The following is a 54685-nucleotide window of genomic DNA, read 5'->3' as shown; positions in this document are numbered from 1 at the left end:
GGGCCGCGCGAGCCGCGGCGGGCGCGTCGGACGCGCCGGGCGTGCGGGCCGGGACGGGGCGGCCGGCGCGCGGGGAGTCCCGGGCGGCCGCAGCGCAACCGCCCTGTTCGTGGCCAGCTGCGCGCTCAACGTGGCGTGGCTCGCGCTCTTCCACTTCGGGCAGACGGCGATCGCCCTTGTCGTCATCGTGGCGCTGTGGGCTGACCTGGCGGCGCTCTACGCCGTGGTGCGCCGCGACGGCGCGGCGGGGCGCGCGGGCGCGCCTGCGGGTGCGGGCCTGCGCGAGCGCGCGATGGCGGCGCTCGGCTGGGCGCCGATCTCCCTCTACGCGGCATGGACCACCGTGGCGGTCATCGCCAACGCGTCGCACGTCGCCACGCGCCTGGCGGGCGGGGGCGTGCCGCTGGTCGGCGAGCTCTCCACGCTCGTTCTGGCGGCGGGCGTGCTGCTTCTGGGCTACTTCATGCGCACGCGCTACGCTGACGGCGTGATGCAGGCGGTGTTTTTGTGGGCAATCGTGGGTGTGGGCGTGCACGTGCTCGACGCGTCGCCGCTCGTGGCGGTCATGCTGTTCGCGCTGGCCGTGTTCGCCGCCGTGGTGACGTATGTGCCAGCCGGCGCCCTGCGCGCCCTGAGGGCGCAGGTCGCCGCGCGCTAGGCGCGCCGGAGCGCGAATGTGATGTGCCGCGCGCTAGGCGCGCTGGAGCGCGAACGCGCGACGCTGCCGCACGTTAGGTGGCGCTCGACCGCGAGCGCGCGACGCGATGCCTGCGGGCTCGAGCGCCGGCGCGTAAGCTCACGCGCGCCTGCGAAAGCGCTCCTTGCGAGCGCGCTTTTCTCCTTCGGGCGGGCGGCCACAGGGTCGCCCGCCCTTTTTTCGCAGAAGGGTCTTCCCCAAACGGGTCAACGGCGTAAGCTGAGGCTTGGAGAGACGTTCCCGAAGGCGGGGGAGGGGAGGGTGCCATGAGCGCACTACCTGCGGTGATAGAGGCGCGCGGCCTGACCAAGGACTACGGGCGGGGCCGCGGCGTGTTCGACGTGACGTTCGCAGTCGCGCGCGGCGAGGCGGTGGGGTTCCTCGGCGCGAACGGCGCGGGCAAGACGGTGACCATGCGCGCTCTCATGGGATTCATACGTCCCGGCGCCGGCAGCGTGAGCATCGAGGGGCGGCGCTGCTTCGCCGACCGGGCGCGCATTCAGGAGACGCTCGGCTACCTTCCCGGTGAGCTGGCGCTTCCCGAGGACATGACGGCGAAGCGCTACCTCGCGTTCGTGGCGCGGATGCGCGGCGCCGATGAGGCGCAACTGCGCCGCATGCGCGCGCTCGCCGACTTCTTCGAGCTCGACGTGCGCACGCGCATCGGGCGCATGTCGAAGGGGACCAAGCAGAAGGTGGGCATCGTGGCTGCCTTCGCGCACGCGCCGCGTGTGCTGCTGCTCGATGAGCCCACGAGCGGCCTCGACCTGCTCATGCAGCAGCGCTTCGTCGAGCTCGTGCGCGCCGAGAAGCGCCGCGGCGCCACCATCCTGCTCTCGTCGCACCTGCTCGGCGAGGTGGAGCGCACCTGCGACCGGGCGCTGTTCGTGCGCGGCGGCCGCCTCGTGTCCGAGGAGCCTGCCGCGAGCCTCACGCTCGAGGAGACGCTCGCGCACCTCTACGGCGCGGGCAACGTGGGGCGCTCATGGGACGCGCCCGGTGCCGCCTGCGCTTCCGGGGACGCCTCCGCCCCGGCGCCCGACGCACCCGACGCGCCCGGCGCCGCCTGCGCTTCCAGGCGCGCCTCTGCCTCCGCGTCCGATACGTTTGACGCGCCCGGCGACGTCCGCACGTCTGGGGAAGGGAGGGCCTCGTGAGCGCAACGCTGATAGGGCGCCTTTTGCGCGCCAACGCGCCTGCCACCGGCGCGTTCTTCGTCGTGATCGCCTTCTACGCGGTCATGGTGGCCTACCTGTTTGACCCGTCGCTCGCCGAGAGCCTCGACGCCATGATGGCCGCCATGCCCGAGCTCTTCGCCGCCTTCGGCATGGCCACGGCGGCCACCACGCTCACGGACTTTTTGCTGAACTACCTGCAGGGGCTCATACTCACGCTGCTTCCGCTCGTGCTCATCATCATGATGGTGAGCGTGACGGTGGTGCGGCCCGCCGAGCGCGGCTCTATGGCGGGCCTGCTCGCGCTGCCGACGAGCCGCGTGCGGCTTGCGGTGAGCTTTGCGGCGGCGATCGTGCTGCTGCTCGCAGCGCTGCTCGTGCTCACCACCGTCACGGAGGTGGCGTGCTCGGAGGCGCTGTTCCCCGGGGAGCTCGACGTCGCGGGCCTCGTGCGCGCCAACGCGGGCCTCTTCGGGCTGTGGCTCTTCATGGCGGGCGCGGTGTTCGCCTCGGCGTGCGCGTTCGCGCCTTCGGGCGCGGCGCTTGGCGTGGGCGGCGGGGCATGCTTGGCGTTCTACCTCATGCAGATGGCCGCGGGCGTGGGTGAGGGCCTCGCGCTTCTCGGCGACCTCACGCCGTTCGCGCTCTACGACGCGTACGGGCTGGTGGCGGGGGAGGCGGCTGCCGTGGTGGGCGCGCTCGCTCTCGCGGCGGCGGGCGCGGCGCTCTTCGCGGCGGGCGTCGCCGCCTTCGCGCGGCGCGACCTCAGCGTGTGACTCGGCGCCGAGGTCAGGCGCCCGGGCCGTCGGCGGGGTCGCCATCCGGGCCGTCGTCCGAGGTTCCGCCCAGGCTGTCAGCGGGGCTGTCGTGCGGAGCGCCGCTCGGATCAGCGTTCGAGACTCCGCTCAAGCCGTCGTTTGGGCCGTCGGCGGGGCTGCCGCTTCCGCCCCCGCCCAGGCCGTCGCCCAGGCGTTCGGCGAACTCCGGCCGGTAGGCCCACAGCTGCGTCATGTCGAGCCATACGTTGAACTCGCATATCAGGTCGTCGACGTCGATGGGCTGGCGCAGGGCGCGCTTCTCGTGCAGGTATCCGTCGCCCATCCAGATGAGCATGCGCATGACGCGGTTCGGCGTGATGCCGGCGCGGAACTTGTCGCGGCGCACGTGGGCGAAGTAGCGGTCGGTCAGCACGTCGACCTGCTCCCAGTTCCAGCGGTTCATCACGTCGCGGATGTCGCGGTGGCTGGGGTAGAACGCGCGGAGGGAGAACTCCATCATGTAGGGGAACCGCTTGATCGCGTCGCCCTTCTGGCTGACGGTGTAGCGCAGAAGCTCGAAGAAGTCGTCGATCTCCCAGAAGCGCTCGTCCACCACGATCTCGGTCGCCTTCTCCATCAGGTAGTCCATGAGGTACAGGTACAGCTCGCGCTTGTTGCGGAAGTAGAAGAACAGCAGCCCCTTCGAGATGCCCGCGCGTCGCGCGATGTCCTCGGTGCGGGCGTCCTTGTAGCTGAAGCGGCCAAACGCCTCCACGCCCGCGGCGACGATGGCCTCGCGCTGCGCCTCGGGCAGCGCGTCGATGTTGCCGTGCTTGGTCATGGGCCCCTCTCTGCACGTTTTTGCTTGCGAAGTGGCGAGAAACGCGCGATTTGATACCGCTTTGGGAGATCACTCGCGTCGCTAGCGCTTCTGATGGCCGATCCGCTGCCGAAAACCCCTGGTCATTGTTTGCCCTGGATAACATTTAAGCTGATTCAGGGCCTCGCCTGGTATCAGATCGCGTGTTTCTCGCCACTTTACCCATGGTAGCGTGTTGACTCGATTGCGGAAGGGGGCAGGACGCTTTGCTGCGTCGCGTTTGGGGGTCGGCTGCGTCGCAGCCGAGGGGCTTGCCGCGGCCGTTGCCCCTGGCTGCGGCGCCTGCGGTGCCAGGTCGTCGGCCGCTGGCCGCGGCCGAGGGCTTGTCTCGGCCGAGGGGCTCGCCGTGCCTGAGGGACTTGCCGCGGCCGAGGGGCTCGCCGTGCCTGAGGGGCCGGCTGCGGAAAAGCTGCTATCATAGGCGCACTATGGATGCGAGGAGGAACATGGAGCTTCTGGCGCCGGCGGGCGGCATGGAGCAGCTGCGAGCCGCGGTGCGCTTCGGGGCCGACGCGGTGTACCTGGCGGCCGACCGCTTCGGCATGCGCGCCCGCGCGGCCAACTTCGCGCTGGCCGACATCCCCGAGGCGGTGGCGTTCGCGCACGCGGCGGGGTGCAAGGTGCACGTCACCTGCAACGTGCTCATGGGTCCGGACGACATCGACGCGCTGCCAGCCTACCTGCGCGCGCTCGACGCGGCGGGCGTCGACGCGCTCATCATCGGCGACCTGGGCGCGTTCGCGCTCGCGCGCGAGCATGCGCCTCACGTGGACCTGCACGTGAGCACGCAGGCATCGGTGGCCAATGCCGCCGCGGCGACCGTGTGGCACTCCCTCGGCGCGAAGCGCGTGGTGTGCGCCCGCGAGATGAGCCTCGACGACATCGCGCGCCTGCGCCAAGACGCGCCGCCCGACCTGGAGATCGAGGCGTTCGCGCACGGCGCCATGTGCATGGCGGTCTCGGGGCGCTGCCTCATCAGCAGCTATCTCACGGGGCGCAGCGGCAACCGGGGCCACTGCACGCAGCCGTGCCGCTGGAGCTACACGCTCGAGGAAGAGAAGCGCCCGGGTGAGCACTTCCCCATCGAGGAGGACGGCCGCGGCACGTTCATCATGAACGCGAAGGACCTCAACATGATCGAGCACCTCGACGCGCTTGCGCGCGTGGGCGTGGACTCGATCAAGATCGAGGGGCGCAACAAGAAGGCGTTCTACGTGGCCACTGTGGTCGGGGCCTACCGCCGCGCGCTCGACGGCGCACCCGCTTGCGAGGTGGTGCCCGAGCTCTACGCGGTGTCGCACCGCCCGTACGGCACGGGGTTCTACTTCGGCGAAGCTGAGCAGGCGTGCGCCTACGACGGCTATGAGCAGGAGGCGATGCACGTGGCCGACGTGACGGGCTGCGAGGACGCGCGTGGGGCGGCTGCTGCGGGCGGAGTGGCTGCCGCGCGCGGGTCATCCGCCGCGTGCGGGACGACTTTCGCGGGCGATTGCGATTCCGCGGGCTCGCCCGCGCGCGAGGGCGCGGCAGCCCCCTTCCGCCTGCTCGCGCGCTGTCGCAACCGCTTCGCGGAGGGCGATGAGCTCGAGGTGCTGAGCCCGCATGCGCCCGTCCGCGCCGTGCGCGTGCGCAGCCTCACGTGGCTGCCCGACCCGACCGAGGACGACCCGGCCCCCGCGCCCGTCCCCGTGCCGGTGGCCAACCGCTCGTGCAACGCCTACCGCTTCGAGGCGGAGGGGCTTGAAGCGCCTGTGCCGCCGGGCAGCTTCCTGCGCGTGCGCGCCTTTCGCCGCTCGGCGCGCCACGGGCAGCCTGAGCGCGCGTGAGGCCATCGGTGAAACAGAACACGCGCTTTCGCAAATTCGAAGCATCCGCAATGCGATGCGACGGGCTGCGTTCGCGCGCAGTCACCGTATAATGTCCCGCATGAAAAACGTAAAGGACATATTCCAAAGCCGCGCCTGCCCCGTGTCGTTTGAGATCTTTCCGCCGAAGGGGGAGCTCACGCTCGAGGCTGCGCGCGAGGTGGCGGGCGGCATCGCGCGCGTCGCCCCCGACTTCATCTCGGTGACGTACTCGGCGGGCGGCAGCGGCAACGGCCAGGCCACCACGGCCATCGCGGCCATGATCCAAGACGAGCTCGGCATCCCGAGCGTCGCGCACCTCACCTGCGTGAGCGCCACCGACGCGTCGCTTGAGGCGGCCGTCGCCGACATGCGCGCCCGCGGCGTCACCACGGTGCTCGCCCTGCGCGGTGATCTGGTGGAGGGGCAGGAGCCCTCGCGCTTCCGCTACGCGGCCGACCTCATCCCGCTGCTCAAGGACGCAGGCTTCTGCGTGGGCGCCGCGGCCTACCCCGAGGGGCACATCACCTGCGAGGACGCCGCGCTCAACATCGAGCATCTGAAGGCGAAGCAGGACGCGGGCGCCGACTTCTTCGTCACGCAGCTCGCGTTCGACAACGAGTGCATCTACCGCTTCCTCGACGCGGCGGACGCAGCGGGCGTCACGGCGCCGATCACCTGCGGCATCATGCCCTTCATGAGCAAGTCGCAGATCTCGCGCATGGTGTTTCTGTGCGGCGCGTCGCTCCCCTCGTCGGTCATCAAGCTTCTGGCGAAGCACGAGGACGACCCCGCGGCGCTGCGCCGGGCGGGCGTGGAGTACGCGTGCGCTCAGCTCGTCGACTTGGCGGCGCACGGCGTGGCGGGCGTGCACGTGTACTCGATGAACCATCCCGACATCGCGGAGTCGACGGCGCAGGCGCTGCGCCAAGCGGGCTTCTGCGGGGCGTGAGCATGCGCCTTGAGGCCCGCGTCGACGTGGCGGAGGCGCTGAGCTACCTGGGGCATGCGGGCCAGGACCTCGGGCCTGAGCTTGCGGCGCGCCTTGAGCGCGCGGCGGCGCTGTGCGCGGGCATGGCGCCTTCGGGCATGGCGCGCGCCTTCCCCTTGGAGTCGTTTGAATGTGACGAACGGGGCGTGCCTTGCGGCGTGCGCCTGCGCGGCTGCGCACTCGAGCTCGCGGGCTACGACGTGGCGCGGCATCTGGCGGGCGCGTGCGAGGTGGTGCTCATGGCGGTGACGCTCGGCTTGGGCAGCGAGTCGATCCTGCGCCGCGAGGCCGCGCTCAATCCCACGGACGGGCTTCTGGTTGACGCCTGCGCCTCGGCGCTTGTGGAGGACGCGGCCAACGAGCTCTCGCGCCTGGTGGAGGAGCGTGCCCGCGCACGGGGGCTGCGCGCCGGCGCGCGCTTCAGCCCCGGCTACGGGGACCTGCCGCTCGGCATCCAGCGCGCTTTCCTCGACGCGCTCGGCGCGGGGCGCGCGCTCGGCATCTCCGTGACGCGCGGGGATCTGCTCGTGCCCGCGAAGAGCATCACGGCGGTGGCGGGGCTCTACCACGTTGACGCGGCGCGCGGGCTGCGTGCCGAAGGCGCTCCGCACGTCCCCGCCGCGTCCGCGGAGAACGCTGGTCGCGCCGCTTCTGCCACTTCGCTCGCCGATGTGCCTCCTGAGGGCGGGCCCGCCGCCCCTCGCGTCCCCGTGTCTCCTGAGGGCGGGCCCGCCGTCCCCGCTCCCTCGGCGCGCAGCTGCGCGACCTGCCGCCTCGCGCCCGTCTGCACGCTCCACGCCCAAGGAAGGACCTGCCATGGCCGCTGACCTCAACCAGCTTCGCATCAAGGACGCCCACCTCAGGGCGGTGCTCGAGGGCCGCGCCTTCCTCGTGGAGGACGGCGCCATGGGCACCATGCTGCAGGCCGCGCGCCTCACCGACTCGGGCGAGCTTCCCGACCTGCTCAATATCACGCACGCCGACGCCATCACGGGCATCCAGCGCGCCTACGTGGAGGCGGGCGCTGAGCTCGTCACCACCAACACGTTCGGCGCCAACGCGCTCAAGCTCGAGGGCCGCGCCACGGTGGCCGAGGTGTTCGCCGCCGCGGCCGAAAACGCGCGGGCAGCCGGCGCGCGCTACGTGGCGGGCGACATCGGGCCTTCGGGCGCACTCTTAGAGCCGCTCGGCACGCTGTCGTTCGACGCGGCGTACGATCTGTTCGCCGAGCAGGTGCGTGCGGCGGACGCGGCGGGCTGCGACCTCATCGTGATCGAGACGATGACCGACCTGCGCGAGGCGAAGGCGGCGGTGCTCGCGGCGACGGAAGGTTGCGACCTGCCCGTGCTCGTCACCATGACCTTCGGCGAGGACGGGCGTACGTTCCTCGGGACCACGCCGGCGGTCGCGGCGGCGACGCTCACCTCGCTCGGCGTGGCGGCCATGGGCGTGAACTGCTCGCTGGGCCCCGCCGAGCTCGCCGGTGCGGTGCGCGAGATCGCGCGGTTCGCCCGCTGCCCGGTGATCGCCAAGCCCAACGCGGGCCTGCCCCACCTGATCGACGGCGAGACGGTCTACGACGTGGACCCCGCCGACTTCGCGCGCGCCATGGAGCCGCTCGTCGAGGCGGGCGCCTCCATCGTGGGCGGCTGCTGCGGCACCTCGCCGGCGTTCATCGCCGAGCTGGCGAAGCTGGTGGCGGGCCGTGATCCCGCGCCGCGCCGCGCCGAGGAGGCGCTCGTGGTCACGAGCGCCCAGGAGGCGGTGGTTCTCCCCGCGGGCGTGCCGCGGGTGGCCGTCATCGGCGAGCGCATCAACCCCACGGGCAAGAAGAAGCTCAAGGAGGCCCTGCGCGCGGGCGACTACGACTACGTGGTGGGCGAGGCGGTCTCCCAGCAGCATGCGGGCGCGGACATTCTCGACGTGAACGCGGGCCTGCCCGACATCGACGAGCCTGCGGTCCTGCGCGCGGTCACGGAGACGCTGCAGGCTACTGTCACCACGCCTCTGCAGATCGACTCGTCCGACCCGGTTGCGGTGGAGGCGGCGGTGCGCGGGTACGCGGGCAAGCCGCTCATCAACTCCGTCAACGGCAAGCGCGCGAGCCTCGAGGCGGTGCTGCCCGTCGCCAAGCGCTACGGGTGCGCGCTCGTGGGGCTCACGCTCGACGACGAGGGCATCCCGCCCACGGCCGAGGAGCGCCTGCGCGTGGCCGAGCGCATCGTGCGCGCGGCCGAGGCGGCGGGCATCCCGCGCTGCGACATCGCCATCGACTGCCTGGTCATGGCGGCGGCCACCAACCAGGCCGAGATCGCGCAGGTGCTGCGCGCGGTGACGCTTGTGAAGGAGCGCCTCGGCGTGCGCACGGTGCTCGGCGTGTCGAACGTGAGCTTCGGGATGCCCCAGCGCAACCTGCTGAACGCCACGTTTCTGGCGGCGGCGTTCGGCGCGGGGCTCGACATGCCCATCATGAACCCGCTCTCGGCGCGCTACCGCGACACGGTGGCGGCGTTTCGCGTGCTCAACGGCCAGGACGCGGGCGCGGCGCGCTTCGTGGGGGACTACGCCCAGGCAGCGGACCCCTACGCGGGCGGCGGACCTTCGGCAGGTGCGGCCGGCCCCGGGGGCACGGCAGGCGGCGTCGCGGGCGCGACGGCTGCGGCCGGCGCGGGCGGCCCCGGGTGCGCAGCCGGCGCGGACGCCTGCCCCATCGCGGTCACGCCGGCGTTCGCCGACGCGGCCGACCAGGTGGCGCACATCGCGCAGCTCGTGCTCGCGGGCCGCTCCCAGCCCATGGCGCAGGCCACGCGCGACCTGCTCGAGACGCACGAGCCGCTCGACGTCATCAACGACGTGTTCGTGCCCGTGCTCGACGTGGTGGGGGAGCGCTACGACGCGGGCGCGTTCTTCCTTCCGCAGCTCATGGCTGCCGCCGAGGCCGTGAAGGCGGGCTTCGACGTGGTGCGCGACCGCGTGCAGGGCGCGAGGTCGCCCGCGGGGTCGGGGCCGGGAGGCGCCCCAGGCACAGAAGGCGCCTTGGGCGCCTCCGAGCCGGCGTCCGAGTGCGCGATCATCGTGGCCACCGTCGAGGGCGACATCCACGACATCGGCAAGAACATCGTCAAGATGCTGCTCGAGAACTACGGGTTTCCTGTCATCGACCTGGGGCGCGACGTGCCGCCCGAGCGCGTCCTGGCCGCCGCCCGCGAAAGCGGCGCGCGCCTCGTGGGACTCTCGGCGCTCATGACCACCACGGTGCGCGCCATGGAGCGCACCATCGAGCTTCTGCACGCCGAGCTTCCCGACGTCGCCGTCATGGTGGGCGGTGCCGTCCTCACGCAGGACTACGCCGACCAGATCAAGGCCGACTTCTACGCCAAGGACGCCGCCGAGTCAGCCCGGATCGCCACGCGGTACTTCGCCGCCCGCGCGTAGCCCGCCTTGCGGCTCGCGCGCCTGCGCCGCGGCCCGGTTCGCAGCTCCCGCCGCGGCCCGGTTCGCAGCTCCCGCCGCGGCCCGGTTCGCAGCTCCCGCCGCGGCCCGTACCGCAGCTCTCTCCATAGCCCGCAGCGCGGCTCCCACTGCGACCCGCGCTGCAGGCGGGCTGCCCGTTTCCGCCCCTCGCGCCCCCGCAGCGCGCGCGTCGCCAACTTTGTCAAACTTCACCGCGGCCCCTCATGCGGTTTTGGTATCATAGAGACAACGTAATCCTCGGAAGGAAAGGGGTCGTTATGGGAGTGAAAGCAGCAGAGGTGCTCGAAGTATCCTACGATGACTTGCAGGTCTACCTCCATGCCAACCATGCGGTGTACATGGAAGTCGACGGAGCCACCTACTATCTGACGGACGTGAACGATCGCTATTGGCGCGTCCAAGACACCACGCAGCTCAACGAGAAGGGCCATTACATGGACTGTAGCGAGCTGGTGCCCACCATCTCCGAGTTCCTCGAGCTTCCGTTCGCAGACGGCCAGTCCATCAAGGACCTGTTCGACAAGGCCACCTTCTACGCCTCGGTCAAGCCCGAGTAGCACGAGGACAACAAAAGAATACGCACGGCGGGGCGGCTTGCAGGCCGCCCCGCTTCGTTGTGCTATCATCCGGGTTGTAAAAGACGAGAGGCCGCTCGTGGAAGCGCAGGTGCGGCCGCAACCCGAGAGAGGGAAAACCATGGCAGAAGAAGAGTGCACGCACGAGTGCTCAAGCTGCGGCGTCGCAGGCTGCGGCGACCGCACGGCTGACGCAGGCCCGAGCACCCTGGAGACGAACAAGCGCTCGACCATCAAGCACGTCATCGGCGTGGTGTCCGGCAAGGGTGGCGTGGGCAAGTCGCTCGTGACCTGCCTTCTGGCGAGCGAGCTCAACAAGCGCGGCAAGAAGGTCGCCATCCTCGACGCCGACGTCACCGGCCCGTCCATCCCGAAGTCCTTCGGCATCAAGGACCACCTCACGGCCGACGCCGACGGCATCAACCCCGCGGTGTCCGCCAGCGGCATCCCGGTCATGTCGGTGAACCTCATGCTTCCCCAGGACGACCTGCCGGTCGCATGGCGCGGTCCGGTGGTCACCGGTGTGCTGCGCCAGTTCTGGTCCGAGACGAACTGGGGCGACGTCGACTACATGCTCATCGACATGCCTCCGGGAACCTCCGACGTGTTTCTCACCGTGTTCCAGACGCTGCCGGTTGACGGCATCGTCACGGTGTCGGCGCCGCAGGAGCTCGTGGCCATGATCGTGGGCAAGGCCGTGAACCTGGCGCGCTCCCTCGAGGTGCCGGTCCTCGGCCTGGTGGAGAACATGGCGTACTTCAAGTGCGACGAGTGCGGCAAGAAGCACTACATCTTCGGCGAGCCCCAGGGCGCGACCGTGGCTGAGAAGTACGAGATTCCCGCGGTGGCCACGCTGCCGATGGATCCGGGCATCTCGCACATGGTCGACGAGGGCAAGGTCGAGGAGTGCGCGGTCGAAGGCGCGCTTGACGCCATCATCGAGCAGATTGCGAAGGCCGCAGCCGAGAGGGATGCCAAGTAGCAACCGCGGCGACCGCTCCAGGCGGCGCGGCGGCCAGGAGGTCGGCTGCGCCAAGCGGCCAGCTGCGTCAGACGGTCGGCTGTGCCAAGCGGCTGGCTGGTGCGGGCTTGTAGCGAGGGCCGGCGAGGAAGGGCGCATCGGCGCGGAGAAAAATTCTCAAAGTTTTTCTTTGACGCCGCGCAAGGTTGTGCTAATATATTTCTCGCACTTTTCGGGGCATTAGCTCAGCTGGGAGAGCGCATGGCTGGCAGCCATGAGGTCAGGGGTTCGATCCCCCTATGCTCCACCAATTTCTCAGGTGCGAACTCGAAAGGGTTCGCACCTTTTTCTTTTTGTGCGAGTAAGATGCCCTTGAGGGAGAACCCACGCAAAGGAGCATCGCCCCATGGCAGAGCCCACAAAAGAGCAGCAGCGTGCAGAGCTGCACAAAACTATCTGGTCCATAGCCGACGATCTGCGTGGCAGCGTGGATGGCTGGGACTTCAAGCAGTACGTTCTGGGCATGTTGTTCTACCGCTTCATCTCCGAGAACCTATGCGACTACCTGGCAAGCGAAGAGGCGAAATCGGGCAACGTCGGGTTCGACTACGCAAGTCTTTCCGATGAAGAGGCCGAATACGGGCGCGATGAGACGGTCAAGGAGCGGGGCTTCTACATTCTCCCCTCCGAGCTGTTTCAGAACGTGCGTGTCTTCGCGCGGCATGACGAGAACCTCAACGAGACGCTTGAGCGCGTGTTCAAGAACATCGAGGGTTCGGCAGTGGGCTCGGAGTCCGAGGGCGACCTCAAGGGTCTCTTCGATGACATGGACGTGAACAGCGCGAAGCTGGGCAACACGGTGGCCGAGCGCAACAAGAAGCTGACGACGCTGCTCGAGAAGATCGGGTCGCTCGACTTCGGCAGCGACTTCAAGGAGAATCGCATCGATGCGTTTGGCGACGCGTACGAGTACCTCATGACCATGTACGCGTCCAACGCCGGCAAGTCGGGCGGCGAGTTCTTCACGCCACAGGAGGTCAGCGAGCTTCTGGCGCGCATCACGCTCGTCGGGCGCACGGAGGTTGGCAAGGTGTACGATCCGTGCTGCGGCTCGGGCTCGCTGCTGCTGAGGTTCGCGAAGATCCTCGGGGCGGACAAGGTACGCAAGGGCTTCTTCGGCCAGGAGATCAACCTGACCACCTACAACCTTGCGCGTATCAACATGTTCCTGCACGACATCAACTTCGACAAGTTCGACATCGCGCTCGGCGACACGTTGAAGGACCCGCGGCATTGGGATGACGAGCCGTTCGACTGCATCGTCTCGAACCCGCCCTACTCCATCAAATGGGAGGGGAAGAAGAACCCGCTCAACATCAACGACCCGCGCTTCAGCCCGGCGGGCGTGCTTGCGCCTGACAGCAAGGCCGATCTCGCCTTTACCATGCACATGCTCAGCTGGCTGAGCACTGACGGCACGGCGGCCATCGTCGAGTTCCCCGGCGTGCTGTACCGCGGCGGCGCCGAGGCGAAGATTCGCAAGTACCTCGTGCAGAACAACTTTGTCGACGCGGTCATCCAGCTTCCGCCCGACCTGTTCTTCGGCACCACCATCGCCACGTGCATTATCGTGTTGAAAAAATCGAAGGGCGCAAGCGACGTTCTGTTCGTAGACGCGAGCGCCGAGTTCGAGCGCCGGGATTCCAAGAACAAGCTGATGCCCGACAACATCCAGCGCATCATGGACGTGATCGAGCAGCGATCCGAGGAGGATTACTTCAGCAAGCGCGTTCCCAACGACGACGTGATCGCCAACGACGCCAACCTGTCGGTTTCGTCTTACGTTGAGAAGGAGGATACGCGCGAGGAAGTGGACATAAAGGCGCTCAACGCCGAGATAGCCCGCATCGTGGCGCGCGAGCAAGAGCTGCGCGAGCGCATAGACGCCATCGTGGCCGACTTGGAAGGTGAGGCGTCATGAGTGAGAAGAAGCCCTGGGCCTTCGAGCTGGAGGGTGTGTTCAGAAGGGTAAGTCTGCCCAAAGTGCAAACAAAATCGCCCAAAGTGCAAATTTTGCACTTTGGATTGCACTTTGGAGGAGCTTGTCGTGCTGAGGGTGTTGCCATGGGGCTTTGACATTTGAGCAATGCGACAGCTGCTTATAGAATCTGGATAGTTCAGATGTGCGAAAAGGGGCGGAGATGAGCCAAAAAAGCAGGAAAGTCGATGCAGCACGTTCTTCCGTTGAGAATCCTTTGGCAAAGGGTGAAATCAAGCAAAGAGGAGATGGCAAAAGAGGCAACCTCAGAATACCGAGCGCTCAACGAAGTGGCAGAGGGTGGGGAAATTGGATGAGATTAGTGCATTTGTGAACAGCTTGGGACTCAGTTCGATTACTTCAGAGGCGATCCAAGTTTTCTGCGCGGTTACCTCTCTGGTTGTTGCGGTCGTTATAGGCGTTCTTCAGGTTTGGCAGAATGTAAAGATGGGTAGATTCGAACGAAGGCAGGATGAGCGCGATGAGCAGAGACATGCTGCTGAAGTCAAGGCCCAAGCCATTTCATTTGTATCGAAGTACTACAGTGATCGAGGTCTGATTCCTCTCTGCGCTATTGCGGCTATGTACGATAGCCTTTTCTACTACACTCGTGAGATGTATAGAGAGTTTTGCTGCTGTACGGAAGAGGTCCAAAATCGTATTTTGGAGTATTGCGAGCTCGATCTAAGGATTTCTCTGCGCGAGGATTTCTACCATGAATGTCTCGAGGCAATCGAGAGTGCCTTGAAAGAGCGTTTTCCAAACGATGATGATTTGCTCTACGAAAACGGGAAATATCTCTTCAGAAGTCTAAGGATCTATGGCTCTGAAGCCATGCCTTACACCGAATTCGAATACGACAATCACTTAACGGATATCTTAGCTAGTGCCTTCAGATTTGCAGACACCACAGCTACGCCTTTAGCTGATCTGAAAGTTGAATACGGCTTCGAAATATGTCCTGAAATAGAAGCGTGTCAACTTGTAACCACTATTGCTAGATACTCGGCAATTTACGCTGTCATCGAGAAGAATGATGCGAGCTACGGTAGTCCTGGGGGGTATGATGATGAAAAGATCTCCACCATGGAGGATCTTTTCCTTTTGGCGATGTTCGATATTTACACCAACTTGGTGCTAAAGGATTAGCTCATGGGCAGGATTGAAGAGTTGATAGGGCGCTTATGCCCCAACGGAGTGAAGTATATTCAATTTGAGGAATGTTGCTCTTATACAAGAGGTGTAACTTATCGAAAAGAGCAGGAGACGAGTGGTCGTGATTCATGGATTGTTTTGCGTGCGAACAACATTACGCTTGAGTCAAACACCCTGAATCTTAATGAGATCAAACGAATCTCAAAGAGTGTTCGCGTGAGGGATGATCAAATACTCCGAGCGGGTGACATTTTGATTTGCGCTGGCAGCGGGAGTAGGGAGCATATTGGAAAAGTCGCATTTATAGAAGAGGATGCAAGATACACTTTCGGTGGGTTTATGGCTGTCATCAGGTCTGATTCCAAGAAGATAGATCCTCGGTTCGTGTTTCATCTGCTTACCGGTCGATCATTCAAGGAACATCTTGAGCTTAGATTAACCAGCACGACAATAAATAATCTAAATTCAAGGATAATGTCTTCGTTTCTCATTCCTGTTCCCCCTATGGAAGTGCAGGAAGAGATCGTTCGGGTGTTAGACTCCTTCGCTGAGCTTGAGGCTGAGCTTGAGGCTGAGCTTGAGGCTGAGCTTGAGGCGCGGAGGCGCCAATATGCCTACTACCGTGACAAACTCCTTGATTTTAGCGAACGGGGGGGGGTACCTCTCTTGACGCTAGGTGAGATCGGCGTCCTGACGCGAGGGAAGAGATTCACCGCTGCGGACTATGTTGTGGACGGAATCCCTTGTATTCACTATGGGCAAATCTACACAGATTATGGTTTGTCGGCCCATGAGACCGTTTCTTATGTAGACGAGTCGTTGAAGGGCTTTTTGAGATTTGCTGAGCCAGGGGATCTGATTTTTGCCTGCACAGGTGAGAATATTGACGATCTGTGCAAGGCTGTTGTGTGGCTTGGCGAGGATCCAGTTGCTTACCATGATGATAGCTACGCGCTTCATCATGAGCAAAATCCAAGGTATATCGCTCATGCTGTGAGGACAAGCAAATTTGCTGCACAGAAGATCCCTCTGATTTCGGGAACAAAAGTGTCGCGAATATCTGGGAAAAGACTCGCCTCTATTAGCATTCCCGTCCCTTCCCTCGAAGAGCAAGCTCGCATCGTGGCCATTCTTGACAAGTTCGACACCCTGGTGAACGACATCTCAGAGGGACTTCCGGCCGAGATCAAGGCGCGGCGCAAGCAGTATGCCTATTATCGCGACAAGCTGCTATCCTTCAAGGAGAAGGTCGCGTAGGGGCGAAGATCTGGCGTACCGCTTGGCATGAGTTTGCGGGCCATTGTTAGGTGATGGCAATGTGGGTGCGGTGATGCATTGCCAGGTAGCGAAAGGGCAGGCGTATGGACGAGAGGATCAAAGATGTAATTCACCAGGCTGTCGATGATGCTGGGCGCTATCCGTTCCTCTTCATAGGCTCTGGTCTTTCTCGTCGCTATTGCGGTACCCCAGGCTGGGAAGGCTTGCTGTCAGAAGTTTGCGCGGAGGTGTTGGATGATCCCTACGCCTATGCGCGCTTCAAGAGCCAGGCGAGGATCGCTGTTCGGAACGCTGAATCCGACTCGGAGTTACCATTGGTCGCTACTCTGATGGAGGGTGAGGTGAATCGCGCTCTCTTCTCGGCTGGCAAGTTTGGCGGCTTTCGCGAGCGTCATGCTCGTGAGCTAACCGGAGATGCCTCCCCGATGAAGATCTACGTGGCTGACAAGATAGCCAGCTTCACTGTGGCCGATAGTTCCGAAACGGAGAAGCTTGCCCGAGCGGGAAAAGAAAAGGTTGCCGGTATCATCACGACGAATTACGACTGCATGTGCGAAGTGCTCTTTCCTGAATTTACGACTTACGTTGGCGAGAGTGACCTTCTTTTCTCCGACCAAGCGTTTTCGCAGGAGATTTACAAGATCCATGGTTCTGTCTCAAGAGCGGACAGCATTGTGCTGACAAGCGCCGATTACGCTCAGTTTGCTCAGAAGAGAAAATATCTATCGGCGAAACTCCTAACTCTCTTCGTTGAATACCCAGTGGTATTCCTTGGGTACTCCATTCAGGATGAAAACATTAAGTCGATATTGGGTGATATATGTGAGTGCTTGCCTGACGAAAAGCTTGAGCGGCTGAGCAAGCGGCTGATCTTCGTTCAGCATGCGAAGGAGACCGCTGTTGGCGAGCTTGCCATGAGCTTCGGTGGCAGAACGCTTTCGATGACCAAGATTGCCACTGATGATTTTGAATCAATTTACGAGGCGATGCGCTGTTCGAGGAAAATGTACAGCACGCGATTCATCCGCGAACTTCGAGGCAGTGTATTTAGGCTTGCAGAGCGCATCGACCCAACTTCGGACGTTGTGGTTTCCGGCATCGACAATGTGCTGAACGACTTGAGCCCTGATCAGAAAATCGTGATAGGTCTTTCGGTTTCGCCCGCCAACATAGGGCGGCCAATTTCGCCGGAGGACATCTTCGAAGATGTCGTGCTTGACAACCTACACTATGACCCGAAGTTTGTCGTCGAGAACTATCTGAATATGTACGTGCGACAGCGGCCCAACAGCATGCCTGTCTTCAAGTATACGCGTGGGCTTGACGGGGAGGTTGGCAAGGACATAGCGGCTTACCTGCCAACTCTCGCGTCTGTCGATAGCTATCGAAGTAAAACGATTCGGAAGTCGATGTCCTCTACGCGCCGGCGATTCGAAGGACTTCTCAGCATCAAGGGTCTTGAGGAGGCATGTGCACCGAGCAGCCCATTCGCATTCATTCCCTGCCTCGAAGAACGCGAGATCGATGTGGACGATTTGGAGAGGTTGTTGAAGCAGGCGTTGGTGGATGTTGAATCCGATCAAGGCAAGAAGAAGGCGCTGCTCAAGAATTCGAATTTCCGCAAGTGCATTCGTATCTATGACTATTTACGCTACGGAAGACAGGAAGTCCCCCAGCCTTTACCAATAGTCCGGATGACGGCATCCGAACCTAGCTCCAGCTGAGGGGCATACTCCCAAGTTTCGCGCGGTTGTCCGCGCGAGAGAATTCTACCAAAGAAATGTGGAGATTAATCGTGTGCTGGCTACGTTTCTCGCCGATTGGCTCAGTTTGACGACATCGGCTGGCCAAGGAAAAGCAGCCGCTGATTGGCGACGCTGCGGAAGGTTGTCATTTGCAGTATGCCTATTATTGCGACAAGCTGCTATCCTTCAAGGAGAAGGTCGCGTAGGGGCAACGGAGAGGCAAGGAGCCGGGATGACGCTTGAGAACAAGTTGGGCATTACCGACCAGGTGGAGTTCGCGCGCATGAAGGGCATCGACGCAAGCTACCATTGCGAGGGTTACGCCGTATGCAAGGTGAGGGACTTGCAGGCGGACGCGGATGACGAACGATAGGGGAGGACGCGTGCTCAACCAGGAAAGCGCAGGGGAGAAAAAGCGCTACGAATACGAGCTCACCGGCCTCGGCAGCGGCGCCTCGTATGCATCTGACGACCTTCCCGGCAACGTCGTCTTCGACATCATGGCCTTTGGAGGCCGATCCACGGTGTGCGCGGTCTCTCCCCAGGAAGGCAGCCGCTCGACGGCGTATCAGTCCGAAGCCCAGCTTGAAGCGGCCTTCATCAAGCAGCTGCAGCGCCAGGCGTATGAGTACATCGAGGTTGGCAGCGAAGGGGAGCTCGTCGGCAACCTTCGCCGCCAGCTTGAATCGCTCAACGGCATCGCGTTTACCGACGGCGAGTGGAAGCGGTTCTTCCAAAGCAGCATCGCGGCCGATAACGAAGGCATCGTCGAGAAGACGAACCGCATCCAGAAAGACCATGTCCAAGTGCTGGTGCGCGACGACGGTACGAGCAAGAACATCAAGCTCATCGACAAGGCCAACATCCACAACAACCGTCTTCAGGTGATGAACCAGTACACGCAGGAAGGCTCGTACGAGAACCGCTATGACGTGACCATCCTCGTCAACGGCCTGCCGATGGTGCACGTGGAGCTCAAGCGCCGCGGCGTGGCCATCAAGGAAGCGTTCAACCAGATAGAGCGCTACCAGCGCGACAGCTTCTGGAGCGGCTGCGGCCTGTTCGAGTACGTGCAGGTCTTCGTCGTATCGAACGGCACGCACACCAAGTACTACTCCAACACGACGCGCATGGGGCATATCGAAGAGACGCGCTCAAGCTCGAAGGGCGCCAGGAAGAAGACGAGCCACAGCTTCGAGTTCACCAGCTGGTGGGCGGCGGCCGACAACATGCCCATCTGCGATCTGGTGCCGTTCACCTTGACCTTCTTCGCGAAGCATACGCTCTTGAACATCCTGACGAGGTACTGCGTGCTCACGGAAGAGGGTTTGCTCCTTGTTATGCGCCCCTACCAGATCGTGGCGACGGAGCGCATCCTGAACCGCGTCCTCGTTGCGGAAAGCAACAAGAAGATGCTGGGGACGGCCGCGGCGGGCGGCTATGTGTGGCACACCACGGGCTCAGGCAAGACGCTCACGAGCTTCAAGACGGCGCAGCTGGCGAGCGCCATGGAGGGCGTCGACAAGGTTCTGTTCGTGGTCGACCGCAAGGACCTCGACTACCAGACCATGCGCGAGTACGACCGCTTTGAAAAGGGCGCCGTCGACGGCAGCGAGTCGACGGCGGTGCTGGCGCGGCAGCTGGCCGACCCCGAGAACCGCATCTTGGTGACCACCATCCAGAAGCTCGCGTGCTTCATTAAGAAGAACCCCAAGCACGAGGTGTATGACAAGCACGTGGTGATCGTCTTCGACGAGTGCCATCGCAGCCAGTTCGGTGAGATGCACCAAGCCATCACGAAACACTTCAGGAAGTACCACCTGTTCGGGTTCACAGGTACGCCCATCTTTGCCGAGAACGCCGGGTCGGGCAAGAACGTGCACCTTCGCACGACTGAGCAGGCCTTCGGCGAGAAGCTGCACACGTACACCATAGTGGACGCCATTCGCGACGGCAACGTGCTGCCCTTCCGCATCGACTACATCAAGACCATCAGGGAGCGCGACGACTTCCCCGACGAGAAGGTCTACAGCATCTACCGCAAAGGGGCCTATGAGGCGGCGGATCGCGTCGACCTCGTGGTGAACTACATCCTCGACCACTACGAGCAGAAGACGAAGCGACAGTACTCGTACAAGCTCAAGGGGCAGCGTGTCATGGGGTTCAACTCGCTGTTCTGCGTTGCTTCGGTTGACATGGCGAAGGTGTACTATGCGGCGTTCAGGCGCATCCAGGCGCAACGAGCCGCCACGCCGCTCAAGGTGGCGACCATCTTCAGCTTCCAGCCAAACGAGGCTGATGACGGATGCGGTCTGCCTGATGAGTCCTTTGACGTAGCCAGCCTCGACGCATCCTCGCGCGATTTCCTGGAGGCGGCCATCGCCGACTACAACGCCTTGTACTCCACGAGCTTCGATACTTCGTCCGAGGGCTTTCAGGGCTACTACAAAGACCTCTCTGACAAGATGAAGCGCCGTCAGATAGACCTGGTCATCGTGGTTAACATGTTCCTCACGGGATTTGACGCCACCACGCTCAACACGCTGTGGGTTGACAAGGACCTGCGCGCCCACGGGCTCATCCAGGCGTTCAGCCGCACGAACCGCATCTTGAATTCGGTGAAGGACTTCGGCAACGTCGTCTGCTTCCGCAACTTGGAGGATGAGGTCAATAGCGCCATCAGCTTGTTCGGGGACAAGGACGCCCACGGTGTGGTGCTGCTCAAGCCCTACGCAGAGTACCTGGGCGAGTACCGGGATCGGCTGGCTGATCTTTACGGAAGCTTTCCTCTGGGCGACGTCATCGCAGGGGAGGAGGCGGAGAAGAGCTTCATTCGCCTGTTCGGCGTGATCCTGCGCTTGCGTAACGTCCTCGCCTGCTTTGACGAGTTCGTCGGCGATGACCCCATGAGCGCGCGTGACGAGCAGGACTATCGCAGCGTGTATGCCGATCTCTTCGACAAATACCGCAAGCCGGACGTTGACGCGAAGATCATCAACGACGACTTGGTGTTCGAGATTGAGCTGCTCAAGACCGTGGACGTCAACATCGACTATATCCTGATGCTGGTTCAGAAGTACCACGACACGAATTGCCAGGACAAGGTGATCGTCGCCGACATCGAGCGCGCGATCGGCTCCACGTACGACCTGCGCAACAAGCGCGATCTGATCCACGCGTTCGTCGACTCGCTGAACGCGAGCAACGACGTGACTGAGGACTGGAGGCGCTACGTGGCGGAGGCCGAGGAGCGCGAGCTTTCCTCCATCATCGAGGAGGAGAGCCTCGATGCCGACGCGACGCGCGCTCTGGTTTCGCGGGCCTTTGCCGAAGGGGGCATCCCTGAGGTTGGCACCGAGGTCTCGGCGCTCTTGACGCGCAAGCCGTCGCGCTTTGCGCCGCAGAACGCCTATGCGGAGATAAAGCAGCGCGTCCTTGACCGACTGAAGGCGTTCTTTGAGCGCTTCAACGGCTTGGGGGTGTAGAGTTCTCGCACCGCCCTCTTCCCTTTCTGCTTGGTTCAGCTACAATTCATCTTTAGCAAGTATTAGATTTGATCCCATAGCGAGTCGTGCCACGAGGCTTCGGGGCGGCTTAAAGGAAGGGAGCGGCGCGCATGCTTTTCAAGAACATCGGCATTCTCGACGAGAACCTCGACTACCAGAGCGGCCAGTGGGTCGGCGTGAAGGACGGCCGCATCGCGTACATCGGCGCCGCGGCACCGGCCGACGCCGACGCGTACGGCGAGGCATACGACGGCGCGGGCAAGCTCATGATGCCAGCGCTCGCGAACGCGCACGCGCACGCGCCCATGACGCTTCTGCGCGGCTATGCCGAGAACCTGCCGCTGCAGCGCTGGCTCAACGAGAAGTGCTGGCCCTTCGAGGGCAAGATGACGCCCGAGGACATGTACTGGGGCACGGTGCTGTCCTGCGCCGAGATGGCGCGCTACGGCACGGTGAGCTTCTCGGACATGTACTACGCCACCCCCGAGCGCGTCCAGGCCGTCACCGAGGCGGGCATGAAGGCGAACCTCTGCGAGAGCGAGCTGTTCTTCGAGCCCAAGCCGTTCTCCGCGTACGCCATCTGCGCGAAGATGGAGGACTTCGTGGCGCGCTACCACGGCGCAGCCGACGGGCGCATCCGCATGGACTACAACATCCACGCCGAGTACACCTCCAACCCGCAGACCTGCGCCGACATCGCGGCCATCGCGAAGGAGAAGGGGCTGCCCATCCACTTGCACCTCTCCGAGACCAAGTCCGAGCACGAGGAGTGCAAGCAGCGCCATGACGGCATGACCCCGCTTGCGTACTTCGAGTCCATCGGCGTGCTCGACGTGCCGGTGACCGCGGCGCACTGCGTGTGGGTCGACGACGCCGACATCGAGATCATGGTCAAGCGCGGCGTGTCGGCGGTGAGCAACCCGGCGTCGAACATGAAGCTCGGCAGCGGGTACGCGCCGCTGGCCCAGATGCTCGACGCGGGCGTGAACGTGTGCCTCGGCACCGACGGCATGGCCTCGAACAACAACCACGACATGTTCGCCGACATGTATCTCATGGGCCTCATCTACAAGGGCCACGCGCTCGACCCGGCCATCATCACGCCCAAGCAGGTCATCACCGCCGCCACGCGCGCGGGCATGCTCTCGCAGGGCCGCGAGGACAGCGGGCTTCTCAAGGAGGGCTTCAAGGCCGACCTCTGCGTGCTCGACGTGACGGGCCCGCAGTGGTGCCCCATGACCGACGTGCTCTGCAACGTGGTGTTCGCGGGCTCGGGCTCCGACGTGGTGCTCACCATGTGCGACGGCGAGGTGATCTACCGCGACGGCGCGTTTGCGACCATCGACGTGGAGAAGGCGAAGGCCGAGGTCTCCGCGCGCGCGAAGCGCATCATCGCCGAGCTGTAGCGTCGCTGCGCCGCGCGGCGGGCGGCTGCGGGTGCGCGGCTGGCGCTGGCGGCCGCGCGACGGGGCTGCCCGCATCGGCGCGCTTCCCCATGGCGGGGCTCTCCGAGCCGGGGAGCCCCGCCATGTTGTTCTCTATGAGCGCGATGAACTCGCGCTTCGACTTCACGTGCGCCTTGGCGAAGATGTTGCGCGCGTGGAACTTCACGGTGCTCTCCGTCAGGTACAGGCTCCGCCCGATGGCGGCGTACGTCTCGTCGCGCAGGATGTGCTCGGCCACGACGAGCTCCTGGGGCGTGAGCGCGTAGCGGCCGAGCTCGAGGTCGAGCAGGTGGCGGACGCTCTGCGCGATGCGGCGCGTGTCGAACGCGACGGGCGCCGCATCGCCGGCGGCCGTGGGAGCCGCTGGCTCCGCTGCCGGCTCCGAGCTGCGCCTTGCATCCGCGGGCGCCTTCGGGTCGCGCGCCGCATCCGCATCCGCCTCCCAGGCACGCGCCTCGTCCGCGTCCGACCCCCGGGCGCCCTCTTCGTCTTCCTCTTCTCGTTCTTCTGCCGCCGCGCGGCGCAGGGCGAGCCTCATCCCCACCAGAAGGGCGATCGTCGTCGCCATGCTCAGCGCGCCTACGAATGCGAGCGCGTCGAGCAAGGCGGGGACGGGGGAGGCGGGAGGCGGCTGGCTGCTGAAGGCGCCCGCGACGAAGCCCGCGAAGGCGATGCCGAGCATGCCGAGGAAGAGGCGCGGCGCGGCGAGGCGGCTGCGCTCGGGCGGCGCGGCGAGGCGGCTGCGCTCGATAGGCCTGGCGAGACGGCTGCGCTCGGTCGGCCTGGCGAGGCGAATGCTCATGGCGGACCTCCAGACATCGCGGGCGAAAGCGAAGCGGAACATTACATTATAGCGCGCTCGCCGCATTTTGGGCCGCCTCCCGCCAAGGGGAGCTGCTCGGGGCGTTCATGCTGCTCGCGAGGGCAAACAACCTCAGCTCCCTGCTCACCATTGCCCGCAAGTTGCGCTAAACTTAATGCCGTCGGATGGCGCACACAGGCCATTCGTCGCACTGCCTCAAGTTTGTCTGTGTTAAGGTTCGAGCGGCTCGCGCCTGACGTAGGGAAACGCGAACCGCAAAACACGAAAGTTGGTGGTCACCATGGCAGCTCCTGCTACCGAACATGTGCGTAACGTTGTGCTTGTAGGCCAGGACGGCGCAGGCAAGACCTCGCTCGCCGAGGCCATGCTCTACGTCTCCGGCAAGACCCCGCGTATGGGGACAACGCACGACGGGAAGTCCTACCTCGACTACGACCCTGAGGAGATCAAGCGCAAGTTCACCATCTCCACCTCCATCGCCCCGGTTCCCTACAAGGACTACAAGATCAACGTGCTCGACACCTCAGGGCATCCCGACTTCATCGGCGACACGCTGGCAACCATGCAGGCAGCCGAGATGGCCCTGTTCATGGTCGACGCCGTTGCCGGCCCGCAGGTCATGACCACCAAGCTGTGGCGCGAAGCCGAGAACATGCGCCTGTCGCGCGCCGTGTACATCAACCACATCGACCGCGAGAACGCCAACTTCGACTCCGCCATGGCGCTTCTGCACGCGCGTTTCGGCGCGCGCCTGGGCGCGGTCACCATCCCCATGGGCGTTGACAAGGACTTCAAGGGCGTGATCGACGTCATCCGCATGAAGGCCCGCTACCATGATGCCTCGAGCACCGAGGAGCGCGTCGACGAGATCCCCGCCGAGTACGCCGAGATCGCCCAGGCCGCGCGCGAGAAGCTGTGCGATCTGGTGGCCGAGGCCGACGACGACCTCATGATGAAGTACCTCGACGGCGAGGAGCGCCTCACGCAGGAGGAGCTCGAGTCGCTGCTCGACAAGGCCATCGCGCAGGACCTGATCGTTCCCGTGTTCGTGGGCTCCACCATCATCATGCAGGGCGTCCAGGGCCTCATGGAGGACATCTGCACGTACTTCCCGCACCCGCGCTCCCACGGCCGCTTCCGCCAGATGGCCGACGGCGCCACCATCCCCATCGACGAGACGAAGCGCCCCTCGGCCTTCGTGTTCAAGACCATCTCCGACCCGTTCGTGGGCCGCTTGAGCTTCCTGAAGGTGCTCTCGGGCTACCTGGAGCCGGGCGTCGAGCTCATCAACTCCCGCACGGGCAAGAAGGAGCGCCTGGGCAAGATCCAGGTCATGATGGGCAAGGAGCCCATGGACGTGAAGAGCGCCAAGGCCGGCGACATCGTCGTGGTGCCGAAGCTCACCGAGACGCGCTCGGGCGACACGCTGTCGGTCGCCGGCGACATCGCCATCGAGCCTCTGGCCCTGCCCACGCCGCAGTACCCGGTCGCCATCGAGGCCGTGAACAAGAAGGAGGAGGACAAGCTCGGCACCTTCCTCGCCCGCGCCGCCGAGGCCGACCCCACCATCCGCCTGCGCCGCGACGAGGAGACGCACCAGACCGTCCTCACCGCCATGGGCGACACGCAGGTCGACATGCTGCTCGCGCGCCTGAAGGACCAGAACGGCGTCGAGGTGCGCCTCGTCCCCGTGCGCGTGCCCTATCGCGAGACGATCCGCAAGACCGCCGAAGCCCAGGGCCGCCACAAGAAGCAGACGGGCGGCGCCGGCCAGTTCGGCGACTGCTGGCTGCGCCTCGAGCCCAACCCGGGCGCGGGCTACGAGTTCGTGGACGAGATCAAGGGCGGCGCCATCCCCAACGGCCTGATCCCGGCCGTTGACAAGGGCGTGCAGGACGCCATGAAGGAAGGCTTTTTGGCGGGCTACCCCATGGTCGACCTCAAGTGCGTCGTGTTCGACGGCTCGTACCACTCCGTCGACTCCAACGAGATGGCGTTCAAGACGGCCGCGCGCATCGGCTTCCGCGCTGCGTGCGAGAAGGCCAGCCCCGTGATCCTCGAGCCCATGGCCACCATGGACATCACGGTGGGCGAGGAGTACGCCGGCACCATCATGGGCGACATCTCCACGCGCCGCGGCCGCATCATCGGCACCGACGCCGGCGAGGCGGGCGAGACGGTCATCAAGGTCCGCGTGCCCTACGCCGAGGTTATCAACTACACCAAGGAGCTGCGCTCGCTCACGCGCGGCTCGGGCTCCTACGTGATCTCCGTCGAGGGCTACGAGGACGCGCCGCATGACGTGACCAAGAAGCTCATCGAGGCCTACGAGGCGGCGCGCGCGGCAGGCAACTAGCGGCAACGAGTGGCAGCGAGCGTGCCTGCGGGCGGCCGCCCGCGCTTGGCGCTCGCTCACGCGCGGCCGGGCGTCGCCATTTGGCAGAGAAGTGACTGACGAGGGCTGGAACAGGCAAGTTCCAGCCCTCGTACCGTTATTTCCACCTCGTCAACCACCTGAATCGAACCCTGAGGTTGAGGTCGGAGAGGCTCATCTCCTATAAGCTTGCACGCAGCATGCGCGCGGAGAGCGAAGACGATAGCGCGCGCACGTGGGCCTACGACGCTTGTGCGCCGCGGGCCTTTGCATGTCTGGGCTCATAAGGTTAGGGGATGATCAATGAAGCCATACAAGTCAATCGTCTACGCCTTCTTCATCGGAGGCATGTTCGCGCTCATCGCGCAGGCCATCCTGTCGTTCTGGCAGTTCGCGCTGGCGGGCACTCCCATGGAGTTCTTCATGGGCGGCGCCACGCTCATCTCGATGGGCGTCATCGGCTGCGTGCTCGGCGGCTTCGCCGTCTACCAGTACGTCGAGGAGTGGGGCGACTTCGGCGCGCTGCTCCCGTTCTCCGGCTTCGCCATGGCCGTGGGCATGAAGGCTGTCGGCCCGTGGACCAAGAGCAACGAGAAGTTCGGCAAGTGCGTGTGGAACTGCGTGTGGTTCGTCGTGTGGTTCAACGTGGTGTTCGCCGCCATCTGCATCGTCATCGGCTACCTCTGCGGCATGCTCGGCCTGAACAACCCCGTCATCGTGGTGGAGAAGACCACGGGCGGCATGCTGTTCTTCTGGGCCTTCGTGGTGGGCGGCATCCTGGCCGCCATCTTCCAGCTGCTCTACATCATCGTCCAGAAGATCACGCCGAAGGTCAACCACCTGCACATCCTGATCACGGCATGGATGGTGGGCTGCATCCTGGCCCCGTGCGGCATCTCCACGGCGCTGATGAACTTCTCCGGCGAGGGTTTCGGCGTCATGATCACCGTGGGCGGCTACAACATGTACAACGTGGGCCTCGACCTGTTCATGGGCCATGTTGACGGCGCGCTTCTGCACCTGGGCTCGTTCGCCCTGGCCGTGTGCGGCCTGGCCATCACGGCGCTGTTCACGTTCTTCATCTACAACGCGAAGTACGGCCGCACGCCGCTGCGCGAGGTGCACAAGCAGAAGGCGCTGCACTCCCTCGAGGAGCTCGGCTTCGACGCCGCGCTCACCGACAAGGCCGCTGCCCCCGCGCCCGCGAAGAAGGCTGCCGCCGTCGAGGCGGAGAACCTCGCGACCGCCTAAAGGCGCGCGCCTCCTCAGCTGAACCTTGTGGAAACCTCCTCGGGCCTGCGCCCGGGGAGGTTTTCTCTTCCCGAACTCGACTATACTTATACGCAATAACGCAGTACGAGCGCCTGCGCGCAGGCGGCAAGCGAAAGGACCAGGCATGGGGCATGGCAAGAACAAGAAGCAGCGCATGGTTGCGCAGCTCGACGAGCTCGAGCTGAAGAAGCGCAGCGGCCTCATTCGCGTGCTCGCGGCCATCGTGGTGTTCGTGGTGGTCACGGCGGTGAAGCAGGCGCTCATCCAGCAGGGCGTCGAGCTTGCCTCCCACATGGTGGCGAACATGCTGTTCTACCTCATGGTGCTCGTGCTCGCCGGCGTGGCGGGCTTCGGCGCACGCGACTGGTCGCGGGCGAGCAACGAGATCAGCGCGATCCGCGCCAAGCTGGGCCGCTAGGGCGGACGCGGTGCTTCGGAGGAGCCTATGACGTACGGACTCAAGACTGAGAGCAGCTTCGACGCTGCCCACTTCCTCACCGACTACCACGGCAAGTGCGAGAACCTGCACGGGCATCGCTGGCGCGTGGTGGCCTACCTCGAGCAGGACGAGCTGCAGAAGGCCGGGACCTGCAAGGACATGGTCGTCGACTTCGGCGCGTTCAAGAGCGCCCTGCGCGAGCTCACCGAGGAGCTCGACCACTCGTTCGTGGTGGAGGAGGGCTCGCTTGCGCCTGAGACGCTGGCGTGCCTGGAGAAGGAGGGCTTCGTGCTCTCCATCGTGCCCTTCCGCACCACGGCCGAGAACCTGGCGCGCTACTTCTTCGACAAGCTGGACGCGCGCGGCCTGCCGGTGTCCCAGGTCGACGTGTACGAGACGCCGAACAACTGCGCGATCTACCGTGGGCGCTAGCACGGAGGCGGCCCGCGGGCAGGGCGCGGATGCGTCCCGTGTGCCAGGCGGCGAGCCGTTTGGGCAGGGCGGTGGACTGCATCCGCTGACCATGCCCGTGGCCGAGCGCTTTGTGAGCGTCAACGGCGAGGGCGCGCACGCGGGCCGCCTGGCGACGTTCCTGCGCTTCGCGGGGTGCAACCTCAGCTGCTCGTACTGCGACACCGCCTGGGCGAACGCGCCCGGCTGCCCCGTGGAGCAGCTGAGCGTGGAGGAGCTTGCGGCCTTCGCGCGCGAGGCTGAAACGCCGTGCGTGACGCTCACGGGCGGCGAGCCCCTGCTGCAGCCGCTGCTTTTGCCGCTTCTGCGCGCCCTGCTGGGCGACGCGGCGGCGCCGGCGCGCTTCGTGGAGATCGAGACGAACGGCGCGGTCGACGTGCGGGAGGTCGCGCAGCTGCGCGACGAGCTGGGGCTGCGCGGCGCGGGCGCGCTCGGGCTCACCATGGACTACAAGGGGCCCTCGAGCGGCGAGGAGCCCTCGATGCTCACCGGCAACTTCGCTTATCTGACCTGCGACGACGTGGTGAAGTTCGTCGTGGGGTCAGCGGAGGACCTGCGCGTGATGCAGCAGGTTGTCGAGCGCTTCGGGCTGTGCGAGCGCTGCGCGGTGTACGCAAGCCCGGTGTTCGGCGCGATGGAGCCGGCGGACATCGTCGAGTTCGTGAAGGAACGCAGCCTGACGGGCGTGACGGTGCAGCTGCAGCTGCACAAGATCATCTGGCCCGCGTGCGAGAGGGGCGTGTAGATGGAAGAGGAGCGAGGCGGCGTGACGGCTAGCAGTGGCGCGCAGGCCGGTGGCGACGTGCGGGAAGGCGCGGAGGCGCAGGCCGGCGGCGCGCGGGAGGGTGCGGCGGCGCCCGCGGAGGCGCGCCCGCGGCGCGCGCTCGTGCTGTGCTCGGGCGGCGTGGACTCGACCACGCTTTTGGCCCGCGCGGTGCGCGACTTCGGAGTCGGGAACGTGGTCGCGCTGAGCATTACGTACGGGCAGCGGCACGTGCGCGAGATGGACTCGGCCCGCGCGGTAGCGCGGCACTACGGCGTCGACGCGCGCACGCTCGACCTCGGGGCAATCTTCGCCGACAGCAACTGCTCGCTTCTGGCGCACTCGACCGAGGGCGTCCCGCAGGCGAGCTACGCCGAGCAGCTCGCCTGCGCGAACGGCCCGCTCGTGAGCACGTACGTGCCCTTCCGCAACGGGCTGTTCCTGTCGTCGGCTGCGTCGATAGCGCTTTCGCTCGGGTGCGCGGTGCTGCTCTACGGCGCCCACCACGATGACTGGGCGGGCGACGCCTACCCCGACTGCTCGCCGGCGTTCGTCGATGCCATGCGCCGGGCCGTCGAGGAGGGCACGGGCGGCGAGCTCACGCTCGAGGCGCCGTATGTGGCCTGGTCGAAGGCGGACATCGTGCGGGAGGGCCTCGCGCTCGGCGTGCCGTACGAGCTCACGTGGTCGTGCTACGAGGGCGGCGTTACCCCTTGCGGCACCTGCGGCACCTGCATCGACCGCGCCCGCGCCTTCGCCGCCAACAACGTCCCCGACCCGCTGATCGGCCGCTGAGCCTGATCGCCGAAGGAGCATGACCATGAGCGACGCTGAGAGCCTCACGCTGCTGGGCAACCAGCACGTGGCGTACCCGCACGACTACGACCCCTCCGTGCTCGAGACGTTCGTCAACAAGCACCAGGACGTCGACTACTTCGTGAAGTTCAACTGCCCTGAGTTCACGAGCCTGTGCCCCATCACGGGCCAGCCCGACTTCGCCACCATCTACATCAGCTACGTGCCCGACGTGCGCATGGTGGAGTCGAAGAGCCTGAAGCTGTACCTGTTCAGCTTCCGCAACCACGGGGGCTTCCACGAGGACTGCGTGAACGTGATCATGAAGGACCTGATCCGGCTCATGGACCCCAAGTACATCGAGGTGTGGGGCAAGTTCCTGCCGCGGGGCGGCATCTCCATCGACCCGTACTGCAACTACGGGCGCCCGAACACGCGCTGGGAGGAAGTGGCCTGGCGGCGCCTCTCGGGCCACGACCTGAGCCCCGAGCGCGTCGACAACCGCTGAGGCGCGACCGCGTCGCGCCAAGCGCGCTCGCCAAAGAACGTGCATTTCCTTGCGCGTGTCCTGCCCATGCGCGCTCGTTTTCGCTAAACTGTCTGAACAGGATGGAGGGGGCCTGCCCGCGGGTTCTCTTGCGAGACAGGGAAAGGATGGGCTATGCGACTGCTTGAAGAGCGCATCAGGCGCGACGGCGTGGTGAAGGACAACGACGTGCTGAAGGTCGACTCGTTTCTGAACCACGAGATGGACGTGGCTCTGTTCGACGCCATGGCGAGGGAGTGGTGGAGGCGGTTCTCCGACCGCCCGATCAACAAGATCCTCACCATCGAAGCGTCGGGCATCGGCATCGCCGTCATCACGGCGCAGTGCTTCGGCGTGCCGGCGGTGTTCGCGAAGAAGTCGCAGAGCATCAACCTTGACGGCACCGTGTACGCCACGCGCATCAGGTCGTTCACGCACGGTAAGATGTTCGACGTCATCGTGTCCACGCGCTGTATCGGCCCTGGGGACCACGTGCTCATCATCGACGACTTCCTGGCGAACGGCTGCGCCCTGAACGGCCTCATCGAGATCTGCGAGAACGCGGGCGCGGTGGTCGAGGGCATCGGCGTCGCCATCGAGAAGGGCTTCCAGGGCGGCGGCGACAGCCTGCGCGAGCGCGGCTACGACCTGCAGTCCCTCGCCATCATCGAGTCCATGGATGCTGGAACGGGCGAGATCGTGTTCCGCGCATGAGCGGGAAGATAGACGCCGCGGCGCTCTCGTCGCTTGACGCGAAGATCCCTTTGGCGCGGGCGTTCCCGTACGGGCTCCAGCACGTGCTCGCCATGTTCGTGGCGAACCTCGCGCCCATCGCCATCATCGCGGCGGCTGCGGGCCTCTCCTCCGAGCAGGGCGCGCTGCTCATCCAGAACGCCATGCTTATCGCGGGCATCGGCACGTTCATCCAACTGTTCCCCGTGTGGCGCGCGGGCTCGGGCCTGCCCATCGTCATGGGCATCAGCTTCACGTTCGTGTCGGTGGCCTGCACCATCGCGGCGACGTCCGGCTACGGCGCGCTCATCGGGGCCGTCATCGTGGGCGGCGTCGTCGAGGGCGTGCTCGGCCTGTTCGCGCAGTACTGGCGGCGCATCATCACGCCCATCGTGGCGGCGGTGGTGGTGACGGCCATCGGGTTCTCGCTTCTGGGCGTGGGCGCGGCGTCGTTCGGCGGCGGCTCGGGCGCCGAGGACTTCGGCTCGTGGGAGAACCTGGCGCTCGGCACGGTGTCGCTCGTGGCGTGCCTGGCGTTCCAGGCGCTGGCGAAGGGCACCACCAAGCAGCTCGCCGTGCTGTTCGGCCTGCTCGTGGGCTATGTGGTGGCCATCCCGCTCGGCAAGGTGGACTTCAGCGTGTTCGCGGGCGCCGCTCCCGTCGCGCTGCCGACGCTCATGCCGGTGACGCCCGTGCTCGACCTGGGCGCCATCATCTCCATCACGCTGATCTTTCTGGTGTCGGCTACCGAGACCATCGGCGACGTGTCGGCGCTCACGGCCGTGGCGTTCAAGCGCGCGCCGTCCGACAAGGAGCTTTCCGGCGCCATCGTGGCCGACGGCTTCACGAGCACGTTCTCGGGCTGCTTCGGCTGCTCGCCGGTGACGTCGTTCTCGCAGAACGTGGGGCTGATCGCCATGACGAAGGTGGTGAACCGCCGCGCCATCGCCACGGGCGCGTTCGTGCTCGTGCTCGCCGGGTTCGTGCCGGTGGTGAGCCTGGCGTTCTCGTCGCTGCCCGAGGCGGTGCTCGGCGGGTGCACCATCATGATGTTCGGCAACATCATCTTGAGCGGCTTTCAGATGATCGCGAGCGCCGGCTTCACGCAGCGCAACATCACCATCGCCGCGCTCTCGCTCGCGGTGGGCATCGGGTTCACCCAGATGAGCGACATCTTCGGGGCGTTTCCCGCGCTCGTGCAGAGCGTGTTCGCCACCAACTGCGTGGCCGTGGTGTTCGTGGTGGCCATCGTGCTGTCGCTCGTGCTGCCGAAGGATGCCAAGGTGGAGGGTCCGCTCGTGGTGGAGGACGAGGTTTAGGCGGATGTCCTCGCGCGCTGCCGCATAATTCGAAAAATAGTGCAAATTTCTCTGAACAAATGTTCCCTCTTCGTGCTATACTGTCTACGAAAAAGAACAGGTGTACGAAAATCGAAGAGGTGATCCGCATGTCAGCGCAGTCAGGTGACAACAATCGGCAGTTCTGCTTCGGAGAGCTTGAGGTCAACGCAGATGACGTCATCACGGTGAGGGAGGCGCTGGCGTCGTGCGCCTCGCGCGATCTCCTCGAGGCCGTCCTCGGCGCCGAGGCGGGGTGGCACGTCTCGGTTGAGGCGCTTGACGGGGCCTGCGCGGAGGCGCTCGTCCGCAAGATCGAGGCGTCGCTGCGCTGCATGCTCAACGTGCCGTCGCGTGCGGACGCGCATCCGGAGAGCCTCGTCGTTCCCTGGGAGTGGCTCGAGGTGGTTGACGCGCGGGGCACGCTGCGGCGGCGCGTGGGGGCGGCTGTCCTCGACGGCGCCGACGTGCCCGAGATGGCCGCGCTGCTTGACGGGGGAGCATCCCGCGTGGCGGGGCTCGCGGCGCTGCGAGACGCGGAAGGCGGCGTCGGGCGCGCGTGCGCCGGCAGGCCGTGGGCGTGGAGGCGCCTTGAGCGCTCGGTGCTCCCGCTCGCCTTCGAGCCGTGGTCTGAGACGCTCGGCCGGCGCATGTGGGTTCCGCGGTCGCTGTGCGGCAAGGAGCGCTGCCTCGCGGTGGGAAGCGTCTTCTGGGCCATGACGTACTTCGGGTTCGGCGCGGCGCGGGCGCGCCGGCCTCCTCGCGGGGCGGCCTGGCGCAAGGAGCGCTTCTTGGACGGCCAGGACGGCCTTTCGGGGGAGGTCCTGTTCGCACCGGAGGTACCTGTGGGACGCCTGTCTCCCTCTGACGAGGACTACGTCTTCCGGCTCACGAGGATCGCCGAGCTCTTCAACTACAACAGCTGGATCGACCTGCTCCAGGCCCTGGTTGAGCTTGACGCCTTGAAGACGGCGGCCTGAGCCTCCTTAAGCGCGTGCGGCCTCGCGCGAGCTGCGCGGGGCCGCACGTGAAACAGGATGGAAACGAGGAGCATACGCGCCTGAAACAATAGCCGCCTATGCTGGGTTGACCACAGGATGCAGGCGCCCTGCGCCTCCGTCAACCGCCCCGCTACGCGGGTTCTTTCGACGCGCGAGGCGGTCGCGGCCTCAGGCGCGGGCATGACCTCGGACCTCGTGCTCAGCCGTGGGGTCTGCGGCGGCGGGGGCGCAGGGCGCCTGCATGGCTGGGTTTTTTCCTATTGAGACGAGGAGCATACCCATGCAGAACAGGGAAAGCCTCAGGGAGGGGCGCGTCAGGATACCCTCGGGCTGCGCCATCGCGGGCATCATGGACCGCAGCGGCGAGCGGCACGACGGAAGCGACATCCTGAAGTCGATCGCCCTCATGCATGACCGCGGCAACGGCCTCGGCGGCGGATTCGCGGCGTACGGCATCTACCCTGAGTACCAGGACCTCTACGCGTTCCACATCATGTACGAGAGCCGTGACGCGCGCGCGGAGACGGAAGCCTACCTCGACAAGCACTTCATGAGCGAGAAGCAGGAGCGCATCCCCACGGAGAGCGTCGGCTCCATCAAGAACCCGCCCGACATATGGCGCTACTTCGTGGCGCCGCACCCCATGCGCCTCAACATGAGCGGCTTGGACGAGTCCGAGTACACCATGCAGCACGTGTTTCACATCAACGGCCAGATCGACGGCGCCTTCGTGGCCTCGTCGGGCAAGAACATGGGCGCCTTCAAGGGCGTCGGCTACCCGGAGGACATCGGCGCGTTCTACCGCATCCAGGACTACCGGGCATGGGCATGGACGGCGCACGGGCGCTTTCCCACCAACACGCCCGGCTGGTGGGGCGGCGCGCACCCCTTCACGCTGCTCAACTGGTCGGTGGTGCACAACGGCGAGATCTCCAGCTACGACGCCAACCGCCGCTACGTCGAGCAGTTCGGCTACGACTGCGAGCTCCAGACGGACACCGAGGTCATCACGTATTTGTTCGACCTTTTGTCCCGCCGCCACGGGTTCTCGCAGGAGATGGCGGCGCACATCATGACGGCCAGCTCGTGGGATGACATCGACCGCATGAGCCCCGAGCGCGCCGCCTTCGAGACGGCGCTGCGCGCCACCTACTCGAGCGCCCTCGTGAACGGGCCGTTCTCGGTGATCCTCGGCTCCGACGAGGGGCTGCTCGCCCTCAACGACCGCCTCAAGCTGCGCGCGCTCATGGTGGCCGAGAAGGGCTCCCTGGTGTACCTGGCCAGCGAGCAGGCGGCCATCGAGGTCGTGTGCCCCGACGCCGAGAACGTGCGCTCCATCGACGGCGGCGTGCCGTTCGTGGTCCAGCTCGACGAGGTGGCCCGCCGCAAGCGCGGCGAGTCGGCGGAGAACACGCCGTCGGCCAAGCCGTTCAAGCACGAGGTGGGCGTTCTGCCGCGGAGAAGGAAGGAGGCGTAAGCGCATGCTCGACTACCTGCTTCCCCGCTACAAGGTGGAGCGCGACCGCGACCTGTGCGTCCAGTGCGGCGTGTGCGAGCGCTCGTGCTCAAACCAGGTCCACCGCGTCGACGATGACCTCGGACGCGTGGTGGTGGCCGACTATGCCGCGTGCGTGAACTGCCAGCGCTGCGTGGTCATGTGCCCCACGAAGGCCATCGCCATCACCCGATGGCCTCAAGTTGACAGCGGGTCGGCGAACTGGACGCTCGGCTCCATGCAGGACATCGCCAAGCAGGCGCAGACCGGCGCGGTGCTCCTGTCCTCGATGGGAAACCCCGAGCCGTACCCCATCTACTGGGACCACCTGCTCCTGAACGCGAGCCAGGTCACGAACCCCTCCATCGACCCTCTGCGCGAGCCCATGGAGACTCGCGTGCTTCTGGGCAGCCGCCCGGGCATGCTCAAGGTCAACGAGCGCGAGCACAAGCTCGTCTCCCCGATGCCGCCGCAGATCAAACTCGACGTCCCCCTCATGTTCTCGGCCATGAGCTTCGGCTCCGTCTCGCTCAACACGCAGATGGCGCTCGCCATGGCGGCGCGCGAGCTGGGCACGTACTTCAACACGGGCGAGGGCGGCCTGCACCGCGACCTCGAGCCCTACGCGGCAAACGCCATCGTGCAGGTGGCCTCGGGCCGCTTCGGCGTCGACCCCCATTACCTCGAGGCGGGCGCTGCCATCGAGATCAAGATCGGCCAGGGTGCCAAGCCCGGCATCGGCGGGCACCTGCCCGGCGAGAAGATCAACGCCGAGGTGTCGCGCACGCGCATGATCCCCCAGGGCACCGACGCCATCTCGCCGGCGCCCCACCACGACATCTACTCGATCGAGGACTTGCGCCAGCTCATCTTCTCGCTGAAGGAGGCCACGCGCTACGCCAAGCCCATCCTGGTGAAGATCGCCGCCGTGCACAACGCGGCCGCCATCGCGTCGGGCATGGCGCGCGCAGGGGCTGACATTATCGTGGTCGACGGCTTCCGCGGCGGCACCGGCGCCGCGCCCAAGCGCATCCGCGACAACGTGGGCATCCCCATTGAGCTTGCGCTGGCCGCCGTCGACCAGCGCCTGCGCGACGAGGGCATCCGCTCCACGGTGAGCCTGGTGGCGGCGGGCTCCCTACGCAACTCGGCCGACGTGGTGCGCGCCATCGCGCTCGGCGCCGACGCGGTCTACTGCGCCTCGGCGGCACTCATCGCGCTGGGGTGCCACCAGTGCGGCGACTGCTCGAGCGGCAAGTGCAACTGGGGCATCGCGACGCAGCGCCCCGAGCTCACCCGCCGCCTCAACCCTGAGGTCGCGGCCGAGCGCGTGGTCAACCTGATCCGCGGCTGGAACCACGAGATCCAGGAGATGATGGGCGGCATGGGCATCAACGCCATCGACAGCCTGCGCGGCAACCGCCTCATGCTGCGCGGCGTGGGGCTCAACGAGAAGGAGCTTGAGATCCTCGGCGTGAAATACGCGGGAGAGTGATGACATGAAGCGAACGAAGGAGCGTGCGTAGCCATGGCCCAGGAGCTGACGACGCGGGCATCAGTCGAGCTGGGAACAGCTCACTTCAAGGAGGCCAACGAGCAGGTGCGCGTGGCGCTCGAGCACGCCGACGTGGTGGAGCTGCACTGCGTGTACGCACAGCGCTATCTCGGCTGCGCCATGCCCGCGGGCAAGCGCCTCGAGATCCACGGAACGCCCGGCAACGACATGGCCTGCTATATGGACGGCGGTGCCATCGAGGTGTTCGGCAACGCCCAGGACCAGATCGGCAACACCATGAACGCGGGCAGCGTCGTCATCCACGGGCGCTGCGGCGACGCGGCGGGCTACGCCATGCGCGGCGGCGAGATCTTCGTGCGCGACGGGTGCGGCTGGCGCGTGGGCATCCACATGAAGCAGTACGAGCAGAAGTGCCCCGCCATCGTGATCGGCGGGGACGCGGGGAGCTTTCTCGGCGAGTACATGGCGGGCGGCGTCATCGTGCTTCTGGGCAGGCCGGGCGAGTACCTGGCCACGGGCATGCACGGTGGCGTGATCTACCTGCGCAGCAGGCTGGACGAGCAGGACGTGCCGCAGGGGCTGGTGCTCGAAGAGGTTGACGAGGCGGACAAGGAGCTTTTGCGCGATCTGCTCGGGCGCTACAACGTCGCGTTCGCCGACGAGCTCGGCGCGCCTGTGGCGGATGACGGCGAGGGTTTCTGGCGGCTGCGCCCCGCCTCGTCGCGCCCCTACGCCAGCATGTACGCAAGCTAGCCGCGAGCGCACGAAGACCCCGCATGCTTGAGTATGCGGGGTCTCCTCAAACCGCTCCGATGCGCTCACCGCTTCGCTCGCAGGCGCGTCGCGTCCTGCGGCGCCGCGCCTTCCGCGGGAACGTGCCTTCCGCGTGCGGGCGCGCTACGCCCCTATGACCTCGACCAGCTCGATCTCGAAGTTGAGGGCCTTGCCGGCCATGGGGTGGTTCATGTCGAACGTCACCATGCCGTTCTCGATCTTCACCACCTGAACCGGCACGGGCTGGCCGTTCGGGCCGTGCATGTACACGGTCTGGCCCACGGGCAGCTCGGCGGCGTTGGACACGTTCTCCATGGGCACCTCCTGGATGAGCTCCGCGCGGACCTCGCCGTAGGCGTCCTCGGGCTCGATGCGCACGGTCTTCTTCTCGCCCACCTGCATGTCAACCACGGCCTGGTCGAAGCCGGGGATCATCTGGCCCGCCATGCAGGTGAACTCGATGGGCTCGCCGCGGTCGTAGGACGAGTCGAACTGCTCGCCGTCGTCAAGCGTGCCCCGGTAATGCGCCTTGACGGTCTTTCCCTCGTTGCTCATGAAGCGTCCTTTCGCTTGTCTCTCATGATGCGAGCACTATACCACGCCCGCAGGTCGTGTCCGCTCGCCCCGCCTACGCGCGCACATCTTCCCGACAGGCGAGGCGCGCGAGCGTCGTGCGCTCGGCAGCGAGCTGCGCCAGCGGCTCCAGGTGTGCGCGGTCCTTCTCGGCCAGCCCCGCCTGCGCGATGCGCACCACGTCGTCGACCACCTCGCCCGCGGGGCGCCCGTAGATCGCGCCCTCGTAGCCCGCCTCCATCAGCGACTCCTTCGCGCGCGCGATGTCCGTGGCGCTCACCTGCGCGAACAGCTCGTCGAGCGCGTCGAGGCTGCGCGCGGAGTAGAACAGCCCCTTGATGAGCGCCGCGTAGGCGATCACGTAGGGGACGGGCATGGCGTCGGCCGGCCTGATCTCGATGTAGGTCTTGAGGCGCACGTCGGTGAAGAACATGGACAGCGCGTGCTCGACGTCGGCCTGCCGCATGGGGACCTCGGCGTAGATCTCCCCGAATGTGCGCTCGTCGAAGCGCCACTGCTCGTCGGCGTCGGGGGAGAGGATGGCGGGCGCGTCGAGGATGTAGGCCGCGTAGTCCTCGAGCGCAAATCCGTCCTCCATCACGCGCGGCACCACGCCGCAGCGGTCGGGGTCGCAGAACTTCCAGATCTCGGTGCGCATCAGCTCGTGGGGGCGCGGCGCTCCCTCGAACACGGGCGAATTGTCGCACAGAAGCGACAGCACGGGCGTGAGCGCGAAGGCCAGGCGCAGCTTGCGCAGGCAGTCCTCCGCGGAGGTATAGTCGAGGGACACCTGCGTCGAAGCGCTGCCGCGCATCATGCGCACGCCGAACGGCGAGATGGCGCCCAGATAGCGGTTCATGAGCTCGTAGCGGCGCTTCGGGATGAGCTCGAGCGAGGCGGCGCGGGCGGTGGGGTGGTAGCCGAGCGTGAGCACGCGCACGTCGGTCGGCGCAAGCGCGCGCGCCATGCGCTCCTCGAACTCCTCGAAGCACGCGCGGGCGTCGTCGAGGTCCGCGAAGGGCCCGGCGGAGAGCTCGACCTGCGCCGCCGGCTCGATGGTCACGGCCTGCGGCCCCCGCGCCACGCCGAGAAGGTCGCCCTCGGCATCGCGCGTCTCGACGGTGTAGTGCGCGCTCAGCTGCTCGAGCAGCCATTCGGTGCCGTGCTCCTCGCTGTAGGACACGGCGCGTCCGTCGCGGTGCAGCAGCGTGTGCTCGAGCTCGATGCCGAGCTTCTCGGCGCGGTCCTTGATGCCGCTTTCGAAGAACGAAACGATGGCTTTGATGTTGTCCGTGCGCGCTGGCTGGTCGATCTCGGTCATTATCCGACTCCTGAACTTAAATTTAAGCGCCATGTAACAGAACTTGTGTAAAATACCCTCAAGTTAAGCGCTCATATTAGCACGGCCGACGGTCGTGGGCGCAGAGGGCATCGAAAACGAGGACAGATCGTGGAATTGGACGGCAGAACCCAGATCTTCGCCGGCGCAGGCGCGCTGGCTCCTCGACGACGTCCGTGGCGCAGCAGCCGCACCTGACCCCTCACCAAACGGGGCTTTCAAACGGCGCCTCGCGAGAGTGGGCGCTCTCATCTGGCTGACTGCGCGCCTTCATCACGTATCTTCGCGACGCTTCGCCGCCTCGGCGCGGGGTCGCCTCATCTTCATCTGAATCGAGGACACACCTATGACCTATAAAGCAGGAATTGTCGGCGCGGCGGGCTTCGCGGGCATCGAGCTCGCGCGCCTCGTGCTCGCGCACCCCTCCTTCGAGCTGGTGGCCGCCACGTCCGACGCGCTGGCGGGCACCCCGCTCGCGAAGGCGTACCCCGCCTTCGCAGGCGTGACCGACCTGGCCTTCTCCACGCATGCGGAGGCGAGCCTCAGCGCATGCGACGTCGTCTTCCTCGCCGTGCCCCACACGGCGGCGCTCGGCATGGCGCCCGGGCTCATCGCGCAGGGCGTGACGGTCGTCGACCTCTCGGCTGACTTCCGCCTGAAGGCCCCGCAGACCTACGAGCGCTGGTACAAGACTCCGCACACGGCCGTGGACCTCTTGCAGAAGGCCGCCTTCGGCCTGCCCGAGCTCACCGGCGACGAGCTGGCGCATGCGGCGGCCGAGCGCGCGCGCGGCGGCGCGGCGCTCGTGGGGTGCGCGGGCTGCTATCCCACGGCCACCTCGCTCGCGGCGGCGCCCGCCATCCGCGCGGGGCTCGTCGACGCGCAGGGCGTGGTCGTGGTCGACGCGGTGTCGGGCGTGACCGGCGCGGGCAAGAAGGCCACCGAGCGCACGCACTTCTGCTTCGCCAACGAGAACCTCGAGGCGTACGGCGTGGCGACGCACCGCCACACGCCCGAGATCGAGCAGATCCTCGGGCTGCGCGCAGGTGGGCTGGTGTTCACGCCGCACCTCGCGCCGCTCAACCGCGGGCTGCTCTCCACGGTGACCATGCCGCTCGCGCCGGACTCCCCGCTGCCGAGCACGTCCGAGCTCGTGCAGCTCTACCAGGACTTCTACGCGTCATCCCCGCTCGTCACGGTGATGCCGGAGGGGCAGCTGCCCAAGACGGCGTCGGTGGCGGGGACCAACCGCGCGCACGTGGGCGTGGCCGTGCACGAGGCGGCGCGCATGATCGTGGGCATCGGCGCCATCGACAACATCGGCAAGGGCGCGGCGGGCCAGGCGCTGCAGTGCGCGAACATCGTCTTCGGCTTGCCCGAGACGACGGGCCTCGACTACGTCTCCGTCCCCGTTTAGGAGGTGTCAGATGAGCATCACCAACGACGCTTATGCGCAGCGGTTCGGCTGCGCCTACGTAGAGGACGGCGGCGTCGCCACGGCACGGGGGTTCGCGGCCGCCGGCGTCCACGCGGGGTTCCGCGCCGACCCGGACCGGCTCGACCTCGCGCTCGTGGTAGCCGACGAGCCGAGCGCCGCAGCGGGCGTGTTCACCACCAACGTGTTCTGCGCAGCGCCCGTGCAGGTGTGCCGGGAGCGCCTGTCCGAGGGCGGCGCGGGGGCAGGCGCCTACGGCACCGCGCGCGCCGTGGTCATCAACTCCGGCTGCGCGAACGCGGCAACGGGCGAGATCGGGCGCGAGGCGGCGCGCGAGGCGGCGCGCATCGCGGCCGACGCCGTGGGCTGCACCGCAGACGAGGTGCTCGTGGCCTCCACGGGCGTCATCGGCGTGCACCTGCCGCTCAAGCCGTTCGCCGCGGGCGTGCCGGCGGCCTTCGCGAAGGCCTCGCGCGCGGGCGGCGCCAGCGCGGCGCGGGCCATCATGACCACCGACACGCACCCGAAGGAGTGCGCCGTCACCTTCTCGGGCGCGGGCGTCGGCTACGAGGGCGTCACGTTCACGGTGGGCGGCATGGCGAAGGGCTCGGGCATGATCATGCCGAACATGGCCACCATGATCGCCGTCATCACCACCGACGCGCCCGTCGCGGCGCCTGACCTGCACGCGGCGCTGAGCCGCGCGGTGAACGCGAGCTTCAACAAGATCACGGTGGACTCCGACACGTCCACCAATGACTCGTGCTTCATCCTCGCAAGCGGCGCGGCCGCTCCCGCTGCAGCGCCGCTTGCGCCGGGCAGCGCCGCCTTCGCGCGCTTCGAGGAGGCGCTCGCGCAGGTGTGCGTCACGCTCGCCCGCGCCATGGCCACCGACGGCGAGGGCGCGACGCGCCTGGTCACGGTGAACGTGCGCGGCGCGGCGAGCGAAAAGGACGCCGACGCGGCGGCGCGCACGGTGGCGAACTCGCCGCTCACCAAGACGGCCATCTACGGGCATGACGCCAACTGGGGCCGCATCGCCGCCGCGCTCGGCCGCAGCGGCGCGCGCTTCTCCCAGGAGAACGTCGACATCGACATCATGGGCATGCCGGTGTGCCGCGGCGGGCTGACCGTGGCCTTCGACGAGGACGAGGCGCTTGCGCGCTTCGAGGCGCCCGAGATCGTCGTCGATGCCGACCTGGGGGAGGGCACGTGCGCGACCACGGTGTGGACCTGCGACTTCAGCTATGAATACGTTTCGATCAACGGAGATTACCGCTCATGAACTACGACTCTCAGACGCGCCCCCACGGCGTGTCCAGCATAACCGGCGAGGTCCTCACCGAGGCCATGCCTTGGATCAAGAACGTCACGGGCAAGACCGTGGTCATCAAGTACGGCGGGTCGGCCATGGAGAACGAGGAGCTGCGCGCCGAGGTCATGGCCGACATCGTGCTGCTGAAGATCATCGGCGTGAACCCCGTCATCGTGCACGGCGGCGGCAAGGCCATCACACGCGCCATGAAGCGCTTCGACCTGCCCGTGGAGTTCGTCGACGGCCAGCGCGTGACGACCGAGGAGGCCATGAGCCTCGTGCGCATGGTGCTCACCGGCGAGGTGAACCAGGAGCTCGTGGAGGCCATGAACCAGCACGGCAACATGGCCGTGGGCATCAGCGGCGCCGACGCGGGCGTCATCGTGGCTGAGCAGGCCGACGCGCGCCTCGGCCGCGTGGGCCGCATCACGCGCATCAACAGCGCGCTCATCGAGGACCTGGTGGCCGCCGACTACATCCCGGTGATCGCGTCGGTCGCCATCGGGGAGGACTCGGGCTGCTACAACGTCAACGCCGACGTGGCGGCCGGGCACATCGCCGCCGCCATCGGCGCGCACAAGGTGGTGTTCCTCACTGACGTGGACGGCCTGTACGAGGACTACCCCCGTCGCGAGACGCTCATCTCGAACATGACGCTCGACGAGGCGCGCAGCATGATCGCCTCGGGCACGCTCTCCACGGGCATGATTCCCAAGCTGCGCTCCTGTGTGACGGCGCTTGCGGCAGGCGTCATGCGCGCGCACATCATCAACGGCATCACGCCGCATGCGCTCCTGCTCGAGCTGCTCACCGACAAGGGCATCGGCACCATGATCGCGCGCCCCGGCGTGCCCGACGCGTCGGTGGTGTCACCCGTGGGCAACTTCGCCGCGAAGCTGATCGAGAACAGGGGGCTGTAGCGTTCCGCCCGTCCGCGCAGCCTCACCGGCCTTGATAGACTATATGACTGGCTATACTTGTTTTATCTGCTTTACTTTTCGAAGGGAAGAGAAATGACCTACCAGCAAGAAGCCGAGCTTGAGAGCCGCTACGTGATGCCCACGTTCGGCCGCAAGCCGGTCGAGTTCGTGGAGGGCTCGGGCATGACGCTCGTGGACAGCGAGGGCAAGGAGTACCTCGACTTTCTGTCCGGCATCGGCGTGGTGAGCCTGGGGCACTGCCATCCCGCGCTCGTCGCCGCCGTGAGCGAGCAGGCGGCCAAGCTCATGCACGTGAGCAACTACTACTACATCGAGAAGCGCGGCGAGGTGGCGCGCCTGCTCTCCGACCTGCTGAACGCAGAGGTCGAGCCCGCCGAGCGCAGCGCGTGGAAGACGTTCTTCGCGAACTCGGGCGCCGAGGCCAACGAGTGCGCCATCAAACTCGCGCGCCTCTACGCGCGCAAGCGGGCCGTCGCGGCGGGCAGGCAGGCCGAAGGCGCGCCCCGCCTCATCGTGACCATCGAGCGGAGCTTCCACGGCCGCACGCTCGCCACGCTCGCCGCCACGGCGCAGCCTGCCAAGCAGGAGGCGTTCCAGCCGCTGCCGCAGGGGTTCGTCGCCACGCCCCTCAACGACGTGGCGGCGCTCGAGCAGCTGTTCGCCGAGCGCGGGGATGAGATTTGCGCCGTCATGCTCGAGTGCATCCAGGGCGAGTCGGGCGTGCACCCGTGCACCGCTGACTTCATGGCCGCCGCCCGCCGCCTGACCGCCGAGCGCGGCGCGCTGCTCATCTGCGACGAGGTGCAGTGCGGCATCTACCGCACCGGCAAGCCCTACGGGTTCCAGACCCTCGGCGTCACGCCCGACGTGGTCACCATGGCTAAGGGCATCGCCTCGGGCATCCCCATGGGCGCGTGCGCGGCGCGCGGCGACGTGGCCGACACGTTCGACCCGGGCGACCACGGCTCCACCTTCGGCGGCAGCAACATCGCCATCGCGGCGGCCCACGCCACGCTCACCGAGCTCTCCCGCGAGGGCTTCGGCGCGCACGTGGCCGAGGTGGGCGCCTACCTGCGCGAGCGTCTCGCCGCTCTGCCGCAGGTCACAGACGTGCGCGGAGACGGTCTCATGGTGGGCGCCGACCTGGCACAGGGCGGTCCCTCCGCGGGCGACGTGATGCTCTCCGGCCTTAAGGCGGGCCTCGTGCTGAACGCCCCCGGCCCGCGCACCCTGCGCTTCCTGCCGCCGCTCATCTGCGAGAAGGCCCACGTCGACGCGCTCGTCGAGCGCCTGGGAAAGCTGCTGTAACGCCAGCTTCGGCGCGCAGCGCACGCTGCGCGCCGGCCGTGCCCGTGCCCGCCTGCGCACCTGCCGCGCGTCGCATGCCGACCCCACCCGCCCGCGCCCGTCGCACGCTGCGCGCCTTCCCCTCGTCTGCGCCTTCGCCCGCTTCCGGGAAATTCCGCAAAAAAATTCTTGCATTCCGCTGCTCTTGCGCTACTATATCGAACGATCAATTTTGCTGATCGCGGGTACCCAACCCCGCGGGTTGTACGAGAGGGAATGCTTCACATGCACCAGAGCGTCACGCATATCGCCCACGCGTCCGGCTTCACCGGCGCCATGGCTGACGCTGCCTTCCTCGTGCGACGTACCACGGCCGACGTTCGCGTCGTCAGCCGTCTGCGACGACGTTAAACGAACGTCCATCTGAGAGGGTGCTTTTCCCCTCACCTCGTCTCGCCCCAAGCAGACAGGCCGCTGGCGCATGCCCTGCGCCCGCATCTCAGGAAAAGCCGTGGTGCACAGCAGCTCACTTCGCACATCGTTGTCCCCAAGCCCGCAAACTCGGCCGCGCTCAGTCGCGGGGGTTCGGCGGCAGCGAATCGAAAACAACCTGATGTTCGCCGCGAAAGGGCAGCAAACCGTTCGCATAGCAAGAAAGGCGCACATCATGACGACAAGCACCGCAACTTCCACCGCCACCCCGAAGGACAAGGTCATCCTCGCGTACTCGGGCGGCCTCGACACGTCGGTCTGCATCAAGTGGTTGCAGGAGAAGTACAACCTCGACGTGATCGCCCTCGTGGGCGACTTGGGCCAGGAGCACGACGGCCTCGAGAAGGTCAAGGCCAAGGCGCTCAAGACCGGCGCCCTCGACTGCCTCGTGGTCGACATGCGCGAATCGTTCGCCAACGAGTACCTGAACGTCGCCATGGCCGCCAACGCCCTGTACGAGAACAAGTACCCCCTGGTGAGCGCCCTCTCGCGGCCGCTCATCGCCAAGCATCTGGTTGATGCGGCCCATATGTTCGGCGCGAAGTACATCGCGCACGGCTGCACGGGCAAGGGCAACGACCAGGTGCGCTTCGAGGCGTCCATCCTGATGCTCGACCCCGAGCTCGAGATCATCGCGCCGGTGCGCGAGTGGGACCTGGGCAGCCGCCCCGAGGAGATGGCCTGGGCCGCCGCGCACGGCATCGACGTCCCCACCACCACGGCCTCGCCGTACTCCATCGACGACAACCTCTGGGGGCGCGCCATCGAGTGCGGCGTGCTCGAGGACCCGTGGTGCGAGCCCCCGGCCGACATCTACACCATGACGACCGACCCTGCCTGCGCCCCTGACGTCCCCGCCTACGTCGACGTCACCTTCGAGGGCGGCCTGCCCGTGGCGCTTGACGGGAAGAAGATGAGCTACCTCGAGATCATCTACGCCATGAACAAGATCGCCGGCGAGAACGGCTTCGGCCGCCTCGACATGATCGAGAACCGGCTCGTGGGCGTGAAGAGCCGCGAGTGCTACGAGGTGCCGGGCGCCCTGGCGCTCATCGAGGCGCACAAGGCGCTCGAGGACCTCGTGCTCGAGCGCAGCGTGCTGCACTACAAGCTCGGCATCGAGCAGTCGTGGGCCGAGTGCGTGTACAACGGCCTGTGGTTCTCGCCCCTCAAGGAGGCCCTCGACGCGTTCCTCGCCACCACCCAGCAGTGCGTCACCGGCACCGTCAAGCTGAAGTTCTTCAAGGGCAGCTGCATGGTGGTCGGGCGCAAGAGCGACTACTCGCTCTACGCCTACGAGCTGGCCACCTACGACGCGGGTGACGAGTTCGACCACGCCGCGGCCAAGGGCTTCATCGACCTGCACGCGCTCACCTGCAAGGTGTGGGCGAAGAACCGCCACGCCATGGGCGCGTCCCTCAAGCAGTTCGCGCCGGTGGCCTCCACGGCCGACGAGTTCTCCGCCGCGGGCTCCCAGATGGTGGAGCAGGCCGAGGCGTACATGAAGGGGGCGCACGTCACGGCGTAAGCCGCGCGCCGCGCCGCACTGTGCGGTGGCTCGTCTGCCGCGCATCTGCCGAGCGCCGCACGCTCGGGCATCATATATATAAGCAAGCACGAGGAGAGGGAAGAGACACGCATCATGGCACTGTGGTCAGGACGGTTTGAGGAAGGCGTGAGCGAGTTCACGCAGCGCTTCGGGGCGTCGCTCCCGGTTGACCGGCAGCTCTACGCGCAGGACATCGCGGGCTCGAAGGCGCACGCCGCCATGTTGGCCCGCCAGGGCGTCATCAGCCACGAGGACGCCCTGGACATCGAGGCGGGCCTCACCGAGATCGAGCGGTCCATCGAGGAGGGCGAGTTCACCTTCGACGTGAACGACGAGGACATCCACATGGCCATCGAGGGCGTGCTCACCGCCAACATCGGTGACGCGGGCGCGCGCCTGCACACGGGGCGCAGCCGCAACGACCAGGTGGCCACGGACACGCGCCTGTTCGCGAAGAAGCGCTGCTGCGACCTCATGCGGGCCAACACCACGTTGCGCCACGCGCTCATCAAGCAGGCCCAGGAGCACTTCGACGTGATCCTGCCCGGCTACACGCACATGCAGCACGCCCAGCCGGTGCTCTTCCCCCACCACCTGCTCGCGTACACGTGGATGCTCGCGCGCGACTTCGAGCGCCTGCAGGCGGCGTACGCGGCGGCCGACGCCAACCCGCTCGGCTCGGCGGCGCTCGCGGGCACCACCTACCCGCTCGACCGCTTCCAGACCACGCGCGCGCTCGGGTTCGACCACCCCATCCCCAACTCGCTCGACGCCGTGTCCGACCGCGACTTTTTGCTCGACCTCATCTACGCCTGCAGCGTGTCGTCGATGCACCTGTCGCGCCTGTGCGAGGAGATCATCCTGTGGTCCACTGCCGAGTTCGGCTTCGTCACGCTGTCAGACGCCTACTCCACGGGCTCCTCGATCATGCCGCAGAAGAAGAACCCCGACTTTGCCGAGCTCATCCGCGGCAAGTCGGGCCGCGTCATCGGGGATCTGGTGGCGCTGCTCGTCACGTGCAAGTCGCTTCCGCTCGCCTACAACAAGGACCTGCAGGAGGACAAGGAGGGCGCCATCGACGCAGCGCAGACGCTCGAGGACTGCTATGTGTGCGCGGCCGGCATGATCTCGACCATGACCGTTCACCCCGACGCCATGATGGCGCAGGCGCGCCGCGGCTACCTTGCGGCGACGGACGTGGCCGACTACCTCGCCAAGCGCGGCATGCCGTTCCGCCAGGCGCACGAGGTGGTGGGACATCTGGTACTTTTGTGCGAGAAGCGCGGGTGCGACCTGGAGGACCTCGCGCTCGAGGACTTCAAGGCGGAGAGCGACCTGTTCGAAGCTGACATCACGAGCGCCCTCAACCTCGAGGCCATCGTGGCGGCGCGGACCACCTACGGCGGCACCGGGCATGAGGCCGTGAGGCAGCAGATGCAGGAGGCCGTAGACAAGCTCGGCCAAGACGAGGGCCGCATCCCGCGGCCGTAGCGAAGTGCGCGCCGGGCTTGCGGTGTGCGGCGAAGGCGCGCGGCGGCGTGCCCGGGGCGCATGGCGGCAGCCCCAGGTGGCCCTGATGCGCAGCAGCCCCAAGGCGCGCGGCGGGTCCAGGGCGGCAGCCCCCCGATCCGCGCGGATCGGGGGGCTGCGTCCACTTCGTGAAGAATTCTGCCTTTTGATGTGACCTTTTGTTTTCAAAGTTGACTCTTGAGCGTGGCATATGCGCTCGATGATACAATGAGGCGAGTTTGAACGGAGGTTTCAGTGGGCTCACGCGCGATCAAACGCCGCTATGGCATCAAGAAGAGAAACGGGAAGACCATCCTGCTCGCCGTCGTGTCGGTGATTGCTGCGGCCATCATCGCAGGCGTCGTCGGCGTCGCCGCGCTGTGCCAGACGTGGCTGCAGGACCTTCCCGACTACACCAACGTCGAGGCGCTCAACACCGCCGAGCCCTCGCGCGTCTACGCGACGAACTCCGAGACGGGCGAGCAGGTCCTGCTCGCCGAGTTCCAGGCGGTGAACCGCGAGCCGGTCGAGCTCAGCCAGATCAGCGAGCTCGTGACCAAGGGCACGGTCGCCACCGAGGACGAGCGCTTCTACGCGCACAACGGCGTGGACATCGTCGGCGTCGGTCGCGCGCTGCTGAACAACTTCATGGGTGGCGATCTCGAAGGCGCGTCCACCATCACGCAGCAGTTCGTGCGCAACACCATCCTCTCCGACGAGATGACCGACATCTCGTTCAAGCGCAAGATCCGCGAGATGTACCTCGCCTACAAGCTCGAGGAGATCTACACCAAAGACGAGATCCTCCTCATGTACTTGAACACTATCAACTACGGCGCCGGCGCCTACGGTATCGAGGCGGCGTCCGAGCGCTACTTCTCCAAGCACGCCACCGACCTCACGCTCAACGAGGCCGCCACGCTCATCGGCATCCCGCAGTCGCCCACCTACAACGACCCGCGCCTCAACGAGGACCAGAGCACGAAGCGCCGCAACGTGGTGCTCGACCGCATGGTGTCGAACGGCGTGGTCACCCAGGAGGAGGCTGACGCGGTCAAGGCCGAGCCCATCATGCTCAACGAGAAGGAGCCTTCCGAGACGGGCATCTACGCGCAGCCATACTTCACCTCCTACGTGCGCGAGCAGCTGCTCGACCCTGACGGGCGCTACAAGTTCTCAGTTGACGAGGTGTTCAAGGGCGGGCTCTCCGTGTACACCACGCTCGACCTCCACGCGCAGGAGGCTGCCGAGGCCGCCGCGGAGCGCAAGCTCGACGCGGTGGGGCACAAGTTCGAGGTGTCGCTCGTGGCTCTCGACCCTGACAACGGGCACATCAAGGCCATGATCGGCGGCAAGGACTACAACGCGACGCAGGTGAACATGGCGACGGGCGACGGCACCAACGGGCGCCAGTGCGGCTCGTCGTTCAAATTCTTCACGCTCGTCGCCGCGCTCGAGGCGGGCATCGACCCGAAGACCATGATCGATGCGAGCACGTGGGTTGACGTGCCAGGATCTGAGCGCGTGGCCAATGATAGCTTTACGAACTGGGGCACGATCCCCATCTCCAAGGCGTTCGCCGTGTCCTCGAACACCGCGTTCATCCGCCTCATCATGTCGGTGGGCGTCGACGAGGTGATCGACGTGGCGGAGAAGCTCGGCATGACCGCCGACCTCCCTGAGGTGGCGGGCCTCACGCTCGGCATCGCGTCGGTGACGCCGCTCGAGATGGCGCAGGCGTACGCGGTGGTCGCCAACGGCGGCACGCTCTACAAGGCCGAGTGCATCGAGCGCATCGAGGATGCGAGCGGCAACATAATCGTTGACAACTCCAACCCCTCAGGCGAGCGCGTCCTCTCTCCCGAGGTCTCCCATGCAGCCGTCGAGGTCATGAAGGGCGTCGTCACGAGCGGCACGGGCACGGCTGCGCGCCTGGCGAACGGGCAGGAGGCTGCCGGCAAGACGGGCACCACCGACGAGGAGAAGGACAGCTACTTCTGCGGCATCACGCCCCAGTACTCAGTGGCCCTCTGGCTCGGCGAGCGCGCCGAGCGGTACGAGGACGCGAGCCCCGTCTACAATCCGGTCGCGAGCGTGTTCTCCGACTTCTTGAACCAGGTGCTGAAGGGCGAGCCGCTCGAGAAGTTCCCCAAGGCGGCTGACCCGCCCTACAAGAAGAACTTCGTCGATGAGAAGAACCACATCGGCGGCAGCTATTCGAACGAAACAGGGACTATCTCAAGCTCGAGCTCGAGCGCCGCGAGCTCCGCGGACTCGAGCGCCTCAAGCTCGGCAAGCTCGTCAGATGACGCCACGCCTCCCGCAAGCGGTGATGCAGGCGGAGCTGAGGGCGGCGGCACGGGAGGCGCCGCGGGTGGCGGCGATGCCGGCGGCGGAGCTGGAGGCGGTGGCGCTCCCGCCCCCGATCCTGCTCCTGCACCCGCCTCGGACCAGGGAAGATCAGCCGAGCCGAGTCCGGATCCAAGCAGCTAGCCCCACCGCGCTGAGCTCGCGCAATAAGCAAACATGAGCAATGCAGCCCGCATGCTGCGGCAAACCGATAGGAGAACCATGAAGCACAGCAAGATAGCGCGCCTTTTGGCGCTCACCTGCGTCGGCATCCTCGTGGCGGCGGCGCTCGCGGGCTGCGCGCAGCAGAACAACGCGGCCAACGAGCAGCAGACGAAGAGCCGCCAGTACATGTCCTCGGTGAACCAGACCATGGAGGACCTCTCGAGCAGGTTGGAGAGCTTCGAGGACGCGGTCTCGCGCGGTGATGCCGTCACCATGCGCACCCAGGCCGACAACGCCTTCAAGGCGCTCGACGCACTGGCCGCCATCGAGGTCCCCGAGGGGCTCGGCGACGTGCAGACGGGCTACGTCGACGGGTGCAACAAGCTCAAGGAGGCGCTCAACGCCTACATCGAGCTCTACACCGAGATCGACAGCGCAACCGAGGAACATCCCTTCGACTACGCCACCTACGATGACCGCATCAAGTCCATCCAGGAGCTCTATGACGAAGGCGTGTCCCTGCTTGAGGAAACCGACAAGAAGGCTACTGAGCTGTAAATGAACAACGTTGAGCTTTTGGCCCCCGCCGGCAACGTCACCGCGCTCCACGCGGCGGTGAGCGCAGGGGCAGACGCCGTGTACCTCGGCCTCGAGGCGTTCAACGCGCGCCGCGGGGCCGACAACTTCACCATCGAGACGCTCGAGCAGGCGTGCGCGTACGCGCATCTGCGGGGCGTCAACGTGTATGTGGCCATGAACACCGTGGTGCTCCCGCAGGAGATGCCCGAAGCCCTCGAATGCGCGCGCCAGGCGTACCGCGTCGGGGCCGACGCCTTCATCGTGCAGGACATCGGGTTGGCCGCCGAGCTCACGCGCACGCTGCCCGAGGCGCGCCTGCACGTGTCAACCCAGATGAACACGCACAGCGCCGCGGGCATCAGGGCCGCGGCGCGCCTGGGCGCCGCGCGCGTCACGCTGGCCCGCGAGCTCTCGCTCGGGGAGGTGGAGGAGCTCGCCGCCTGCGCCGCCGCCTACGACATGGAGGTCGAGACGTTCGCGCACGGCGCGCTGTGCGTGTGCTACTCGGGCCAGTGCTTCATGTCGTCCATGATCGGCGGGCGCTCCGCGAACCGCGGCATGTGCGCGCAGGCGTGCCGCCTGCCCTACGAGCTCAAGAACGTGGCGCTCCGCAAAGATCTCCCGTCGCCAGGCGAGCACCTGCTCTCGCCGCAGGATCTCTGCACCGTCGACCTTCTGCCCGACCTCGTGCGCGCGAGCGTGTCCTCGCTCAAGATCGAGGGGCGCATGAAGTCGCCGGAGTACGTGGCGTCCGTGACGGCGGTCTACCGCGGCGTGCTCGACCGCGTCCTCGCCGCCGAGGCGGCGGGGGAGGGCGCCGCAGCCCGCGTCGCCGCCACGAAGGGCGAGCGTGACGAGCTCGCGGCCTCGTTCTCGCGCGGCTTCACGACGGCGTACCTCGAGGGCGAGCGCGGCAACGACATCATGAGCTACCAGCGCCCCAACAACCGCGGCCAGTTCATCGGGCGCGTGAGCGAGGTGAAGGGCGGGTGCGCGCGCGTCGCCTCGAGCTGTCGGCTCGTCGCCGGCGACGTCATCGAGTTCTGGACGAAGAAGGGCCACGTCGCGCTGACGCTCGCCGACACCCCGCCCGTCAAGGACGGCCTCGTGTCGCTCGCGCTTGACGGCAAGACGCGCTCGGTGCGCTCGAGCGACCGCGCGTTTCGCGTGCGCAGCGCCGAAGCGGCCTTCGCCGACGACGCGCTCGAGCCGCGCGTTCCCGTCAGCGGGCGCGTGACGCTGCGCCGGGGCGCGCCGCTCTCCATGGAGTTCACGCTCGCGTCGGGCGAGGGAGAGCTCGCGCGCACCGTGTCCGCCCGCCTCGGCGCGCGCTTCTCCGCCGCGCCCCCTTCCGGCTACGCCGAGGGGCCCCTCGTGGAGGCCGCGCGCACCAAGGCCGTGACTGCCCAGGACGTACGCGCGCACGTCGACCGCCTCGGGTCGACGCCCTTCGTGCTCGAGGACCTCTCCGTCGAGCTTGACGAGGGGGTGGGCATCGGCTTCTCCGCCATCCACCACTGCCGCGCCGCCGCGCTCGAGAGCCTGCAGGACGCGCTGCTCGAGGGCCGCCGTCGCCGCAGCCTTCCGCGTGTGAAGGACCGCGACGTCGCGCGCGTCGATCCCGTCAAGGCGTGCCTCATCGCGGCGTGGGCCACCAACCCGGTGTGCGCGCGGGCGGCGAAGCGCGCCGGCGCCGACGTCGTCTACGTCCCGGCGCTCAACTACCGCCGCGGTGAGGCCGTCATAGCGGGCCAGCTCACGGGCACGGCCGAGCAGGCGGGGTACCCCAAGCAGTGCGTGATCGCCCTGCCCGTGGTCGACCACGACCCGTGCGGCGACGCTCGCGAGGCCCAGGTCGACTTCGATCCCTGGCGCTACGTCAAGCCGGGCAAGCCGGCGCTCGTCGAGAGCCTCGGCGCCCTCCAGCGCGCCGACGAGACAGGCGCGCTCGCCGAGGCGGGCCCGCACCTTCCCGCCGCGAACGAGCTGGCGCTTCACGTGCTGCACGACTTCGGCGCACGCCGCGCGTGGCTGTCGCCCGAGCTCACGCTGCGCCAGATCGAGGACCTGGCGGCAGGCTCGCCCATCGAGCTCGGCGTCACCGTGTCGGGCTCCCAGGAGCTCATGGTCACCGAGCACTGCCTGCTCATGAGCCAGGGCCCCTGCGACCAGCAGTGCGACGCGTGCCCGCGGCGCCGAAGCCCGCATTTCCTGAAGGATCGCAAGGGCTTCGAGTTTCCCGTGGTCACCGACGCCCTCGGGCGCAGCCACCTGTACAACAGCGTGGCGCTCGACGTGGTGCCCGCCATCCCCGACCTTCTGGCGGCCGGCGTCTCGGCGTTTCTGGTCGACACCACGCTCATGAACGGCGAGCAGGCGGCCCAGGCAGTCGGCCGCGCGGTCCGTGCGCTCAAGGTGGCGCAGGCTGATGGCAACACCCTGGCCAAGCTCCCCGACACCACGAGCGGGCACTTGTACCGAGGGGTGAGCTAGCCTCCCGGCTTTTGCGGTATCATGTTGCCGCATCATCGCGAAGAAGGAAGAACAACCATGCTCTCACCAGAAGAACAACTTCACATCATAAAGTCGGGCGCGGCGCAGATCGTCCCCGAGGCGGCCCTGCTCGAGAAGCTCAAGCGCGGACGCCCGCTGAACATCAAGCTCGGCGTCGACCCCACCGCCCCCGACATCCACCTCGGCCATGCGGTGCCGCTGCGCAAGCTGCGCCAGTTCCAGGACCTGGGGCATCACGTCACGCTCATCATCGGCGACGGCACGGCGCTCATCGGCGACCCCTCGGGCCGCAACTCGACGCGCCCCCAGCTCACACGCGAGCAGATCGAGGCCAACGCGCAGACCTACGTCGACCAGGCGTTCAAGGTGCTCGACCCCGAGAAGACCACGCTGCGCTACAACTCCGAGTGGATCCTCTCGCTTGACATGGAGGGCCTGCTCAAGCTCACGGCGCACTTCACCGTGGCGCGCATCCTCGAGCGCGACGACTTCCACAACCGCTACACCTCGAGCCAGCCCATCAGCCTGCACGAGTTCCTCTACCCCGTGATGCAGGCGTACGACTCGGTGGTCATCAAGGCCGACGTCGAGCTCGGCGGCACCGACCAGCTGTTCAACCTGCTCGCCGGGCGCGAGCTCATGGAGAAGATGGGCCTCGAGCCGCAGGTGTGCCTGACGCTGCCCCTGCTCGAGGGCACTGACGGCGTGAAGAAGATGTCGAAGAGCTACGGCAACTACGTCGGGCTCACCGACGAGCCGTCCGACATGTTCGGCAAGGTCATGTCCATCCCCGACGAGCTCATGGTGAAGTACTATCGTCTGGCGTCAACCGCCCCCGTCGAGGAGATCGACGCCATCGAGGCGGGCCTCGCGGCCGACGAGCTGCACCCGAACAAGGTGAAGCGCGCGCTCGCGCGCAACATCGTGGCGGCGTACCACGACGAGGAGGCGGCCGTTGCGGCTGAGGAGCAGTTCGACCTGGTGTTCAAGAAGCACGACATTCCCGACGACGTTCCCGAGTACGCGGCCGACCTCACGCCGAACGCCGAGGGGCTCGTGTATCTGGCCAAGCTCCTCAACGACGCCGGCCTCGCGCAGAGCACGGGCGAGGCGCGCCGCCTGATCGACGGCGGAGGCGTCAAGGTGAACGGGGAGGCGCTGGCGGCGAAAGCGTACAACGTCGAGCCGTCGCTGCTCGCAGGCGCCGTCATCCAGGTGGGGAAGCGCAAGTTCGTCAAGCTGGTGTAAGGCCGAACTCTTCATATTACGACGCATAAGGCGGCGCTCCTCCGGGCGCCGCCGCCTTCTTTTGTGAAGGAAATCTGTATGAATAACTTTACACTTGCGTTACCGTACGTTGAGCGATATTATACAAACCCGCGCTTGAGGAGGGCGCGATTGTTTTCAGAGGGCACAAGACAGCTTCCTGAGATTGCGAAAGAAAAACTTTTCGAAATCGAAAAAAAGTTGTTGACAGTCCGAAGAAACCAGAGTAAAGTATCTCCTTGCGCGTCTCGCGAGAGGCGCGGGCGGGGAGGCCGCGGGGCGGCCTGCCGCGGGACCTTGAGAACCGGATACTGAGGACATGGAACTCGAATCAGAGTGTGATATGTCAGACGGACATTCTCATACCTCGTCAATCCTCGTGATTGGCAAAGAGCAAATGCTTTTAGCGATCAAACGCGGGGCGCTCGACGCGCCCCGCCTCCGAACGGAGAGTTTGATCCTGGCTCAGGATGAACGCTGGCGGCGTGCCTAACACATGCAAGTCGAACGGTTAAGCCAACTTCGGTTGGGT

At 66.2% G+C, this 54685-nt stretch carries 44 protein-coding genes, 1 tRNA gene and 1 rRNA gene; 42 read left to right on the top strand and 4 right to left on the bottom strand.

All coding sequences use genetic code 11. From position 1 onward, the window contains the following. The 3 genes from G7Y50_RS10810 to G7Y50_RS10800 form a co-directional block, all read left to right on the top strand. Nucleotides 1–658 (top strand): TspO/MBR family protein (locus G7Y50_RS10810; protein ID WP_165057068.1); only part of this gene is annotated, 658 nt, incomplete at its 5' end. A 305-nt stretch (nucleotides 659–963) separates the two neighbouring features. Further along, nucleotides 964–1854, top strand: coding sequence for an ABC transporter ATP-binding protein (locus G7Y50_RS10805; protein WP_206214840.1), 891 nt, complete (start codon nucleotides 964–966; stop codon nucleotides 1852–1854). Then, nucleotides 1851–2648: a hypothetical protein gene (locus G7Y50_RS10800; protein WP_165056769.1), complete on the top strand. Its 798-nt coding sequence runs from the start codon at nucleotides 1851–1853 to the stop codon at nucleotides 2646–2648. The genes G7Y50_RS10805 and G7Y50_RS10800 overlap by 4 nt, the downstream gene beginning before the upstream one ends. A gap of 13 nt (nucleotides 2649–2661) precedes the next feature. On the opposite strand, the gene G7Y50_RS10795 is transcribed toward G7Y50_RS10800, so the two are convergent. Then, nucleotides 2662–3471: a TetR/AcrR family transcriptional regulator gene (locus G7Y50_RS10795; protein ID WP_165056770.1), complete on the bottom strand. Its 810-nt coding sequence runs from the start codon at nucleotides 3469–3471 to the stop codon at nucleotides 2662–2664. A 485-nt stretch (nucleotides 3472–3956) separates the two neighbouring features. Between G7Y50_RS10795 and G7Y50_RS10790 the strand changes: the two genes are divergently transcribed. The 15 genes from G7Y50_RS10790 (at nucleotide 3957) to G7Y50_RS10720 (ending at nucleotide 22483) form a co-directional block, all read left to right on the top strand. Then, complete coding sequence (locus G7Y50_RS10790; protein WP_241156648.1) at nucleotides 3957–5336, top strand: U32 family peptidase; 1380 nt, start codon at nucleotides 3957–3959, stop codon at nucleotides 5334–5336. 100 nt (nucleotides 5337–5436) lie between these two features. Further along, complete coding sequence (locus G7Y50_RS10785) at nucleotides 5437–6306, top strand: methylenetetrahydrofolate reductase (protein WP_206214839.1); 870 nt, start codon at nucleotides 5437–5439, stop codon at nucleotides 6304–6306. Between the two features lie 2 nt (nucleotides 6307–6308). After that, a complete protein-coding gene (locus G7Y50_RS10780) occupies nucleotides 6309–7172 on the top strand; it encodes a hypothetical protein (protein ID WP_165057066.1) in 864 nt (287 codons plus the stop codon). Then, nucleotides 7162–9780 carry a homocysteine S-methyltransferase family protein gene (locus G7Y50_RS10775; RefSeq protein WP_165057064.1) on the top strand — a complete coding sequence of 873 codons (2619 nt, stop codon included), beginning with the start codon at nucleotides 7162–7164 and terminating at the stop codon, nucleotides 9778–9780. The genes G7Y50_RS10780 and G7Y50_RS10775 overlap by 11 nt, the downstream gene beginning before the upstream one ends. A gap of 296 nt (nucleotides 9781–10076) precedes the next feature. Then, nucleotides 10077–10376: a CDP-alcohol phosphatidyltransferase gene (locus tag G7Y50_RS10770; protein WP_165056133.1), complete on the top strand. Its 300-nt coding sequence runs from the start codon at nucleotides 10077–10079 to the stop codon at nucleotides 10374–10376. Between the two features lie 139 nt (nucleotides 10377–10515). After that, nucleotides 10516–11376 (top strand): Mrp/NBP35 family ATP-binding protein, encoded by an 861-nt coding sequence (locus G7Y50_RS10765; RefSeq protein ID WP_165056131.1) that lies wholly within the window; start codon nucleotides 10516–10518, stop codon nucleotides 11374–11376. Nucleotides 11377–11589: 213 nt separating this feature from the next. Further along, nucleotides 11590–11665 (top strand) — tRNA-Ala (locus G7Y50_RS10760). Nucleotides 11666–11761: 96 nt separating this feature from the next. After that, nucleotides 11762–13336 (top strand): type I restriction-modification system subunit M, encoded by a 1575-nt coding sequence (locus G7Y50_RS10755; protein ID WP_165056129.1) that lies wholly within the window; start codon nucleotides 11762–11764, stop codon nucleotides 13334–13336. Then, complete coding sequence (locus G7Y50_RS10750; protein ID WP_165056127.1) at nucleotides 13333–13491, top strand: hypothetical protein; 159 nt, start codon at nucleotides 13333–13335, stop codon at nucleotides 13489–13491. Before G7Y50_RS10755 ends, G7Y50_RS10750 begins: the two co-directional genes overlap by 4 nt. A 211-nt stretch (nucleotides 13492–13702) precedes the next feature. Further along, entirely contained in the window at nucleotides 13703–14542 is an 840-nt protein-coding gene (locus G7Y50_RS10745) for a hypothetical protein (protein ID WP_241156576.1), read from the top strand. Nucleotides 14543–14545: 3 nt separating this feature from the next. Next, nucleotides 14546–15805, top strand: a complete 1260-nt coding sequence (locus G7Y50_RS10740) for a restriction endonuclease subunit S (protein ID WP_165056125.1) — start codon at nucleotides 14546–14548, stop codon at nucleotides 15803–15805. Between the two features lie 104 nt (nucleotides 15806–15909). Beyond that, entirely contained in the window at nucleotides 15910–17550 is a 1641-nt protein-coding gene (locus G7Y50_RS10735) for an SIR2 family protein (protein ID WP_165056123.1), read from the top strand. Between the two features lie 253 nt (nucleotides 17551–17803). Continuing rightward, the gene (locus G7Y50_RS10730) at nucleotides 17804–17944 is read left to right on the top strand and encodes a hypothetical protein (protein ID WP_165056121.1); all 141 of its coding nucleotides are present in this window, start codon (nucleotides 17804–17806) and stop codon (nucleotides 17942–17944) included. A gap of 10 nt (nucleotides 17945–17954) precedes the next feature. Beyond that, the gene (locus G7Y50_RS10725) at nucleotides 17955–21056 is read left to right on the top strand and encodes a type I restriction endonuclease subunit R (protein ID WP_206214838.1); all 3102 of its coding nucleotides are present in this window, start codon (nucleotides 17955–17957) and stop codon (nucleotides 21054–21056) included. A gap of 131 nt (nucleotides 21057–21187) precedes the next feature. After that, nucleotides 21188–22483, top strand: coding sequence for an amidohydrolase (locus G7Y50_RS10720; protein ID WP_165056119.1), 1296 nt, complete (start codon nucleotides 21188–21190; stop codon nucleotides 22481–22483). Here G7Y50_RS10720 and G7Y50_RS10715 read toward each other — a convergent pair. Then, on the bottom strand, nucleotides 22467–23324 hold the full coding sequence (locus G7Y50_RS10715) for a helix-turn-helix transcriptional regulator (RefSeq protein WP_165056117.1): 858 nt from the start codon (nucleotides 23322–23324) through the stop codon (nucleotides 22467–22469). The genes G7Y50_RS10720 and G7Y50_RS10715 overlap by 17 nt on opposite strands. Before the next feature lie 301 nt (nucleotides 23325–23625). Here G7Y50_RS10715 and G7Y50_RS10710 point away from each other — a divergent pair, with 301 nt between their 5' ends. The 13 genes from G7Y50_RS10710 (at nucleotide 23626) to G7Y50_RS10650 (ending at nucleotide 36819) form a co-directional block, all read left to right on the top strand. Further along, nucleotides 23626–25701 carry a translation factor GTPase family protein gene (locus G7Y50_RS10710; protein WP_165056114.1) on the top strand — a complete coding sequence of 692 codons (2076 nt, stop codon included), beginning with the start codon at nucleotides 23626–23628 and terminating at the stop codon, nucleotides 25699–25701. A gap of 321 nt (nucleotides 25702–26022) precedes the next feature. After that, entirely contained in the window at nucleotides 26023–26970 is a 948-nt protein-coding gene (locus tag G7Y50_RS10705; RefSeq protein ID WP_165056112.1) for a SpoVA/SpoVAEb family sporulation membrane protein, read from the top strand. 145 nt (nucleotides 26971–27115) lie between these two features. Continuing rightward, nucleotides 27116–27409, top strand: coding sequence for a hypothetical protein (locus G7Y50_RS10700; RefSeq protein WP_165056110.1), 294 nt, complete (start codon nucleotides 27116–27118; stop codon nucleotides 27407–27409). Nucleotides 27410–27436: 27 nt separating this feature from the next. Next, nucleotides 27437–27862 carry a 6-carboxytetrahydropterin synthase gene (locus G7Y50_RS10695; protein WP_165056108.1) on the top strand — a complete coding sequence of 142 codons (426 nt, stop codon included), beginning with the start codon at nucleotides 27437–27439 and terminating at the stop codon, nucleotides 27860–27862. Then, the gene (gene queE / locus G7Y50_RS10690) at nucleotides 27852–28646 is read left to right on the top strand and encodes a putative 7-carboxy-7-deazaguanine synthase QueE (protein ID WP_206214837.1); all 795 of its coding nucleotides are present in this window, start codon (nucleotides 27852–27854) and stop codon (nucleotides 28644–28646) included. The genes G7Y50_RS10695 and queE overlap by 11 nt, the downstream gene beginning before the upstream one ends. After that, nucleotides 28647–29459, top strand: coding sequence for a 7-cyano-7-deazaguanine synthase QueC (gene queC / locus G7Y50_RS10685; RefSeq protein WP_165056106.1), 813 nt, complete (start codon nucleotides 28647–28649; stop codon nucleotides 29457–29459). It abuts the gene before it with no gap. A gap of 25 nt (nucleotides 29460–29484) precedes the next feature. Next, nucleotides 29485–29967 (top strand): preQ(1) synthase, encoded by a 483-nt coding sequence (gene queF / locus G7Y50_RS10680; protein ID WP_165056103.1) that lies wholly within the window; start codon nucleotides 29485–29487, stop codon nucleotides 29965–29967. Nucleotides 29968–30120: 153 nt separating this feature from the next. Beyond that, complete coding sequence (locus G7Y50_RS10675) at nucleotides 30121–30699, top strand: xanthine phosphoribosyltransferase (RefSeq protein WP_165056101.1); 579 nt, start codon at nucleotides 30121–30123, stop codon at nucleotides 30697–30699. Then, the gene (locus G7Y50_RS10670) at nucleotides 30696–32036 is read left to right on the top strand and encodes a uracil-xanthine permease family protein (protein WP_165056099.1); all 1341 of its coding nucleotides are present in this window, start codon (nucleotides 30696–30698) and stop codon (nucleotides 32034–32036) included. Before G7Y50_RS10675 ends, G7Y50_RS10670 begins: the two co-directional genes overlap by 4 nt. A 128-nt stretch (nucleotides 32037–32164) precedes the next feature. Next, nucleotides 32165–33034 carry a hypothetical protein gene (locus G7Y50_RS10665; protein ID WP_165056097.1) on the top strand — a complete coding sequence of 290 codons (870 nt, stop codon included), beginning with the start codon at nucleotides 32165–32167 and terminating at the stop codon, nucleotides 33032–33034. 301 nt (nucleotides 33035–33335) lie between these two features. Further along, a complete protein-coding gene (locus G7Y50_RS10660; RefSeq protein ID WP_165056095.1) occupies nucleotides 33336–34532 on the top strand; it encodes a glutamine amidotransferase family protein in 1197 nt (398 codons plus the stop codon). Between the two features lie 4 nt (nucleotides 34533–34536). Next, nucleotides 34537–36045 (top strand): glutamate synthase-related protein, encoded by a 1509-nt coding sequence (locus G7Y50_RS10655; protein WP_165056092.1) that lies wholly within the window; start codon nucleotides 34537–34539, stop codon nucleotides 36043–36045. Nucleotides 36046–36078: 33 nt separating this feature from the next. Next, complete coding sequence (locus tag G7Y50_RS10650) at nucleotides 36079–36819, top strand: glutamate synthase (protein WP_165056090.1); 741 nt, start codon at nucleotides 36079–36081, stop codon at nucleotides 36817–36819. A 144-nt stretch (nucleotides 36820–36963) separates the two neighbouring features. Here G7Y50_RS10650 and G7Y50_RS10645 read toward each other — a convergent pair whose 3' ends face one another. Both G7Y50_RS10645 and G7Y50_RS10640 read right to left on the bottom strand, forming a co-directional pair. Further along, nucleotides 36964–37395: a peptidylprolyl isomerase gene (locus G7Y50_RS10645; protein ID WP_165056088.1), complete on the bottom strand. Its 432-nt coding sequence runs from the start codon at nucleotides 37393–37395 to the stop codon at nucleotides 36964–36966. 73 nt (nucleotides 37396–37468) lie between these two features. Next, nucleotides 37469–38734 (bottom strand): glutamate-cysteine ligase family protein, encoded by a 1266-nt coding sequence (locus G7Y50_RS10640; RefSeq protein ID WP_165056086.1) that lies wholly within the window; start codon nucleotides 38732–38734, stop codon nucleotides 37469–37471. Nucleotides 38735–39098: 364 nt separating this feature from the next. Between G7Y50_RS10640 and argC the strand changes: the two genes are divergently transcribed. The 11 genes from argC to G7Y50_RS10580 all read left to right on the top strand — a co-directional run. Beyond that, the gene (argC, locus tag G7Y50_RS10635) at nucleotides 39099–40169 is read left to right on the top strand and encodes an N-acetyl-gamma-glutamyl-phosphate reductase (RefSeq protein WP_165056084.1); all 1071 of its coding nucleotides are present in this window, start codon (nucleotides 39099–39101) and stop codon (nucleotides 40167–40169) included. 10 nt (nucleotides 40170–40179) lie between these two features. Then, the gene (argJ, locus tag G7Y50_RS10630; RefSeq protein WP_165056082.1) at nucleotides 40180–41472 is read left to right on the top strand and encodes a bifunctional glutamate N-acetyltransferase/amino-acid acetyltransferase ArgJ; all 1293 of its coding nucleotides are present in this window, start codon (nucleotides 40180–40182) and stop codon (nucleotides 41470–41472) included. Beyond that, on the top strand, nucleotides 41469–42422 hold the full coding sequence (gene argB, locus G7Y50_RS10625; RefSeq protein ID WP_165056080.1) for an acetylglutamate kinase: 954 nt from the start codon (nucleotides 41469–41471) through the stop codon (nucleotides 42420–42422). Before argJ ends, argB begins: the two co-directional genes overlap by 4 nt. A gap of 93 nt (nucleotides 42423–42515) precedes the next feature. Beyond that, a complete protein-coding gene (locus tag G7Y50_RS10620) occupies nucleotides 42516–43751 on the top strand; it encodes an aspartate aminotransferase family protein (RefSeq protein ID WP_165056078.1) in 1236 nt (411 codons plus the stop codon). Nucleotides 43752–44397: 646 nt separating this feature from the next. After that, complete coding sequence (locus G7Y50_RS10615) at nucleotides 44398–45750, top strand: argininosuccinate synthase (RefSeq protein ID WP_165056073.1); 1353 nt, start codon at nucleotides 44398–44400, stop codon at nucleotides 45748–45750. A gap of 114 nt (nucleotides 45751–45864) precedes the next feature. Beyond that, a complete protein-coding gene (argH, locus tag G7Y50_RS10610) occupies nucleotides 45865–47262 on the top strand; it encodes an argininosuccinate lyase (protein ID WP_165056063.1) in 1398 nt (465 codons plus the stop codon). A gap of 273 nt (nucleotides 47263–47535) precedes the next feature. Beyond that, on the top strand, nucleotides 47536–49773 hold the full coding sequence (locus G7Y50_RS10605) for a transglycosylase domain-containing protein (protein ID WP_206214836.1): 2238 nt from the start codon (nucleotides 47536–47538) through the stop codon (nucleotides 49771–49773). Between the two features lie 78 nt (nucleotides 49774–49851). Next, nucleotides 49852–50352, top strand: coding sequence for a hypothetical protein (locus G7Y50_RS10595; RefSeq protein ID WP_165056052.1), 501 nt, complete (start codon nucleotides 49852–49854; stop codon nucleotides 50350–50352). After that, on the top strand, nucleotides 50353–52866 hold the full coding sequence (locus tag G7Y50_RS10590) for a DUF3656 domain-containing protein (protein WP_165056050.1): 2514 nt from the start codon (nucleotides 50353–50355) through the stop codon (nucleotides 52864–52866). Between the two features lie 57 nt (nucleotides 52867–52923). After that, entirely contained in the window at nucleotides 52924–54135 is a 1212-nt protein-coding gene (gene tyrS / locus G7Y50_RS10585; protein WP_165056048.1) for a tyrosine--tRNA ligase, read from the top strand. Between the two features lie 460 nt (nucleotides 54136–54595). Beyond that, a 16S ribosomal RNA gene (locus G7Y50_RS10580) occupies nucleotides 54596–54685 on the top strand; the annotation flags it as partial.

The organism is Adlercreutzia sp. ZJ176 (assembly GCF_011038975.1).
Taxonomy (GTDB): Bacteria; Actinomycetota; Coriobacteriia; order Coriobacteriales; family Eggerthellaceae; genus CAAEEV01.
The sequence above is the reverse complement of the archived record's forward strand: the minus strand, read 5'-3'. Positions and strand labels throughout refer to the sequence as shown.

Excerpts from the sequence above, each read along its gene's own strand:
- G7Y50_RS10805 (WP_206214840.1), top strand. The coding sequence starts at position 964 with ATGAGCGCACTACCTGCGGTGATAGAGGCGCGCGGCCTGACCAAGGAC.
- G7Y50_RS10795 (WP_165056770.1), bottom strand. The coding sequence starts at position 3,471 with ATGACCAAGCACGGCAACATCGACGCGCTGCCCGAGGCGCAGCGCGAG.
- G7Y50_RS10790 (WP_241156648.1), top strand. The coding sequence starts at position 3,957 with ATGGAGCTTCTGGCGCCGGCGGGCGGCATGGAGCAGCTGCGAGCCGCG.
- G7Y50_RS10785 (WP_206214839.1), top strand. The coding sequence starts at position 5,437 with ATGAAAAACGTAAAGGACATATTCCAAAGCCGCGCCTGCCCCGTGTCG.
- G7Y50_RS10780 (WP_165057066.1), top strand. The coding sequence starts at position 6,309 with ATGCGCCTTGAGGCCCGCGTCGACGTGGCGGAGGCGCTGAGCTACCTG.
- G7Y50_RS10775 (WP_165057064.1), top strand. The coding sequence starts at position 7,162 with ATGGCCGCTGACCTCAACCAGCTTCGCATCAAGGACGCCCACCTCAGG.
- G7Y50_RS10770 (WP_165056133.1), top strand. The coding sequence starts at position 10,077 with ATGGGAGTGAAAGCAGCAGAGGTGCTCGAAGTATCCTACGATGACTTG.
- G7Y50_RS10765 (WP_165056131.1), top strand. The coding sequence starts at position 10,516 with ATGGCAGAAGAAGAGTGCACGCACGAGTGCTCAAGCTGCGGCGTCGCA.
- G7Y50_RS10755 (WP_165056129.1), top strand. The coding sequence starts at position 11,762 with ATGGCAGAGCCCACAAAAGAGCAGCAGCGTGCAGAGCTGCACAAAACT.
- G7Y50_RS10750 (WP_165056127.1), top strand. The coding sequence starts at position 13,333 with ATGAGTGAGAAGAAGCCCTGGGCCTTCGAGCTGGAGGGTGTGTTCAGA.
- G7Y50_RS10740 (WP_165056125.1), top strand. The coding sequence starts at position 14,546 with ATGGGCAGGATTGAAGAGTTGATAGGGCGCTTATGCCCCAACGGAGTG.
- G7Y50_RS10735 (WP_165056123.1), top strand. The coding sequence starts at position 15,910 with ATGGACGAGAGGATCAAAGATGTAATTCACCAGGCTGTCGATGATGCT.
- G7Y50_RS10730 (WP_165056121.1), top strand. The coding sequence starts at position 17,804 with ATGACGCTTGAGAACAAGTTGGGCATTACCGACCAGGTGGAGTTCGCG.
- G7Y50_RS10720 (WP_165056119.1), top strand. The coding sequence starts at position 21,188 with ATGCTTTTCAAGAACATCGGCATTCTCGACGAGAACCTCGACTACCAG.
- G7Y50_RS10715 (WP_165056117.1), bottom strand. The coding sequence starts at position 23,324 with ATGAGCATTCGCCTCGCCAGGCCGACCGAGCGCAGCCGTCTCGCCAGG.
- G7Y50_RS10710 (WP_165056114.1), top strand. The coding sequence starts at position 23,626 with ATGGCAGCTCCTGCTACCGAACATGTGCGTAACGTTGTGCTTGTAGGC.
- G7Y50_RS10705 (WP_165056112.1), top strand. The coding sequence starts at position 26,023 with ATGAAGCCATACAAGTCAATCGTCTACGCCTTCTTCATCGGAGGCATG.
- G7Y50_RS10700 (WP_165056110.1), top strand. The coding sequence starts at position 27,116 with ATGGGGCATGGCAAGAACAAGAAGCAGCGCATGGTTGCGCAGCTCGAC.
- G7Y50_RS10695 (WP_165056108.1), top strand. The coding sequence starts at position 27,437 with ATGACGTACGGACTCAAGACTGAGAGCAGCTTCGACGCTGCCCACTTC.
- queC (WP_165056106.1), top strand. The coding sequence starts at position 28,647 with ATGGAAGAGGAGCGAGGCGGCGTGACGGCTAGCAGTGGCGCGCAGGCC.
- queF (WP_165056103.1), top strand. The coding sequence starts at position 29,485 with ATGAGCGACGCTGAGAGCCTCACGCTGCTGGGCAACCAGCACGTGGCG.
- G7Y50_RS10675 (WP_165056101.1), top strand. The coding sequence starts at position 30,121 with ATGCGACTGCTTGAAGAGCGCATCAGGCGCGACGGCGTGGTGAAGGAC.
- G7Y50_RS10670 (WP_165056099.1), top strand. The coding sequence starts at position 30,696 with ATGAGCGGGAAGATAGACGCCGCGGCGCTCTCGTCGCTTGACGCGAAG.
- G7Y50_RS10665 (WP_165056097.1), top strand. The coding sequence starts at position 32,165 with ATGTCAGCGCAGTCAGGTGACAACAATCGGCAGTTCTGCTTCGGAGAG.
- G7Y50_RS10660 (WP_165056095.1), top strand. The coding sequence starts at position 33,336 with ATGCAGAACAGGGAAAGCCTCAGGGAGGGGCGCGTCAGGATACCCTCG.
- G7Y50_RS10655 (WP_165056092.1), top strand. The coding sequence starts at position 34,537 with ATGCTCGACTACCTGCTTCCCCGCTACAAGGTGGAGCGCGACCGCGAC.
- G7Y50_RS10650 (WP_165056090.1), top strand. The coding sequence starts at position 36,079 with ATGGCCCAGGAGCTGACGACGCGGGCATCAGTCGAGCTGGGAACAGCT.
- G7Y50_RS10645 (WP_165056088.1), bottom strand. The coding sequence starts at position 37,395 with ATGAGCAACGAGGGAAAGACCGTCAAGGCGCATTACCGGGGCACGCTT.
- G7Y50_RS10640 (WP_165056086.1), bottom strand. The coding sequence starts at position 38,734 with ATGACCGAGATCGACCAGCCAGCGCGCACGGACAACATCAAAGCCATC.
- argC (WP_165056084.1), top strand. The coding sequence starts at position 39,099 with ATGACCTATAAAGCAGGAATTGTCGGCGCGGCGGGCTTCGCGGGCATC.
- argJ (WP_165056082.1), top strand. The coding sequence starts at position 40,180 with ATGAGCATCACCAACGACGCTTATGCGCAGCGGTTCGGCTGCGCCTAC.
- argB (WP_165056080.1), top strand. The coding sequence starts at position 41,469 with ATGAACTACGACTCTCAGACGCGCCCCCACGGCGTGTCCAGCATAACC.
- G7Y50_RS10620 (WP_165056078.1), top strand. The coding sequence starts at position 42,516 with ATGACCTACCAGCAAGAAGCCGAGCTTGAGAGCCGCTACGTGATGCCC.
- G7Y50_RS10615 (WP_165056073.1), top strand. The coding sequence starts at position 44,398 with ATGACGACAAGCACCGCAACTTCCACCGCCACCCCGAAGGACAAGGTC.
- argH (WP_165056063.1), top strand. The coding sequence starts at position 45,865 with ATGGCACTGTGGTCAGGACGGTTTGAGGAAGGCGTGAGCGAGTTCACG.
- G7Y50_RS10595 (WP_165056052.1), top strand. The coding sequence starts at position 49,852 with ATGAAGCACAGCAAGATAGCGCGCCTTTTGGCGCTCACCTGCGTCGGC.
- G7Y50_RS10590 (WP_165056050.1), top strand. The coding sequence starts at position 50,353 with ATGAACAACGTTGAGCTTTTGGCCCCCGCCGGCAACGTCACCGCGCTC.
- tyrS (WP_165056048.1), top strand. The coding sequence starts at position 52,924 with ATGCTCTCACCAGAAGAACAACTTCACATCATAAAGTCGGGCGCGGCG.